This is a genomic window from Marinobacter sp. CP1 (assembly GCF_001266795.1).
Taxonomy (GTDB): domain Bacteria; phylum Pseudomonadota; class Gammaproteobacteria; order Pseudomonadales; family Oleiphilaceae; genus Marinobacter; species Marinobacter flavimaris.
The window spans coordinates 1993840-2051510 of sequence record NZ_CP011929.1 but is presented as its reverse complement, the minus strand read 5'-3'; the positions used below and the strand labels follow the sequence as shown (position 1 = coordinate 2051510).

At 56.0% G+C, this 57671-nt stretch carries 49 protein-coding genes, 1 tRNA gene and 2 pseudogenes (1 of these 52 running past the window's edge); 31 read left to right on the top strand and 21 right to left on the bottom strand.

Annotated elements, in window-relative coordinates; translation table 11 throughout:
* Nucleotides 1-601 precede the first annotated feature (601 nt).
* Nucleotides 602-1231 (top strand): annotated as a pseudogene (locus ACP86_RS22090) (LysR substrate-binding domain-containing protein); the annotation flags it as partial.
* A gap of 76 nt (nucleotides 1232-1307) precedes the next feature.
* Here the strand turns inward: ACP86_RS22090 and ACP86_RS09480 are convergent.
* The 3 genes from ACP86_RS09480 to ACP86_RS09470 are packed head-to-tail and all read right to left on the bottom strand — an operon-like array spanning nucleotide 1308 to nucleotide 3529.
* The gene (locus tag ACP86_RS09480) at nucleotides 1308-1826 is read right to left on the bottom strand and encodes a cytochrome b (RefSeq protein ID WP_053113454.1); all 519 of its coding nucleotides are present in this window, start codon (nucleotides 1824-1826) and stop codon (nucleotides 1308-1310) included.
* Between the two features lie 54 nt (nucleotides 1827-1880).
* Nucleotides 1881-2675, bottom strand: a complete 795-nt coding sequence (locus ACP86_RS09475; protein WP_053113453.1) for an SDR family NAD(P)-dependent oxidoreductase — start codon at nucleotides 2673-2675, stop codon at nucleotides 1881-1883.
* A gap of 44 nt (nucleotides 2676-2719) precedes the next feature.
* The gene (locus tag ACP86_RS09470; protein ID WP_053113452.1) at nucleotides 2720-3529 is read right to left on the bottom strand and encodes a DODA-type extradiol aromatic ring-opening family dioxygenase; all 810 of its coding nucleotides are present in this window, start codon (nucleotides 3527-3529) and stop codon (nucleotides 2720-2722) included.
* A gap of 120 nt (nucleotides 3530-3649) precedes the next feature.
* Here ACP86_RS09470 and ACP86_RS09465 point away from each other — a divergent pair, with 120 nt between their 5' ends.
* On the top strand, nucleotides 3650-4552 hold the full coding sequence (locus ACP86_RS09465) for a LysR family transcriptional regulator (RefSeq protein ID WP_053113451.1): 903 nt from the start codon (nucleotides 3650-3652) through the stop codon (nucleotides 4550-4552).
* 193 nt (nucleotides 4553-4745) lie between these two features.
* On the opposite strand, the pseudogene ACP86_RS09460 reads toward ACP86_RS09465, so the two are convergent.
* Together ACP86_RS09460 and ACP86_RS09455 are read right to left on the bottom strand one after the other, a co-directional pair.
* A pseudogene (locus ACP86_RS09460) lies at nucleotides 4746-5183 on the bottom strand (IS3 family transposase); the annotation flags it as partial.
* A gap of 148 nt (nucleotides 5184-5331) precedes the next feature.
* Nucleotides 5332-5811, bottom strand: a complete 480-nt coding sequence (locus ACP86_RS09455; RefSeq protein ID WP_053113449.1) for a MarR family winged helix-turn-helix transcriptional regulator — start codon at nucleotides 5809-5811, stop codon at nucleotides 5332-5334.
* Nucleotides 5812-6004: 193 nt separating this feature from the next.
* Between ACP86_RS09455 and ACP86_RS09450 the strand changes: the two genes are divergently transcribed.
* Both ACP86_RS09450 and ACP86_RS09445 read left to right on the top strand, forming a co-directional pair.
* Entirely contained in the window at nucleotides 6005-7069 is a 1065-nt protein-coding gene (locus tag ACP86_RS09450) for an efflux RND transporter periplasmic adaptor subunit (RefSeq protein WP_053113448.1), read from the top strand.
* Nucleotides 7069-10128, top strand: a complete 3060-nt coding sequence (locus ACP86_RS09445; protein ID WP_053113447.1) for an efflux RND transporter permease subunit — start codon at nucleotides 7069-7071, stop codon at nucleotides 10126-10128. The genes ACP86_RS09450 and ACP86_RS09445 overlap by 1 nt, the downstream gene beginning before the upstream one ends.
* A gap of 387 nt (nucleotides 10129-10515) precedes the next feature.
* On the opposite strand, the gene ACP86_RS09440 is transcribed toward ACP86_RS09445, so the two are convergent.
* A protein-coding gene (locus ACP86_RS09440; RefSeq protein WP_085986438.1) for an IS3 family transposase occupies nucleotides 10516-11678 on the bottom strand; the annotation gives its coding sequence in 2 pieces (ribosomal slippage) (nucleotides 10516-11423 and nucleotides 11423-11678; 1164 coding nt in all).
* A gap of 781 nt (nucleotides 11679-12459) precedes the next feature.
* Nucleotides 12460-12750, bottom strand: a complete 291-nt coding sequence (locus tag ACP86_RS09430; protein WP_158499461.1) for a HipA N-terminal domain-containing protein — start codon at nucleotides 12748-12750, stop codon at nucleotides 12460-12462.
* Nucleotides 12751-13596: 846 nt separating this feature from the next.
* Here ACP86_RS09430 and ACP86_RS22620 point away from each other — a divergent pair.
* The 11 genes from ACP86_RS22620 to ACP86_RS09375 all read left to right on the top strand — a co-directional run bounded on the left by ACP86_RS22620 (nucleotide 13597) and on the right by ACP86_RS09375 (nucleotide 22710).
* A complete protein-coding gene (locus ACP86_RS22620; protein ID WP_075267627.1) occupies nucleotides 13597-13854 on the top strand; it encodes a hypothetical protein in 258 nt (85 codons plus the stop codon).
* A 117-nt stretch (nucleotides 13855-13971) separates the two neighbouring features.
* Nucleotides 13972-14997, top strand: a complete 1026-nt coding sequence (locus ACP86_RS09420; protein WP_053113444.1) for an ATP-binding protein — start codon at nucleotides 13972-13974, stop codon at nucleotides 14995-14997.
* A 164-nt stretch (nucleotides 14998-15161) separates the two neighbouring features.
* Nucleotides 15162-16187 (top strand): hypothetical protein, encoded by a 1026-nt coding sequence (locus ACP86_RS09415; protein ID WP_053113443.1) that lies wholly within the window; start codon nucleotides 15162-15164, stop codon nucleotides 16185-16187.
* A 12-nt stretch (nucleotides 16188-16199) separates the two neighbouring features.
* Entirely contained in the window at nucleotides 16200-16787 is a 588-nt protein-coding gene (locus ACP86_RS09410; RefSeq protein ID WP_053113442.1) for a hypothetical protein, read from the top strand.
* Between the two features lie 313 nt (nucleotides 16788-17100).
* On the top strand, nucleotides 17101-17415 hold the full coding sequence (locus ACP86_RS09405; protein ID WP_053113441.1) for an antitoxin Xre/MbcA/ParS toxin-binding domain-containing protein: 315 nt from the start codon (nucleotides 17101-17103) through the stop codon (nucleotides 17413-17415).
* Nucleotides 17416-17722: 307 nt separating this feature from the next.
* Entirely contained in the window at nucleotides 17723-18259 is a 537-nt protein-coding gene (locus ACP86_RS09400; protein ID WP_053115507.1) for a gamma carbonic anhydrase family protein, read from the top strand.
* Nucleotides 18260-18325: 66 nt separating this feature from the next.
* On the top strand, nucleotides 18326-18571 hold the full coding sequence (locus ACP86_RS09395; protein ID WP_053113440.1) for a hypothetical protein: 246 nt from the start codon (nucleotides 18326-18328) through the stop codon (nucleotides 18569-18571).
* Nucleotides 18564-20003 carry a glucans biosynthesis glucosyltransferase MdoH gene (mdoH, locus tag ACP86_RS09390; protein WP_053113439.1) on the top strand — a complete coding sequence of 480 codons (1440 nt, stop codon included), beginning with the start codon at nucleotides 18564-18566 and terminating at the stop codon, nucleotides 20001-20003. Before ACP86_RS09395 ends, mdoH begins: the two co-directional genes overlap by 8 nt.
* 32 nt (nucleotides 20004-20035) lie before the next feature.
* Nucleotides 20036-20518 carry a hypothetical protein gene (locus ACP86_RS23190; protein ID WP_227507858.1) on the top strand — a complete coding sequence of 161 codons (483 nt, stop codon included), beginning with the start codon at nucleotides 20036-20038 and terminating at the stop codon, nucleotides 20516-20518.
* Entirely contained in the window at nucleotides 20515-22065 is a 1551-nt protein-coding gene (locus tag ACP86_RS09380; RefSeq protein ID WP_053113437.1) for a sulfatase, read from the top strand. Before ACP86_RS23190 ends, ACP86_RS09380 begins: the two co-directional genes overlap by 4 nt.
* A gap of 189 nt (nucleotides 22066-22254) precedes the next feature.
* Nucleotides 22255-22710 carry an Hsp20/alpha crystallin family protein gene (locus ACP86_RS09375; protein ID WP_014578884.1) on the top strand — a complete coding sequence of 152 codons (456 nt, stop codon included), beginning with the start codon at nucleotides 22255-22257 and terminating at the stop codon, nucleotides 22708-22710.
* A 41-nt stretch (nucleotides 22711-22751) separates the two neighbouring features.
* Here the strand turns inward: ACP86_RS09375 and ACP86_RS09370 are convergent, their stop codons facing one another.
* From ACP86_RS09370 to ACP86_RS09335, 8 genes are all read right to left on the bottom strand, one after another.
* Nucleotides 22752-23069 (bottom strand): PA4642 family protein, encoded by a 318-nt coding sequence (locus ACP86_RS09370; RefSeq protein WP_014578883.1) that lies wholly within the window; start codon nucleotides 23067-23069, stop codon nucleotides 22752-22754.
* A 112-nt stretch (nucleotides 23070-23181) separates the two neighbouring features.
* Nucleotides 23182-24015: a flagellar motor protein MotB gene (locus tag ACP86_RS09365; protein WP_053113436.1), complete on the bottom strand. Its 834-nt coding sequence runs from the start codon at nucleotides 24013-24015 to the stop codon at nucleotides 23182-23184.
* 4 nt (nucleotides 24016-24019) lie between these two features.
* A complete protein-coding gene (locus ACP86_RS09360) occupies nucleotides 24020-24793 on the bottom strand; it encodes a motility protein A (RefSeq protein WP_053113435.1) in 774 nt (257 codons plus the stop codon).
* 55 nt (nucleotides 24794-24848) lie between these two features.
* Nucleotides 24849-25676: a shikimate dehydrogenase gene (gene aroE / locus ACP86_RS09355; RefSeq protein WP_053113434.1), complete on the bottom strand. Its 828-nt coding sequence runs from the start codon at nucleotides 25674-25676 to the stop codon at nucleotides 24849-24851.
* Entirely contained in the window at nucleotides 25669-26595 is a 927-nt protein-coding gene (gene hemF / locus ACP86_RS09350) for an oxygen-dependent coproporphyrinogen oxidase (RefSeq protein WP_053113433.1), read from the bottom strand. Before hemF ends, aroE begins: the two co-directional genes overlap by 8 nt.
* An 8-nt stretch (nucleotides 26596-26603) precedes the next feature.
* Nucleotides 26604-27176 carry an L-threonylcarbamoyladenylate synthase gene (locus ACP86_RS09345; protein ID WP_053113432.1) on the bottom strand — a complete coding sequence of 191 codons (573 nt, stop codon included), beginning with the start codon at nucleotides 27174-27176 and terminating at the stop codon, nucleotides 26604-26606.
* Nucleotides 27177-27221: 45 nt separating this feature from the next.
* Nucleotides 27222-28364 (bottom strand): DNA-processing protein DprA, encoded by a 1143-nt coding sequence (dprA, locus tag ACP86_RS09340; RefSeq protein WP_053113431.1) that lies wholly within the window; start codon nucleotides 28362-28364, stop codon nucleotides 27222-27224.
* A 70-nt stretch (nucleotides 28365-28434) separates the two neighbouring features.
* Nucleotides 28435-29451, bottom strand: a complete 1017-nt coding sequence (locus tag ACP86_RS09335; RefSeq protein ID WP_014578875.1) for a LysM peptidoglycan-binding domain-containing protein — start codon at nucleotides 29449-29451, stop codon at nucleotides 28435-28437.
* A gap of 418 nt (nucleotides 29452-29869) precedes the next feature.
* Here ACP86_RS09335 and def point away from each other — a divergent pair, with 418 nt between their 5' ends.
* From def to ACP86_RS09295, 8 genes are all read left to right on the top strand, one after another.
* Complete coding sequence (gene def, locus ACP86_RS09330) at nucleotides 29870-30373, top strand: peptide deformylase (RefSeq protein WP_053113430.1); 504 nt, start codon at nucleotides 29870-29872, stop codon at nucleotides 30371-30373.
* A 93-nt stretch (nucleotides 30374-30466) separates the two neighbouring features.
* Complete coding sequence (gene fmt / locus ACP86_RS09325) at nucleotides 30467-31402, top strand: methionyl-tRNA formyltransferase (protein WP_053115506.1); 936 nt, start codon at nucleotides 30467-30469, stop codon at nucleotides 31400-31402.
* 1 nt (nucleotide 31403) lies between these two features.
* Nucleotides 31404-32705 (top strand): 16S rRNA (cytosine(967)-C(5))-methyltransferase RsmB, encoded by a 1302-nt coding sequence (rsmB, locus tag ACP86_RS09320; RefSeq protein WP_053113429.1) that lies wholly within the window; start codon nucleotides 31404-31406, stop codon nucleotides 32703-32705.
* The gene (gene trkA, locus ACP86_RS09315) at nucleotides 32702-34105 is read left to right on the top strand and encodes a Trk system potassium transporter TrkA (protein ID WP_053113428.1); all 1404 of its coding nucleotides are present in this window, start codon (nucleotides 32702-32704) and stop codon (nucleotides 34103-34105) included. The genes rsmB and trkA overlap by 4 nt, the downstream gene beginning before the upstream one ends.
* 105 nt (nucleotides 34106-34210) lie before the next feature.
* Complete coding sequence (gene glyQ, locus ACP86_RS09310; RefSeq protein ID WP_041645858.1) at nucleotides 34211-35236, top strand: glycine--tRNA ligase subunit alpha; 1026 nt, start codon at nucleotides 34211-34213, stop codon at nucleotides 35234-35236.
* 2 nt (nucleotides 35237-35238) lie between these two features.
* The gene (gene glyS / locus ACP86_RS09305) at nucleotides 35239-37320 is read left to right on the top strand and encodes a glycine--tRNA ligase subunit beta (protein ID WP_053113427.1); all 2082 of its coding nucleotides are present in this window, start codon (nucleotides 35239-35241) and stop codon (nucleotides 37318-37320) included.
* Between the two features lie 28 nt (nucleotides 37321-37348).
* On the top strand, nucleotides 37349-37906 hold the full coding sequence (gmhB, locus tag ACP86_RS09300; protein WP_014578870.1) for a D-glycero-beta-D-manno-heptose 1,7-bisphosphate 7-phosphatase: 558 nt from the start codon (nucleotides 37349-37351) through the stop codon (nucleotides 37904-37906).
* A 35-nt stretch (nucleotides 37907-37941) separates the two neighbouring features.
* Nucleotides 37942-38018: transfer RNA gene (locus ACP86_RS09295), tRNA-Pro, on the top strand.
* Nucleotides 38019-38044: 26 nt separating this feature from the next.
* Here the strand turns inward: ACP86_RS09295 and ACP86_RS09290 are convergent.
* A complete protein-coding gene (locus tag ACP86_RS09290) occupies nucleotides 38045-39409 on the bottom strand; it encodes an OmpP1/FadL family transporter (RefSeq protein ID WP_075267625.1) in 1365 nt (454 codons plus the stop codon).
* 188 nt (nucleotides 39410-39597) lie between these two features.
* Between ACP86_RS09290 and ACP86_RS09285 the strand changes: the two genes are divergently transcribed.
* Complete coding sequence (locus ACP86_RS09285) at nucleotides 39598-41709, top strand: 7TM diverse intracellular signaling domain-containing protein (RefSeq protein WP_053113425.1); 2112 nt, start codon at nucleotides 39598-39600, stop codon at nucleotides 41707-41709.
* Between the two features lie 72 nt (nucleotides 41710-41781).
* Here the strand turns inward: ACP86_RS09285 and istB are convergent, their stop codons facing one another.
* The gene (istB, locus tag ACP86_RS09280; RefSeq protein WP_053113424.1) at nucleotides 41782-42537 is read right to left on the bottom strand and encodes an IS21-like element helper ATPase IstB; all 756 of its coding nucleotides are present in this window, start codon (nucleotides 42535-42537) and stop codon (nucleotides 41782-41784) included.
* 14 nt (nucleotides 42538-42551) lie between these two features.
* Complete coding sequence (istA, locus tag ACP86_RS09275) at nucleotides 42552-44096, bottom strand: IS21 family transposase (protein WP_167352708.1); 1545 nt, start codon at nucleotides 44094-44096, stop codon at nucleotides 42552-42554.
* A gap of 211 nt (nucleotides 44097-44307) precedes the next feature.
* On the opposite strand from istA, the gene ACP86_RS09270 reads away from it, so the two are divergent.
* Nucleotides 44308-44610: a response regulator gene (locus ACP86_RS09270; RefSeq protein ID WP_053113423.1), complete on the top strand. Its 303-nt coding sequence runs from the start codon at nucleotides 44308-44310 to the stop codon at nucleotides 44608-44610.
* Nucleotides 44611-44630: 20 nt separating this feature from the next.
* On the opposite strand, the gene ACP86_RS09265 is transcribed toward ACP86_RS09270, so the two are convergent.
* The gene (locus ACP86_RS09265) at nucleotides 44631-46187 is read right to left on the bottom strand and encodes a phospholipase D family protein (RefSeq protein WP_053113422.1); all 1557 of its coding nucleotides are present in this window, start codon (nucleotides 46185-46187) and stop codon (nucleotides 44631-44633) included.
* 176 nt (nucleotides 46188-46363) lie between these two features.
* Here ACP86_RS09265 and ACP86_RS09260 point away from each other — a divergent pair, with 176 nt between their 5' ends.
* The 6 genes from ACP86_RS09260 (at nucleotide 46364) to ACP86_RS09235 (ending at nucleotide 55599) form a co-directional block, all read left to right on the top strand.
* A complete protein-coding gene (locus tag ACP86_RS09260) occupies nucleotides 46364-47620 on the top strand; it encodes an FAD/NAD(P)-binding oxidoreductase (RefSeq protein WP_053113421.1) in 1257 nt (418 codons plus the stop codon).
* A gap of 217 nt (nucleotides 47621-47837) precedes the next feature.
* Nucleotides 47838-49391, top strand: a complete 1554-nt coding sequence (locus ACP86_RS09255; RefSeq protein ID WP_053113420.1) for a PAS domain-containing methyl-accepting chemotaxis protein — start codon at nucleotides 47838-47840, stop codon at nucleotides 49389-49391.
* A gap of 27 nt (nucleotides 49392-49418) precedes the next feature.
* On the top strand, nucleotides 49419-51473 hold the full coding sequence (locus ACP86_RS09250; protein WP_053113419.1) for a putative bifunctional diguanylate cyclase/phosphodiesterase: 2055 nt from the start codon (nucleotides 49419-49421) through the stop codon (nucleotides 51471-51473).
* Nucleotides 51474-51482: 9 nt separating this feature from the next.
* Nucleotides 51483-53849 (top strand): EAL domain-containing protein, encoded by a 2367-nt coding sequence (locus ACP86_RS09245; RefSeq protein ID WP_053113418.1) that lies wholly within the window; start codon nucleotides 51483-51485, stop codon nucleotides 53847-53849.
* A gap of 33 nt (nucleotides 53850-53882) precedes the next feature.
* Nucleotides 53883-55172 (top strand): sensor domain-containing diguanylate cyclase, encoded by a 1290-nt coding sequence (locus ACP86_RS09240; RefSeq protein ID WP_053113417.1) that lies wholly within the window; start codon nucleotides 53883-53885, stop codon nucleotides 55170-55172.
* A 55-nt stretch (nucleotides 55173-55227) separates the two neighbouring features.
* On the top strand, nucleotides 55228-55599 hold the full coding sequence (locus ACP86_RS09235) for a VOC family protein (protein WP_053113416.1): 372 nt from the start codon (nucleotides 55228-55230) through the stop codon (nucleotides 55597-55599).
* 41 nt (nucleotides 55600-55640) lie between these two features.
* Here the strand turns inward: ACP86_RS09235 and ACP86_RS09230 are convergent, their stop codons facing one another.
* Complete coding sequence (locus ACP86_RS09230; protein WP_053113415.1) at nucleotides 55641-57404, bottom strand: PTS fructose-like transporter subunit IIB; 1764 nt, start codon at nucleotides 57402-57404, stop codon at nucleotides 55641-55643.
* On the bottom strand, nucleotides 57401-57671 hold the final stretch of the coding sequence (gene pfkB, locus ACP86_RS09225; RefSeq protein ID WP_053113414.1) for a 1-phosphofructokinase. It continues 695 nt past the right edge of the window; the window shows 271 of its 966 coding nt (coding positions 696-966); its start codon lies beyond the right edge, outside the window; it ends in the stop codon at nucleotides 57401-57403. Before pfkB ends, ACP86_RS09230 begins: the two co-directional genes overlap by 4 nt.

Here is a 57671-nt window from a genome sequence, read left to right as displayed (position 1 = left end):
AAAAAATCATCAATAAGCGAGAGAGTTACCCCCAAAACAGCTTTGGTTCGACAAGTCCTCACGCTCTCATCATTGGGCCCCACTGAACTTTGCAGGTAGTTTTTTCCGAGAAGCTGTTTCGTAGTTCCATGACCCGAAACTTTCTCAGGTGATTTTCAGAGAAGGCTTTGGTCAAGTTTGATGTAACAGCCTGGATTTGCTCGCGGTCGGTCTGAGTGTGCTGGCTCATGTTAATGCTCCATCATCTTAACGTTGATTTTGGCGCACACATCAAGCATACATCGAAATACAGGAGGAGATTTTCTGCTTAGTGCATTATTTCTTTTAGCACAGTTATGTTGTATTTCAACTATATGGTTACTTTATATGTAGGCTCAGACGTGGCGAAAAAGCCAAGCCTGCTTCAGCGGCGCAGACGCCTGGGTGGGACCTAATACCGGGTTGGATTCTACCCCGTTTCCACGGACGTTTTTAAAACGGTGGTGGACTTACCCCGGTCCACTAGACACTCCTGGCCTATGATTGGACTTACCCCGGCAACGCCTGACCTCCCATAGCTCCGCGCGGAGGCTATTCCATTGGCAATGAACGCCTTACCCAAATGTCCGCTTTGCGACCAGGGCTTACTCTAGACCCAGCTAAACAAAAGCGAACATTCGCCCGGTGTCTTCTGAGCCAATTATCCCTCTGCTTAGCAAGACCGAAATCGAATGCGCCGCTGGTCAACGACTTTGTTTTGCGATACCCCGAACTCGACGTGGACATGAAATTTACCAACCAGATACTGGACCTGGTCGCTGAGGGGTACGACCTTGCCGTGCGCATGGGAAAGCTCGAGGATTCGACCCTGATGGCCCGCCGCCTGGCATCACGCACTTTGTACGTGTGTGCGTCGCCGAGCTATCTAGCCACACACGGCACGCCGCACTCGCTGTCCGATCTGACGAACCACAACTGTTTGCTGGGAAACCTGGATTACTGGCGCTTTCAGGAAGCGGGCCAGTCACGCAACGTGCGGGCAACGGGAAACATCCGTTGTGACAGTGGCAGGGCACTACTTGATGCCGCCCTCAAGGGCATTGGTATTGTTCAGTTGCCGGATTATTACGTTCAGGCTGCAGTGGACTCCCGGCGGTTGATCCCGGTGCTGACTCACTATCAGGAAGACGATGACGGTATCTGGGCGGTGTATCCTCATGACCGTCATCTGTCGCCGAAGGTACGCCTGCTTCTGGATTTTTTTTGCAGAATCGCTCGCATAGCGCCGGACAGCAGCGGGCCCGGTGTGCGGGCACGTTTGGCTCAGTTCAGACCATCCGGCTCAGGGTGCCGTCGCCTTTCACATGCTGGTGGTACAGGGCCATACCGATATGACCAATCACCAGAACCGCCAGAGCCCAGGCGAGGGTGGAATGGATGCCGCCAATGGTCGATGCCCAGGCAATCTTGTCACCCTTTGCAATCAGCTGCATGCCAAAGGCGTTCAGACCATAACCGCCGCCCAGCAGAATCAGAATTCCGGTGACGGGCAGCAACAGCATAGCCGCATAGAGCAAACCATGACCGATTTTCACCAGGCGTCCCTGCGGATCCTCATGTTGGGGCCGTTGGCCGCGCTGACTGAAAGTCCAAACCATGCGTAGCACGATTAATGCGAGCAATAGTGTTCCGATCGACACATGCCAGGGCACAAGGGTTTCGCCAACCCAGTGCTCGCCGTCGGCAATCCGGTCGCCAAACTTTAGAAACTGCCAGCCGATCAACACGGCCATCAGCCAGTGCAGGCTTTTGCTGAGCGTTCCGTAACTTTCCCTGGAGTCTTTCATGGTTAAGAGATGTCCTCTGGTTTAGGTTTTTGGTAATCGATGCAGCGCCCTGTTTCAGGCGATGCTTTCAACAATGCCGCCTTCCACTCGCAGGGCTGAACCGGTGGTAGCGCTCGCCTGGGGTGAGGCCGCGTAAATACACAGGCTGGCTACCTCCACCGGATCGGCGAACCGCTTGATCAGCGTTGAGGGCCGGTTTTCTTCAAGGAAGAGCGTTTCCATCTCTGCCATCGATACGCCCCGTTCGGAAGCCATCTCCTGAAGCATGGCTACGGCGCCCTCGGTGCGAGTAGGGCCCGGCAGGATCGTGTTTACTGTGACGCCTGTGCCCGCGAGTACCTTCGCCAGGCCGCGGGAAAGCCCCTGCAGGGCGGCCTTGCTGACGCCGTAGTGAACCATTTCAGACGGGATGTTCAGGGCTGACTCGCTGGAAATAAACTGGATCCTGCCCCAACCCCGGTCCGCCATGCCTCGGGCGTAGTGCCTGGCGAGCCGGACAGCACTCATGACATTGACCTCAAGTATGTGGTCCCAGTCGTCGTCCGCAATGTCGAAGAACGGCTGTGCGCCGTAGATACCCAGATTGTTGACGAGAATATCGACGTCCGGACAGGCCTCAGTCAGGGCCTGGCAACCTTCGGCCGTGCCGGGGTCGGCCACGATCCCCCGGATATCGGTGCGTCCGGAGGTCTGTTCGATACTCGCTAGGGCGTTGTCCAGTTTGTCCTGACGACGGCCTGTGATCGTGACCTGTGCGCCGGCGTTTGCCAGACCACTGGCAATGGCCAGCCCGATACCGGCGGTTGAACCCGTTACCAGTGCGGTTTTGCCGCTGAGATCAATCTGCATCTGGAATCTCCTGAAGGTTTTTTGAATTTGCTTTCACGCCATCGTCATCCGAAGCGGAATCCCGAAAGCCGGGTTTTCAGAACGTTTTCGGTGTAGACAGTGCGCCCCTGATCCGCGCCTGCGGCACCTGCCGCTACCATCATTGGTATCAGGTGTTCTTCTGCGCGTGTTGGATGGCAATCCCGGGCGTGGGGTGCCGTGGTCCAGTTGCCCAACGCCCGTTTCCGTTCAGCGGGTGTGTCGTGGACGGCATTGACCAGCCACTCGTTGAACGTTTCCGATGGTTGGGTGTAGCGGGCATCGCCGTAACCTCGCATGTTGTGGAAGCTCATGCCGCTGCCGATGATCAACACGCCTTCCTCGCGAAGACCGGTCAGGGCCTCGCCCGCTTCAAGGTGAGAAACCGGGTCCATATCGGCCTTCAGCGACAGTTGGACCACCGGGATGTCGGCCTCCGGAAACATCAGCTTCAGTGGAATAAACATACCGTGGTCAAACCCGCGGTGGGCGTCTTCATGGGCTTCAATGCCGGCAGCTTTGAGCCTTGAGACAACCTCACTGGCCAACGAAGGCATGCCCTCTGCGGGATAACTGAGCCGGTATGTGTGTTCGGGAAAACCGTAGTAGTCGTAAATCAGATCCGGCTGTTGGCCCGACGTCACTGTGAACTCGGGGGCAAGCCAGTGGGCGGATACCATGAGAATGGCCCTGGGTGGTTCCGGCAATGAGGTGCTTACGTTGGCCAGAAACTCAGCCATGCCATTCCAGGTGGTCGGCGGGTTCCAGTCCATAAAAAAGCAGGGCCCCGCTCCGTGAGGAATAAAGAGTACTGGCTGTGTTGCTTTATGGTGCATCGGAACTACCTCTCCTGACCGCAGTCTGTGGAAACAGCGTTGCCGAGCAACGATAACTATTCACCTTTAGAAAGAGAACCTGTTAAATTTAGGATCAGTTTTAACTGAGAGTTAAAAATAATGTTGGACCGTTTTACCGGCATGCGAGTGTTTGTTCAGGCCGCAACGCTGGGTAGTCTCTCTGCAGCCGGCCGTGATCTGGGGATCTCGCCGGCGATGGCCACCAAACATCTGGACGCACTTGAGCAACGGCTGGGCGTGCGCCTGTGTCATCGCACGACCCGTCGCCTGACGCTGACCAATGCGGGGCTGGACTACCTCACCACCTGCCAGAGAATCCTCCTGGATCTTGAAGAGTCCGAGTCGCAGCTGGCGGCCCAGGGTAATCAGGCCGTTGGCCTGCTACGGATGAACGTGCCCCTGTCTTTTGGCACTCACTACATCGCCCCCCTGTTGCCGGCATTCAGTCGCCGCTATCCGCTCGTTCACATAGAACTCGGTTTGAGTGATGCGCAGCAGGATCTGATTGCGGAGGGATGGGATCTCGCGATTCGCATCGGGCACCTGGCCGACAGTGATCTGAAAGTGAGGCATTTGGGAGACTACCCGATGCGGGTATGTGCCGCGCCAGACTATCTGGAGCGCTGTGGTACCCCTCGCAAAGTCTCTGAACTGAGTAGTCACCAGTGCCTCAGCTATTCGTTGTCTTCCCAGCAGGGCGATGGAACCTGGTCGTTTGGCCGCAACGGTGAGGTAAAAGTCCCGATACAGGGTCCGCTCACGGCGAATAACGGCGATGCACTGCTGGCAGCCGCCGTGGGCGGTCAGGGCGTGATCTACCAGCCCGACTTTATTGTTGCCGACGCGCTGCGCGATGGAACCCTCGTGGAACTGGTACTGGATGTTCCGGTGGTGCAGCTTGGCGGCCTGCACGTACTGTTTCCGCCCGATCGACGCCTCCCGGCCAAGGTCCGCGCGATGATTGATTTCCTGGTGGAGGCGTTCTCGGTCAGTTCCAGGTGACAACCACAGCTCCGACCCGGCAAGCGGCGGAGCTGGAGTTTTAGGCAATCAACCGACCGGATCGTGTATTTAAGCGCCCATCCTTTCAGAGCAAACTTTACAGCATGAGGCCATGGTCCCATCCCTGAACGCCTCATTTCCGAAACTCGTGCCATCACGTTCGGAAAATCAAGGCTAAATAAAGGTGTAGTGGTCAACTAATCCCGGACAGTATTTTAAGGTTTTCCTCGGCCGCAACGGGTGAAATGCCGCCGTTGAATGCATGAGGTCGTTGCCGGTTGTAGTAGTCCATCAAGTAGCTCCCAATATCCTTTTGAGCCTCAGGCAGATTTCGGTAACCCAGGGCCGGTATCCATTCCGATTTCAGGCTCCGGAATAGCCTTTCCATCGGTGCATTGTCCCAGCAGTTGCCACGCCGGCTCATGCTTTGTGTCATTCGATAGCGCCAGAGCCTCTGACGGAACTTTCGACTGGCGTACTGACTTCCCTGATCCGAGTGGAACATGACTTTCTCTGGACGACCACACTGTTCCCAGGCGTGATCCAGAGCTTTTACAACCAGGTCCGCATCCGGACTGGACGACATGGCCCAGCCAACAACCCGGCGAGCGTATAGATCCAGCACCATGCTGGCTGCTTCCTGTTTGAACTCAGGAGAAAAAGAACGTCGCTTTCTGGTCATCAGACACCTCGTTTATGATGGCGATCTTACCACCTACGTTGGTGTCCGGAATCATTGAACCACTACAGTCCTGGAGGAGCAGCACCGTGGAGGTTCTTCATAGATTCCACTCCTGATCATTTTGTCCAACTTCTTCTGTGCATCTCTCCTCAAGACACCGAATTATTGAAAGCGATGTCTTCAGGTCCTTAATCGTAATACCGTCCGTTAAAGCTTTGGCCCACCGTATTTGACGCTGGTCGGCGAGTCGGTATGTCTCAGCACCTTTATGTGTCAGGCCAACCAACTTCGCTCTCTTGTGATGGGGGTTTTCCGAATACTTTAAAAGGTCAGAATCGACTAAATCATTCACGACTCTTCGTACTGATTGTCGAGCCAACCCCATCCTGCGGGCGATTTGGGCAACCGTCAGGTCACGCTCTTCCAACACTATCGCCCCAAGTACCTGCCAGCGAGCACTGGTTAATCCCAAGTCGCCTACTAAGTTGTCGCCGGAATTCAGTAGAGCTCCGTTAAACCGAAATACTTCAAGAATGAGGTCTGTGGCGGCTTCGCTGAGCTCGGAATGTTTGTCCATGAGTTCAAGTCCAATTCAATTTGATTTCGTAAAGATAGAAGATTTGCATCAGATTGACAGCATACTGTCAATATGAGAGAAAGTTTTAGTGTTAGCGCAGCCTCCCTGTGTTCTCAACAACCGCTGTGTTGCTTTGGACTTCGTCCCATCGATAAAAATAGCATAAAAACAACATGTTACCGAGGAAGTGTCGATGAAAAAGGTTTTTTTCAGCCTCGCAATCGTGAGTCTCTTTTCCGGCTGCAGCCAGAATTCAGGAGGCCCAGCGGAAGGGGAATCGAGCGCACATCGTTGGGTACAAACCACCACGTTAGTGGAGGCCTCTGATTCATTCTTCAGTTTGACGGGAACAGTAAAAGCCCGTCACGAAGTGGAGCTAGCATTTCAGGTTGGCGGCAAAATCGATCGGCGATTGGTCGATGCAGGTCAGTCAATCAGGAAAGGTGATGTTCTTTTCGCGCTTGACCTTCGAGACCTTCGTCAATCTGTGGTTACTTCCCGGGCAAGGTTGAAGGCAGCAGAAGCAACCTTAGAGCTTGCTGAAAACGAATTTTCACAAGACAGTCAGCTGATTGAACAAGGCTATAAAAGTCGTCGGGAATATCAACGGACATTTCTGGCTCTAAAAGAGGCAGAGAACCAGCGCGATGCTGCCGAGGCCGAGCTGAGCCAAGCTCTGAATGCCCTGGACTACGGTGTGCTCAAGTCTGACAGCGACGGCTTCATTCTGGATGCCTTCGGGGAGCCGGGAGAAGTTGTAAGCGCTGGTCAAACTGTTGCGAAATTTGCCACGGATGCACAGCCTGAAGTTGAAGTTGATTTTCCCTCTGACCTATACCCGCCAGAGTCTGGTGAGCTTATCGTCGACGGTGTTGCGATTGCGTTGAAGCGAAGAGAAGTTTCGGGAGCTGCGGATCCTCTTAGTCGTACTTGGAAAACACGATATGCGATCGACCAAAAGCACCCGGGCCTCAGGTATGGTCAACTGGTCAAAACGCAATTTCGTGACAGTCAGCCCGACATACCTCTCTATAAAACCAAAATTTCATCCATTGATGAGAGAGGCGAAACTCCCCTAATTTGGACCGTCGACAATGGAGAAACGCTGCAAATCAGCATTTCTATCCACAAAATAGAAACGGAGTATGCTTGGGTCTCTAGTCCTGAGCTAAGAGACGGCCTGGAGGTTATTTCTCTGGGGACACATCTTCTCAAGCCTGGAATGGCGGTCCGCCCCGTCAGCGAGAGGGAAATCTGATGTCTTTCCCTAACCTCTCCAAAATAGCCGTTCGAGAGCGTTCGGTTACCTTATTCCTGATCATTATATCTCTTGTGGCGGGCCTATATGCCTTCAATTCCCTTGGACGCGCCGAAGATCCTGACTTCACTGTTCGGGTTATGGTGGTTTCGGTTCTATGGCCGGGAGCAACAGCTGAAGAACTCCAGGATAGTGTTGTAGACCGCTTAGAAAAGCGGATACAGGAAGTTAAAGACCTATATAGAATCGAAACGACAGTCCGGCAAGGTCGAGCCGACCTTCAAATCGAGTTTCAAGACTTTACCAAGGGCGAGAACGTTCCTGACCGCTTCTATCAGGTAAGGCGCCGAATGCAGGATGAAGCTGGCTCACTACCGGAAGGCGTAATCGGCCCCATCGTAAACGAGGACTTTGGCGATGTTTATTTCACTCTCGTAGCTCTGACTGCCTCAGGGATGCCGTTAAGAGAGCTCGTCAGAGACGTTGAAGAGATCAGAGATCGGGTGCAGCGCGTCTCTGGAGTCAAAAAGGCGGAAATCCTTGGTGAGCGTCTGGAGAGAGTTTTCGTTGACTTTGACATGAGTAAGCTGCAAGGGCTTGGATTATCCCTGCCTGACGTAGTCGAGGCGATTAATGGCTTTAACCGGCTTTTGCCCTCCGGCCACATTGTTACGGATGGACCCAAAGTATATCTCCGATTGAATAGTGACCTCTCAAATCTCCAGGCAATGCGAGAAGTACCAATCAGAATTGGAAATCAACTCGTTCAACTTGATGACATCGCCAACGTCTCCAGAGGATATGAAGATCCCCCCAGCTACCTCGTTCGCTCTCTTGGGGAGGATGCGCTGCTTATCGGGGTGGTTATGCAAGGTGGCGAGAATGGGTTGGAATTCGGTAAACGTTTAAGGGAATTCTGGGAAAGAGAAAGGGCTAACTTGCCTCTTGGCATGGAGCTCGACGTGCTGACGAACCAAGAAGAAGCAATTTCGGATGCTGTTAATCTTTTCCAGATCAAGTTTCTTATTGCCGTTCTTGTCGTGATGGCAGTAACTATGTTTGCCGTCGGGCTTCGAGCGGGAGTTGTTGTAGGGATCGCTATTCCGATAACTCTTGGACTCTCCTCTGTTGTCATGCTGGCGCTGGGTATCAACCTCGACAGAATCACTCTTGGTGCCCTCATCATTGCCCTGGGGCTTCTGGTCGATGACGCGATCATTGCTATAGAGATGATGATCGTGAAATTGGAAGAAGGTTGGGATAAGGTACGAGCCGCTGCTCATGCTTGGAACGTGACGGCAGCTCCAATGCTTTACGGTACTCTGGTTACAGTTGCTGGCTTTGTTCCTATAGGATTTGCTCAGTCAAGTGTCGGAGAGTATGCGGGTAACATTTTTTGGGTGCTAGCAATAGCACTTCTACTCTCTTGGCTGGTTGCGGTTTCTTTCACGCCCTATCTCGGCGTGAAGTTTCTGCCAGATAGCATCCCAAAGACTCACAATAACCAATCTGATACTTACTCTTCCCGCCCCTATCGCCTTCTCAGAAAGGTCATAACTGGTTCTCTGGCTCACCGAAAATCGGTGGTACTCACGACTTTTCTCCTGCTCATTGTCTCAGTTATTGGGTTGATAGGTCCCGTTGAAAAACAGTTTTTTCCAAGATCTGATCGTCCTGAGGTGCTCGTTAGCATTTATCACCCTCAGGGGACCTCTATCGAGGTAACAAACAAAACAGCCGAAAAGGTTGAAGATCTCATGGAAGATGCAAGTGGCATCAGATCGATGTCCACTTTCGTTGGCGCGGGCGCCCCTAGGTTCTTCATTTCAGCCAATCCCGAACAACCAAGCAGCGCATTTGCGAAGTTAGTTATGGTTGCTGAGGATGTGAAGGCGCGAGACAGTTTAATTACCATGCTTCGGAGCAGCGTTGCCGCTGGTCTCTTTCCTGAAGCGAGGATAAGAGTTGAAACACTGCTCTACGGCCCGCCCGTTGATTGGCCAGTCAGTATCCGAGTCCTGGGTCCCGAAGCAAATGAGTTGCGCAAACTTGCGAGAAAAGTTCGAGACGTTATTTCCGACCACCCCAACACAGAAAACACTCATCTTGACTGGGATGAGCGGACTCCCACACTGAACCTGGTCTTCGACACCGACAAACTCCGACTGTTCGGATTGACGCCAGAAGACGTTTCTTATCAGCTTCAGTTCCAACTATCTGGATTGACATTAACAACGTTGCGAGACGGTATCCGTTTGGTCCCAGCAGTAGGTAGAGCTCAAGCTGAGGATGCTGAGCAAATTCAGGATCTGGAGATTGTGAGCAAAGATGGGCGTCGAATTCCTTTTAACCAGATCGGCGAAGTCGATGTCGTCTATGAGGAACCTGTCATAAAGCGTTTTAACAGAGAGTTGTTCATTTCCGCCAACGCCGATGTCCGTGGAGCACAAGCGAAAGATGTCACGGCCGACGTTTGGGCGAATTTGTCGGATCTCCGCGAGCGGCTTCCTGCAGGTTATTCTCTTCAAATTGGCGGTGCCGTTGAGCAATCTGCAAAAGGCGAGAAATCCATTCAAGTTCTGCAACCTCTAATGATTGTCTTGATGCTGATATTCGTGATGCTACAGATGCGCTCTTTCAGAGGAACACTCGTTGTATTACTCACCGCACCGTTAGGTTTAATTGGCGCTGTAGCTGCGATGTTGATGTTTAGCCAACCATTTGGATTCGTCGCAACGCTTGGGATTATAGGTCTTGCGGGCATTCTAATGCGCAATACGCTCATTCTGACCCAACAGGTCTCTGACAATGTCAGCTCTGGCATGCAGATTCGGAACGCTGTCGTTGAGGCGGGGGTTCAAAGGTCTCGGCCAGTCATTCTGACTGCACTGGCAGCGGTATTGGCTTTTATTCCACTTACGGTGGATAGCTTTTGGGGGCCTCTCGCATACGTTCTGATTGGTGGGGTCTCGCTTGGCACTGTCGCCACTTTGATATTTGTTCCAGCGCTTTACGCAATGCTATATCGATTACCTAGTCAGGGCCGCGAAGATTCGTAAGAGTAAATGTCAAAGCAATTAATTTTTGATGATCTGAGGGGTTAATCTAAACAAGACGCCTTCGTACAAGCATGAGTTTTACCTCGCCACAGCGGACAGCTCCTAGAAGAGGCTGGTGAGTGTCATGTGGATCGGGGGACTCCAGCGTGTGAGCCGGGCGTTATTCCCGAATCCGAATGTTCGCTTTGCGACCAGGCTGGACAAAGGCAAACATTCATCGCGCACTTAATCCGAGCCCGCCTTCCCCGGATTTTCTGACAATGAGTGGTACTGAAACGAGGTCAGTCTTCGGAGCTGGATTTTTCCATTCTGGGTGGATTTAATACTTGGTCAGGGTCAAACTTCCAAGGCGATTTTGCATCTAAAGGTTCCAAAGAACTGTAGTGGTCAACTAATCCCGGACAGTATTTTAAGGTTTTCCTCAGCGGCAACGGGAGAAATACCACCGTTGAACGTGTGAGGTCGTTGCCGGTTGTAGTAGTCCATCAGATAGCCACCAACATCTTTTTTGGCCTCAGGCAGGTTCCGATATCCCAAGGCCGGTATCCACTCAGATTTCAGGCTCCTGAACAGCCTCTCCATCGGTGCGTTGTCCCAGCAGTTGCCACGTCGGCTCATGCTTTGTGTCATTCGATAGCGCCATAGTCTCTGACGGAACTTACGGCTTGCATACTGGCTTCCCTGGTCCGAATGGAACATAACTTTCTCTGGGTGACCGCGCAGTTCCCAGGCGTGGTCCAGAGCTTTGACGACCAGATCTGCATCCGGACTGGATGACAACGCCCAACCAACAACGCGGCGAGCATACAGATCCAGCACGACAGCCAGATAACTCCACCGCTGGCCGCTCCAGACGTAGGTGATGTCACCACACCAAGCCTGATTGGGCCGGTCTACCGTGAACTCGCGGGCCAGGTGGTTCGGGATATCCGGTCGTTCGACCGTGGCCTGCTTGTAAGCGTGAGGGCCTGGCTGCTTACAGATCAGCCCCAACTCGCTCATCAGACGTCGAACCTTGAAGCGCCCGACGACAATGCCTTCTTCGCTGAGTAAGCCCTTTATTGTCCGGCTGCCGGCAGAGCTGCGGCTCTTCGTGAACAGCCGGTTTACCTGGGCCTTCAGGGCCAGACGCTCAACATCCACACGGTTCCGCCGTTGGCGGTATTCGTAGTAACTAGAACGACTGATATCAAACGCATTGCAGACCATTTCAACAGGTATTCGCTCACTCAACTGGTCTATCAGCGCGTACGATTCATGTCGTCCGACATCAAGAGAGCGGTAGCCTTTTTTAGTATGTCTTTCTCCTGTTCAAGGCGCTTGCAGCGGGCTTCCAGCTCCTGAATACGGCGCTGCTCCGGGGTTAACGCCTTGCCCTTCGGGGTGACACCGTCACGCTCCTCGGTCAATTGGTTAACCCAGCGCCGGATAGCACTTTCACCAATTCCCAGAGACACGCTCGCCTGGGGAATCGTGTAACCTTGATCCAGCACCAAGCTGGCTGCTTCCTGTTTGAACTCAGGAGAAAAAGAACGTCGCTTTCTGGTCATCAGACACCTCGTTTATGGTGGCGATATTACCACCTACGTTGGTGTCCGGAATCATTGAACCACTACAGAACTGACTACCGTGACTCCTTGGCAGTGCAAGCGATAAAGAGGTCTAAGCCTTAAAGGTTCCACAAAACTGCCTACTAGACGCTTTTTGGCGCCCCTATTGAGTCACAAAACTGACCACATGACAGCCTTGGCTCTCCGGCTGGAAGATCTCCGCTCAAAGGTTCCACAGAACTGACTACTCTGATTTTTTTTCATTCGCCAGGTTCAGCTCGATCTAGCCCTAAAGGTTCCACAAAACTCACCAACTGACTCCTTTGTGGAGAAGTCTCCCTTCGAACTTATAAGTCAATGTTCTGTGGCACGAGCGACTGAGAGTGGCATACTAGGTTGAGGTCATTGGACCGCTTTAAAGATCTTTTTTAAGGGGGGCGGAAAGTGACAACTGAGTTCATGCTTGCCGCAAGTGGCTTTTTGCTCGTGTCGATCTGCATAATGATTGGAATCGACATTGCCAGAAGCCGACGTTAGTTCTTCGGTCTAAACGTTTGTTAGTTGATCATATGGCGAGTCCCCAGAGCCTCAGGGAAGCAAAGAGCGTGATCAAGCAAGTCTGGCTGGGTTGGTGTTGTAGGGACTAGGCTCGCTTGCAGACTCATAAACTCATTCAATAGGTCTTGCGGGAGCTGATTAGCCCTCGGAACTGACTCGAACGCCCATTCGATCATTCAGTCTTTACCGCCCGCCGTACTTGAGTGCGGCATGAGTCGAAAATCTATTCCGTCGGGTGAATAGTCACTGCGCCGGCAAGATCTAATCCATTATTGATCAGCAGCGTGAAACGATCGTTAGGGTCGATCTTTTGCTCAAATGACTGAATGCGTCTAAGCCAGCCCTCTGAGCAAAGACCACTGAAATAAGCCGGCAAGCCATCGGACTCAAAGCGCTCCGCTCGAAGGGGAAGGCTGAGACTGAGCGGCCTTCCATTTTCCAGATAATCGGCATCGTATTGGAAATAAACCTTTCGCCCCGCGCGCTCAAGGTGGCCCGCCAATTTTCCATGCATATAGACGGTGGCTCTCTTTGTGAATCTTTGCATCTTTCCCAGTGCCTCTTTGGCAGTTTGAGCGGCAATCCTGTTTACTGTCTTGAACTTATTATCGACAGATATTATGCAACAGGGATAGTCTGAACGAACAGGAAGCTGAGTATGCGGGGTAATATTCGTGAGCGTCGAGTTTGCGCTAATTGGAACAGGCGTGGTTTGCCTGACGGCTTTTTTACTTATGAACGTGATCGTTTTCGTGGCGTCACGACGTCGGCGTAAGAATGAACGAAGTTAATGTCCGTCGCACAGCGTGGAATTTTTGGGTTGTTGATTTAAGGTCGGAATACAAGTAGATATGTTTTTGCGCGCCGCCCAAACGTTCGCTTTGCGACCATCCCGCATTCCAGCTGGAACCTAAACAGAAGCGAATATTCGCTCTATTTTGAAGCTGACCTTCTTTACTGTGCCCCGACTGAACTTTCGAACAGAAAAGCAGACATTCAGGTTGAGCGATCAGCCTAAATAGAATGGCCTCCGTTTGGGGCTGGGACTTTCCATACGTTTTTGGGCAAGTCCACCGCCGTTTTAAACCGTCCGTGGGAACGGGATGGCCTCCCCCCCCTTGTAGGCCATAGTTTTGGATTAGCATTCTTTTAGACTTCCTGAATTAAACTTGCAGAAACCTGATCAAACAAGTCGCATGCAAACTTTTGACGCCGCCGGGGTTCGCAGAATCGCGGAAAGGCAGCTACTATCCCTTTGAAATGGAATGGAAGTTCGCACTGTGATTCAGGTCTAGACTGAAAAAAGCCGACTGGGGTTAGCGCGAATTCAAACTAATAAGCTGTTAAATAGGAGCTATTTATGTCAGCGAGCAAGGAATGGACAGAATGGCATCTAACCCCAACTGGCTGGGTGCGTGGATCAGAAAAAGTGGACTATCAGGGAGTTACTACCGTCGAGCCACCAGCCGATAGAGTCCTTACTTGTGAGTATCAGGAATATCTTTCCTCGTCCTTCAGCTCTATGGATAAAGGGGCTTCGGTATTGTGGGAATCTGAGGATAAAGAAAAGGTTGCTCAACTTTTGAAGCAGTTTGGTGAATGTCCCCAGCGCCTCTAGTTTTAACCAGTCGCTGTAGTGCTCGGCCAATGGCCGCCGGACGACCTTTTCATTGCGGCTTCGCCTCCATTGCAAGTGCGCCGCTAAGCTTCATGTTTACCCCGCACAAGGAACAGAATGAGTCGCGTTTACGAAGATCGAGTTAAAGAAATTCTCGCTAATTCGAGTGATGATGGAAAAGTCAAATCTCGAGAATCGACGTCGCTCGAATTTAAAGAAAATTTTGGCTTCAAAAGCCTAGCGAAGTATCTCAAGACTATTTGTGCCTTTGCGAATACGCAAGGCGGGATACTTGTTTTTGGTGTTACTGATAACCCGAGAACGTTGAAGGGAATCGATAAAGACAAATTTGAGCAGATCAAAATAGAGCAGCTATCCACATACCTTTCAGAATATTTCAGCCCGGAAATTCACTGGGATATAGGCGTTGTCACGTTTAAAAGAAAGCACTATGGATTCATCGCAATAAAAGAGGCCGATGATAAACCGGTAATATGCAAGAAAAATTCGGGTGATGTTCTCAAAGATGGTGATATTTATTATCGGTATCGTGGGACAAGTAAACGAATCGAATTTCCTGAACTAAAGCGAATGCAGATTGAGATTCGTGAAAAAGAAAGAAAGCTATGGATGGAGCACATTGAGAAAATATCGCGAATTGGACCAAAAAACGTAGCGTTGCTTGATCTATATAGTGGCAAGATGGAATCCTCCAATATAGCGAACAATTTTGTTATAGATGAAGAACTATTGGCCGGATTAAAAAATGAGGTCTCTTTTGTCCAAGAGGGCCATTTTAAGGAAAAAGAAGGGGCTCCTACGCTTAAGTTGGTAGGGAATCTTGCGCCAGTCGATACGGTGGTGGTTCCCAACCTTGACCCAAATAAAGACTATCCTTTTTTGGTTAAGCATTTAGCGGATGAGCTTCAAATTCGATCCTATGATGCCCAGGTTCTTGTCTGGAAATTGGGACTAAAAAACAGTAAGAGATATGCAATCGAAGTTGACGCTGGTGCTTCAACGATATTCAAGTACTCTAAGTATGCGTTAACAGCTATACGTGACGATCTGGCGAAGCACGAAGATAAAAAGGAATATCTAGCTAACGCAAGCAAAGAGTATCAATCACGCAATAAGGGTTAACAAATGGTTGCACCGGATAAGCCGGTGAACTCAGCGTTAGAAAATCTGAATGTCCGCTTTTCAACCAGCTGTGCTCCTTACATTCCCTAAATAAAAGAGAATAAATCCATTGCGATGTTAATCATGGAATTAATTGATCAGAGCATTCGAGGGAGAGCGTCGATATGGTTATGTCTGATAGAGCTGCTGCCACTTACGACTGGTTCAAAAAGCGTGAACAAGAGCTACATCACGAAGCTAGCCAAAACGCTGGGAAACTAGCGTTGCATGATCTATGGAGACTGTCTTACTACAAGCAGCCCTATCTTTTGCTCCAATCTGACGAAGCCATATTGGAGAGGTTCAGGGACGTGTTTATGAATGGCCTCGACCTCAATCACAAGGGCCAGATCACGCCGACGCCAATGCTAGCAAACGATAATCGCCTTGGCAGACTATTCACAGAAATTATCGAAGAAACGAACTGGCGGGGTATTCTGACTAAAGATTCGATGTCAGAAGGGCTGGAGCAACTGAACACCTATTTCTCAGACGGGACCCCTCCTGGCGTGAAAATGTTCGAAGGAAGAGCAGAGGTCGAGGGTGATTGGTTGGTAAAATTCTCAAAAAGCAAGTACATCGAAGACGCCTTTCATCACGGCAGGTTGCGTATATCGCCTGCGTCCGAATACGCAAAAGGGAGCCATCTCCGAGCCGTTAAGGATCTTGAAACGGCAAGACCTTATAAGTTGAGAGCCTTTGCAGAGGCGATGCGCGGCGAGACTAGCGTTAAATTTCAGGGCCATACACTTCCCATTGAAAAAGGGACGGTGGATCTGGAATTCATGATGGATGACTACTTTTTGTTCTGTACGTGTACAGACATCAGTCGGCGAATGCCAACTGATTTCGAGGCAGATGCGGCTCTGATTATCAAAGACAAAATGGCATTCATAGATCGTTTGAGGAAAGCATTCGCTCAGCAATATCCGCACTGGCAGTTCTTGGAGGGCAATGTCTACTATTACGATCCTTTCAACGATATTCCTAAAGATATGAATCAGGAGTTTTGGAAGCACATCTCCTTCTCTTACCAAAAGGAGCACCGTTGCGTTCTTCGACCAAAGCGAAAAGAGGAAGGCGAGCTTCAAGCGTTTTTCGTTGAACTTGGATCGCTAGAAGATATTTCTGAAATGGTTTTACATAGCTAGGAGAGCAACAGTATGGAGCACTATGCGAGCCTGACTGCCTGGATCCTCGGCTCACTCGGAGGGGCAGGATTTATTGTCGTCGCACTTTCGAGCTGGCTGGGAAGAGTGTGGGCCACTCGGCTTATGGACAATCAGCGGCATAGTCATCAGCAGGAATTGGAAGAGTTACGATCCAATCTTCGTGCGAAAAATAATGAACAACTGGTTTCCATCAGAAAAGACTATGAGATTTTTAAGGAGACTCACCTCAGAGAGCACAACGATAAATTGCTGATCTACAGAGCTTGCTTAGATATCGTTGCCTCTCTCCTAGCAAAAATCGAATTGACGGCACTTGGAAAACGAGCCGGATTAACAGCTGAAGAACAAGAGGCTTTCGAGACTGAAAGGCTCCGTCTCTTCGCATATTTGGCGATGCTGGCTCCGCAGGAAGTAATGGACGCGAATGACAATCTAATAGATATGCTTCTTGCCTTGATATATGACGGAAAAGGTACGACCTGGAAGAGTATCCGAGAAGCAGCACTCAAGCTCACGAACTCAATGAGAGCCGATATAGGTATCAATAAGAAAGCGGTCTCATACAACGGTGTTCGTTAGACAAACTGAGACAGAATCAACTTAACCTGATAAATACGGCATTCGGAATCTTTAACGGTGGCTGGCTTTGAATGTTCGCTTTTCGACCGGGCCGAGCTTCCCAAGCTCTTAAACGCATGCGGACATCCGCACGCTCATGATCCCTGAAAATGTCTGGCGCCATGGTGGTGCCGTTGTCCACACCAAAGGGCGGCAAAATTCAAATTGGCGCAGTGACTAAAACAGAGATGTCCATGACACTGGGAGAGTCCCCTTCCTTTTATGGATTGTCCATTAGAAAATGGAATAACGATGCCCAGTCGGAGGGACTTGTATGAGGGAAGGAAAATCTTACAGCCTGAGTGATCTCGTGGCCCAGTGTGACCCGGACGCCCCGATTCCAGATACGCTCCGAGAATGGGAGCGGATGGTGCCGGTTGGATTGGAACTGGTTATCACGCGGCACGCAATCGACGTTGTTCATCAGGCGATACGAATCTGGGAGTCGCGGGAACGAGCATTGGACTGGCTCCAGCGACCGATTCCAGCGCTTGAAGATGAAAGACCCTGCGACCTGTTGGGTACCCCTGAGGGTTGTTGCAGGATAGCGTCGGTGCTCCAGAAAATTGAGCACGGTGATTTCAGCTGATCCTACAGATGAATACTCGCTTTTTCATGTTCATCGTGCTCGCCTGTGAAGACCCTACTCCGAGATTTAGATCTACTAAAAACTGAAAAATCCAAAGTGATAGACCTCTAAGCAGGAAAAATTTTCGACTTGGTGCGGTGTCCGCTTTGCGACCCGCACTGCCGATTTTAGCTGGCAATCTCTGGCCAGAACCGGCCACAATATCGTCACATGATTAGAGTGAAAACCGGCAAAAGTGTAACTTTGACTCCTTCCTATCTTTTCAATCACTTACGAATTGGTTACATGTAACATGGGTGCTAAAGGGGTGACGAATATACGTTCACACAAGGGTATCACGCCACATTTTGGGGAACGGGCATGGGTCGATCCAAGTGCCGTGGTGATTGGCGATGTGGAAACCGGCGATGATGTTTCCATCTGGCCGATGACCGTGGTTCGTGGCGATATGCACAAAATCCGCATAGGGCACAGGTGCAGCATCCAGGATGGGTCGGTCCTGCACATCACCCATGCCAGTGACTACAACCCCGGCGGTTATCCGCTCACCATCGGCGACGATGTGACGGTGGGCCACAAGGCACTGCTGCATGGTTGCTCCATTGGCAGCCGGGTTCTGGTCGGCATGGGCTGCATCATCATGGATGGCGCCGTGGTGGAGGACGAGGTGATTGTTGCCGCGGGCTGCCTGGTTCCGCCCGGCAAGACCCTGGAATCCGGGCACCTTTTTGTTGGATCACCGTGCAAGAAAGCCCGGGCGCTGACGGAGAAGGAGCGCGGGTTCTTCAAATACACCGCCGCCAACTATGTCCGCCTGAAGAATGAGTATCTTAACGATCAGTAAGCCAGTGGTCTGAAGTCACCGCCGTGGCCGTATCTTTCGGGGTAACCTTACATCCCGGAGACCACTGTGGACACACCAGACCAACCGTTTGATCGAGCACTGCTCTACCTGCGCGCGGCAGGCCACGATACCGGTCCTGAAACCCGGGCGCGGTTGCACAGCCTGCTGCAGGTACACGCCGCTGACAACCCGGCCTTGAGCAACGGGCAGTTGCTGGCGCGGATGCCGGATTGGTTTACCCTGCCCGGGCCATGCCAGGGGCGCCCTCTGCCACCCATTACCCGGGCCAGTATCGGTTACCCTCGTGAATAGCGCCGCGTGCTGGCGCCCGGTCGCGTTCCGGCGACGCCTTCTGCTTATTTTCCTGGTGGCCGCTCAAACCCTGGCCGGCGTCTATTTGTTTGCCCAGACAGTGCCGGAGCAGGCGAATGGCGGAACGACTGCCACGTTGCTGGCCGTCTTCGGGCTCCTCTTTGCGTGGATCGGCGTGGGCTTCTGGACCGCCGTTTTTGGCTTTGTTGCGCTCCGCTTTGGCGGCGACCCCTGGAGCCTGTCCAGCCGCGTTGGGCAGCCTGAGTCCGAAGAAGCAACGCTCGCACCTACCGCCGTCGTGATGCCCGTTTGCAATGAACCGGTGCAGCGCACCCTCGGCGGTCTGAAAGCAATCATCCGCGATCTCGAACGAACGGGACAGCAGGAATCCGTTGATTTCTATGTGCTCTCGGACAGCCGGGACCCGGAAATCTGGCTCGAGGAACAGGCGACCTGCGAACAAATACGCCGGGAGCTCGGCCCTGGCCAGCAATTGTTCTACCGGCGGCGCAACATCAACCTGAACTACAAGAGCGGCAATATCGCGGATTTCCTGCGTCGATGGGGTCGCCGCTACCGCTATGTGGTGGTTCTGGATGCCGACAGCCTGCTCAGTGCCAACTGCATTACCCGGCTGATACAGCTCATGGAAGCCCGGCCCGAGGCGGGGATTATCCAGACCACACCCCGCCTGGCCCGGGCAGAAACCCGCTTTGGCCGGCTGCAGCAGTTCGCCAACCGCTGTTATGGCAGGCTCTACAGTGCCGGACTGGCGGCCATCCAGCTGGGTGAGGCCACCTACTGGGGCCACAACGCGATTATCCGGGTGGCGCCGTTCATGGCCCACTGTGGTCTGCGCAAGCTTCGGGGACCCGGTCTATTCCGGGGGCCGGTACTCAGCCATGATTTTATCGAAGCGGCACTGATGGGACGGGCCGGCTACGAGGTCTGGCTGGAACCTGCCATCGCCGGCAGTTTTGAGGAATCACCGCCGACCCTCGAGGATGACCTGATCCGGGACCGGCGCTGGTGCCGTGGCAACCTCCAGCATCTTTGGTTACTGGCAACCCTGGGGAAGATCCGGCTCGCCCATCGGATGGCCCTGGTAACCGGAATTTTCTCGTACCTGGCCTCTCCGCTCTGGCTGGTTTTCCTGGGCTTGTCAGGCTATGTGGCGCTGGCCGATTCGACGCCGGCTTTGCCGGGCGTGATGGCTACCACGGACACCGGCTCTGGTCCGGGCTTTCTGCTGGTCCTGGTGACCTCGGTGCTGCTGTTCGGCCCCCATCCGGATGTTGATTCACACCTTCCATGTTGGGGGCGCGCTGTCGAATCTCAAAGTCGGCTGGCAGGGACAGAACCGGTCCGGCGGTGCCAAGCCGGGGCTCAGCCTTCGGCAATTTGCCCTCCTGCTGGCTTCCGCCGTCGCTGACACCCTGGGCCCTGCCCGTATTGGCACCGGTATTGTTTTCACCTGCTCTGGCCTGGTGGCTGAGCCGAAAACCGGGCGAAGGGCAGTGGTTGGCGGTGCCCGAAGATTACCGGACAACGACGGTGATTGATCTTGCCGGTCCCGCACCTATGGGTCATCGGACACCGGGCGGCCTGGACTGGTTCGAACAGATGGTTCTGTCTCCCGTTTCCGCCCGGGACCACAGGCGAAGTGCCTCGCCATTAAGGGGCAAGAAAGCGCGGGCCCTGGCGTCTCTGGTGGATCGCTGCGCCACGGAAGGAAAGCAGGGCCTGACTCACCGGGAGCTCAGCCTGATCTGCAACCACCCAGAGGCGTTAGCCGCCCTGCATTGGCGCGTCTGGCATGCCTCCCATGAATCACCCTGGCGGGAAACACTGACTCGTATGGCACAATCGGTTGAGGGAGACTCGCCGATACCGGTGCCCCTGCCCCGTCGGCAGGAACAGATCGCCTGGGTTGAGGTCGCTTCGTGATACTGGTCTGGCTTTTTCTGCTGAACGGGCTGTTCCTGTTTCCATCTCTGGCATTGCCGGGTAACACCCCCTGGCTTTCTCTGGAGGCCCTGATCCTATGGGCCATCATTTGCGGGCTCAGGGATCCCGAGCGGAGATACCGCGTCGCTCGTTCGCTGGCCGTCGCCTACGCGTTTCTGTTCCTGCTTGTTCTGGCAGATGCCCTGGTTCGGGAGAGTCTCGGCCGCGGCCTGAACCTGTATCTTGAAGTTGGCCTGTTGGATGCGGCCTGGAATCTGCTCAACACAAACCTGGGGGCGGCTCTGGCGATTGCAGCCCTCACCGCTCTGCTGGGTTTGCTCGCAGGCGTGGGCTGGCTGTTTCGCCATGGCCTGGAACGGCTGGCGCACCACTCGCCGGCACACTTGGGCAAACCGCTCTGGTTTGTGGCCGGCCTGTTTCTGGCCGGGGCCATCACGCCCTGGATTGGCAGCCCGGCGCTGGCCTTCGTTGCCAATCAGGCCTCCCTGATCACCCACACTCACCAGACAACCCGCAACTTTGCCAACGAATTGAGTGCGCTGCCAGGGCGGGAAGGCCGGGCAACGCCCCTGCCAAGGCTGGCACATACCGATGTCATTCTGGGTTTTATCGAATCCTACGGGGTGTCGACGGTCACGGACGAGCGCTACCGGTCACTCGTCAATCCGGGCCTTGAGGCGCTGGGCCGGTCCCTTGATGCGGCCGGGCTGTCGGTGGTGACTGGCCGGCTGCAATCACCCATCCAGGGTGGCCAGTCCTGGCTTGGTCATCTATCCGTATTGAGTGGCCAGTGGATCCACAACCAGCTTGCCTACGAAACCCTCCTCAGCTCCGGCTACGCCACGCTGATCGATGACTTCCGCAGCACAGGGCACAGCACTGTCGCCGTGATGCCGGCTATCACCCAGGCTTGGCCCGAGGGCCGGCTGTTCCGCTACGACCGGATTTACGATCACGATGATCTGGGTTACCAGGGGCCACCATTCAACTGGGTCACCATGCCCGACCAGTACACCTGGCACCGGTTTCAGGACATTCGCGATGCGAATGAGGGGCCGCTCTTTGCCGAGCTGGCGCTGATCAGCAGCCACGCTCCCTGGGTGCCGATCCTGCCGGTGCTCGATGACTGGCAAAGCATCGGCAACGGTGAAGTGTTCCGGCGCTGGGAGGGTGCTGGCGAGGCGCCGGTTTCGCTGTGGCGCGATCCGGACCGGGTCCGGGAACATTACGGTCAGGCGATTGCCTATGCTCTGGAAGTTGCCGGAGGCTTCGCCGCCCACTATCTGCGCCAGGACGCCCTGATGATCATTCTGGGTGACCATCAGCCGGCGCCATTGATCACCGGCGAGGATGCCAGCCGGGATGTGGTCGTTCATGTCATCAGTGCCAACCCATCGCTGGTGGAACCTTTCCTGTCCGGCGAGCTCCCGGGATTCCAACCCGGTATCTGGCCCGATCCGGAGACGGCAGGCGCCACCATGAGCCGATTCCGCCCGTTTTTACACCGGCATTTCGGGGAACTCTGAAGCCAATTTGACCCTGATCAAAATTCGACCAACCCCACCCTTGAAAACATTTTTGCTGCACCTACATTCGGAATTAGCAGAGGTTCACGGATAGCCATCCGGCAGGCGCCACCGGCATGGAGCAGTTCCGCGATCGAAGCTGATGCTCAACTATTCAGATTCGTTTCGTTTGAAAAGGAGGGATGCTTTATGAGCAATCTTACCCGCTGGAATCCGGTCAATGAGTTCGAAGACCTGATGAACCGCTACAACCGCATGTTTGGCCTGGCCCGCTCAGGCGGCGAGCGCGAAGGTAAAGACGTATTCAGCCGCAGCGACTGGGCGCCGGCCGTAGACATCAAAGAAACTCCTGAGGCCTTCACCATCGAGGCAGAGTTGCCGGGTATGTCCAAGGAAGACGTAAAGGTAACGGTACACGAGGGCGTTCTGAGTATTCAGGGAGAACGCAAGAGTGAAGATGAATCCAAGGACAAGAAGCATCACCGGATCGAACGATTCTACGGGAGCTTCCTTCGCCGCTTCACGCTGCCGGACAACGTTGACGAAAACAGCGTGAAGGCGAACTTCAAGGACGGCATGCTCACACTGACGCTTCAGAAAGCCGAGCCGAAAGAGCCCAAGGCCATTGAAGTCGACGTGCAGTAAACGCCATTGATCTCAAACCAGATGAAGCGGCCGCGCTGGGCTCAGTTGCCCGCCGCGGCCGTTTTCTTGGCGCCGGCGTTCTCCAGCGCCCGGGCATAATCGACACTGCGGCGATGACGGGAAATCAGGTCAAGAATGGTTTCCCCGTCTGGGCCTGCGGCATTCAGATCCCGACCCTCGGCAACAAAAAAGCCGATAAAGCGCTCGAAATCTTCGGCCCGCATGGCCTGATAGGCTTTCAACAGGGCGTTGAAGTCAGGGTTCTCGGCAGCATCCCAGGGCTGGATAGCCAGAAAACTTCTGACCCGCTCATCACTCCATTCTTCGCCAATCACTTTTGGCTTGTCCGGTCCACTCATGGTTACCCTCTCGCTCCGCTGTGCAAGTCAATAAACGGCGGACAGTATAAAGCCCTGAAAGCACGACAGTTATATGGATTACGAATGAGAAGCTTCACGCCGGATATAAGACTCAGGGCATGATTTCGACCGGAAGGTCGCCGGTCGGGACGTCATCGTTGCACTCGGGATTACGAATCGCGATCTCCACCCGACGGTTAAGGGCCCGGTTCTCTGGCGAATCGTTGGGCGCCAGAGGATTGGTCTCGGCACGACCGGCCGCCACCACGCGGTCGGCGGGTACCTGACGGTTCATCACCAGCTCGTGCACGACGGACACGGCTCGGGCCGCCGAAAGATCCCAGTTCGAACGGTAGCGGTCACTGGAGATGGGCCGGTCATCGGTGTAGCCGGACACCAGGACATCACCGGTACAGGCGGACAGCACATTGACCACCCGTTCGATGATCGGAATCATCTCGGGCTTTATAGCGGCCTCACCGGATCGAAAGGTGGCTTCCTCGGAAAAGCGGATCACCACCTGGTTCTGGTCGTAATTGACACTCAGGGCTTCCGACGCGACTTCCGATTCCAGCTCCCGGATCATCCGGCTGGCCAGATCAATCACGCCGCCGGGGATCTGGGTGGGCGCGACACCCTCGGCGCGCTCATCAATAAATTCGGGCTCCCTGGTCTGGGATTCCGTTGGCTCGGGAAGGGATACCGTCTCGGATTCAATCATGGTCAGGGGGGAACCACCGATATCATCGGCCAGGACATTACTGGAGCCAAAAGCGACCGCCATGGAATTGGCCATGGCCCGGTACTTCTCCACGTCCATCTCGGCAAACGACAGCAGGAGTATGAAAAAGGTAAGCAGCAGGGTGGCCAGATCGGCAAATGTGACGATCCAGGCCGGCGTCTGGTTCTGCAAACGCTTCCTGTTTTTCTTCTGGACCAGCTCCAAACCCTCAGGCCTCCCGCTCCGGCGCCAGGCCGGTGCGCTGCTCCGGGTGAACAAACGACGACAGCAGTTCGGTCATTACCCGGGGATTCTCACCGCGCATGATGTTCTTGATGGACGTGATAATCAGCACCTGGTTCCGGGCCTCGTCCTCGGCTTTCAGCTGCAGCTTGTCGGCCAGGGGCAGGGCAACCAGCTGGGCAATAAACGCACCGTACAAGGTGGTAAGCAGGGCGATGGCCATGGCCGGGCCGATGGAGGACGGATCGTCGAGGGTGTTGAGCATCTGCACCAGGCCTACCAGGGTGCCCAGCATGCCAATGGCCGGAGCCGATTCGCCGATGCCCCGGAACACCCGCTCGGCCACTTCGTACCGTTCGGCGGTCTGCTGGGTTTCCTGGGCCAGCGCCTCCTCCACGAGTTCCGGCGGGTGACCGTCGACACACAGATTAATGGCCTTCTGGAGGAACTCGTTGTCAGTCTGGTGGTTTTCCAGGCCCAGAATGCCCTCTTTACGCACCACCATGGCCAGTGATCCCACTTCCCGGATCAATTCCGCCGGCCGCGCCATACGGTCGGTGAATGCAGCCGACATGGCCAGGCGGAAGGCGCTCATGACTGACGCCATTCGGAATTTGATCAGGGTAACGGCGAAGGTTCCGCCCAGCACAATGGCAAGCCCCGGAAGGTTCAGGAACGTCAGGAAGGAGGCATTGGCGAGCATCGCCATGATGACGATCAGAACACCTGCCACAAGCCCCACAAGGGTAAGAATATCCATCGAAAATCCCTACGGAATGTTGACCCTGAGCATAGCCCAATCCGGGGGCCGCGACTCAGTCGTTACGCAATTCCTCAATGACAGGACGTGTGGCGGGGCTGATGCCGCGCCAGATCCGGAACGATTCAGCCGCCTGCTCCACCAGCATACCAAGCCCGTCATGGACGATCTGTGCGCCCTGTTCAAGTGCCCACTGATTGAAGGTGGTGGTCTGCAGAGAATACATCATGTCGTAGACCACCGTTTGCTCTCCGAGTACCTCCGGTGACAGCGGTGGCAGATCGCCCTGGAGGCTGGCACTGGTACCGTTGATGATCACGTCAAAAGGCTCCCGGGGCTGTTCGAATCCGCAGGCAGAAAGCACGGTCTCGCCCGCCACGGGTTTAAACAGGTTAACCAGCGCGTCAGCCTTGGCAACCGTCCGGTTGGCAATGGTAATGGCGGCAGGATGCTCCGCCAGAATCGGCCCCAGAACACCACGAACCGCGCCACCGGCCCCCAGCACCAGGATGCGTGCCTGCCCAAGGACAACTCCGTGGTTGACAACCAGGTCTCGCACAATACCGCACCCGTCAGTGTTGTCAGCGGTGAGCCGGCCCTCGTCATCCAGATACAGGGTATTGGCGGCCCCGGCATTCTGGGCTCGCTCGGTACGACGGTCCGCCAGCTTCCAGGCTTCCTCCTTGAAGGGCACGGTTACGTTCAGGCCCTTGCCACCCCGTTCAAAGAATTGCCTCACCGTGCCGGCAAAATCATCCAGTGGCGCCTGGATGGCGGTGTACTCAACCGGCTCACCGGTCTCGCTGGCAAACAGGCTGTGGATCCTCGGCGATTTGCTGTGGCTGATGGGGTTGCCAACTACCGCGTAGAGATCGTTAGTCATCTTGGGTCTCCAGCCAGTTCCGCCCGGTCAGGAAATAGTCTGTCAGCCGGGCTTCTTCCGAACCGGGCTCGGCGGTCCGGTTGTAGTCCCAGCGCACCAGTGGCGGCAGCGACATCAGTATGGATTCGGTGCGACCGCCGGATTGCAGGCCAAACAGGGTGCCGCGGTCATAGACCAGGTTGAATTCCACGTAGCGCCCCCGGCGGTAGAGCTGGAAATCCCGCTCACGGTCACCAAACGGATGATCCATTCGGCGCCGGACGATCGGCTCGTAGGCGTCTATGTAGCTATCGCCCACCGCTTTCATCAGGCCGAAATCCTGCTCGAAGTCGCCGGTGTTGTGGTCATCAAAAAACAGACCACCAACACCCCGGGGTTCATCCCGGTGTTTCAGATAAAAGTAATCATCGCACCAGTCCTTGAAGCGCTTGTAGGTGCCCTCTCCGAACGGCTCGCAGGCATCGCGGGCTGTCCGGTGCCAGTGCACACAGTCTTCCTCAAAACCGTAGTAAGGCGTGAGGTCGTAGCCGCCGCCAAACCAGTAAACCGGCTCGCTGTTCTGCGGCGTGGCAATAAAAAACCGCACATTGGCGTGGGAGGTCGGCACATAGGGGTTGTTGGGGTGGATCACCAGGGACACACCCATGGCCTGCCAGGGTGCACCGGCCAGATGGGGACGATGAGCGGTGGCCGAAGCTGGCATGGTATCGCCCATGACGTGAGAGAAATTAACACCGCCTTTCTCAAACACCCGGCCTTCGGTGATCACCCGGCTGACGCCACCGCCACCCTCGGGCCGGTCCCAGGCATCCTTGATGAACGATGCGCCATCATCGAGGGCCTCCAGACGTTTGCAGATGGACTCCTGCAGGCCCAGCAGATACTGCTTGACCGCCTGGCTGTCGGGTTGCTTTGCCATAAACGCTCCTAACGAAGTTGCTGACCGCTGACAATATCAATAATACGGCTGGGTTTGCGATTACCGCCCAGTGCTCCCGGAACGATCCAGTCCAACTGATCGCCAAAATACCCGCGCACCTGCCAGATATGGCGGGCGGGCTGTCGCCCGGCCGGATTACAGGACGTGGAGACCAGGGGCATGCCCGTCGCTTCACAGAGCGCCCGCACCACCGGGTGCTCGCTGACCCGAACCGCGATGGAACTGTGCTTTCCGCGCACCCATTCCGGCACCTGTCGCTCCGGGTCTGGCAGCAGACAGGTCACGGGGCCGGGCCAGTGCCGCTCAGCCTCGGCCCGGAGCAGAAGGGGAAGGGGATCCAGCAGGAAGCGGACCTGGTCAAGGGAAGAAGCCACCAGAATCACGCCTTTCTCGACCGGGCGCTGCTTCAGCTCCAGAACCTTCTCCACCGCTTCCTGGTCCCAGGGATCACAACCCAGCCCCCAGACAGCCTCGGTGGGATAGGCAATAACGCCGCCTCCGAGAACCGTGCGGCGAGCGCAGTGCAATTGCCAGTCAGATAGGGGGTGGGAATGGGCCATACTGCTTGTGTCAGACGTTGATCCGGTTAGATGATCACACGGGGTTCAGGCGATTTTCTGAAAGCCTCCCGGTGCCGAGCTGACCAGCCCCTGCAACTCCAGAAGCAACAGGGACTGCATAAGCTGATCGGCAGGAAGGCCGGTTGCTGAACTCAGTGCATCGGTTGACTGTGGATCATACCCTAAAGCCTCAAACACCGCGATTTCACGGCCGTCGAGGCCGGCCAGCGGGCCCTTGCCTCCGGGCTTCGGCTCCGGGGTGGCAGCCGCTTCGTTTGCCAGCGGCGGGGACCACCAGGCACCAAGCTCCTCCAGGATATCCTCCACCGTTTCCACCAGGCGGGCACCCTGTTTGATCAGGTGATGACACCCCCGGGCAACAGGGCTGTGCACCGAGCCGGGAATGGCGAATACTTCCCGCCCCTGCTCCAGCGCCATCCTCGCGGTAATCAGGGAGCCACTGCGCAGGCCCGCCTCGACCACCAGCACGCCACGGCTCAGGCCACTGATAATCCGGTTGCGTTGGGGAAAGTGCGCGGCTCTTGCCGGCGTGCCAGGAGGATACTCGGAAATCATCAATCCGTCGGCAACGACTCGCTCACCCAGGCGGCGATGCTGGTGAGGGTAGACGCGGTCGAGGCCACAGCCAATCACCGCGACGGTGGGATACCCCGCATCCAGTGCCCCCGCATGGGCAGCGCCATCGACCCCGAGCGCCAGACCGCTGGTCACCATCAGATCGCGGGCGCTCAGTTCGGCGGCAAAACGCCGGGCATGATCCAGACCGGCGGGCGTAGCCTTGCGGCTACCGATGATACCGATCTGGTCCCGTGCCAGGAGCTCCGTATCACCTCGGGTGAAGAGCACCAGGGGCGCGTCGTGAATGTGCCGGAGCTGCTCGGGGTAGTGGGTATCTTCCCAGGTCAGAATACCGACGGCATGCTTCTGGCAATCGTGCAGGATGGTCCGCACCTCACGAATCGCCGGATGCGCATCATCCTGCTTTTGCCAGGCCTGGATTGCGGCCATGGCGTCTGCAGTCATGCCCACGGCCCGCAGGGTAGCAGCATTCATGGAAAGCATTTGGGGCAAGTCAGGAAATTCAGTCAGCAGTTCACGCCGACGGGTACGGCCGAGGCCGGGCAGGCAAGTCAGGAACAGCCATTGGGCTGTGGCAGAGGAAAACACGGCATCATCCTTGAAACAGCGAGGCCGGACCTTCCTGGTCCGGCCATTGCGTCTATCGGTAGTCAGTCAATCAGGGGTTGGTAACCTTGTCACCCACCGTCAACACGCGGCTGGCCTGCAGCACCAGACCGTAGCTCATTTTTTCGTAGGCCTGGAACACCATCAACAACCCGGCACGCTCGGAGGGCAGCTCGATGGTTTCTCCGGTCACCGGATCGCGAACCAGGTTGCCGCTTTTCAGTACGGCCATCACGTTGCCAGCTTCCAGACCTTCCCGGGTGCCGCGGTTTATGGCAACCACATCAAACTGACCGATCTGGCTCACACCACCGTCAACCGAGATCATCTGCCCTTCAATATCCTGGTCGGGAGCACTGGGCACGAAGCTGGTGGTCAGACGGCGGTCTTCACTCACCATCAGTCGGTCGCCAATGCGAACTTCTTCGCTGGAGCTGGTCAGGTTTACGGTCAACACATCGCCGTTTTCCCGGGCGACATCACCACGGGCAATACTGCGCGCCTCAAGACCGAGGAACTCGCCAGTATCCGGATCCCGGAACTCCTTGCTGCGACGGAATACACCCACCTTGTCTGCAGGCTTTTCCCCGCGGGCATAGAGCTTGTCGCCGGCACCGGTGATAATCCGGCCGTCTTCACCTTCGAGAACATACGGAGCACCGTTGATCTCTTCCGGGCTGACAATACGGGTGTCCGTCAGGAAACTGCCAATGGCATCAAGCGGGATCGCCGGGATGGGCGTATCGATGGGCTCGGAACGTACCTTGGGCGACAGCTTTACGACATCGTTGCTGGCAACCTTCGTAATACGGGGCTTGCCATCAATATAAACCAGGGCAAGGCGATCACCGGGATAAATCAGGTGAGGGTTGGCGACCTGCGGGTTTACATGCCATATTTCCGGCCAGTACCAGGGGTTGTTCAGAAAACGGGCCGAAATGTCCCAGAGGGTGTCACCCTTAACTACGGTGTAACGCTCGGGATGATCGGACCGCAGCTCCGGTGCAGCATGAGCCCAGGAGGTTATAAGCAGCGTAGTTGCTGCCAGAGCGTACAGCAGTTTCCTCATTGTGTAAGTCCTTGATCGCGTGCCTTGATTCTTTGCATTCTGTTGGGATGCAGTCAGTTACCTGCAGCTTATTACGTTGTTATTCCAGTTACTATAGAAGAAGTCTCGCAAATTGTGATGTTATCTTTTGTTCTTCCAGTAAATTCTATCCCGTCGTTGAAAGATTTTAACTATTAACTGATCAGTTTGTACTCAATCGACGAATTGTTGGATAATAGTCGTATAAAGCTTGAGAACCCCTCCAGCCGTTGAAAGCTGGGGCCTTGCCCCGATAATAGTAGAGGCAAGGTGAAAATTTGCGCAGTACGCTGTCGCATTTCGGAGATCAGTTTCACACTGTTACAAAGAGCAGCAAAGTCAAAAGGCATGCCGGCACAATACCGCGGGCATCCCGACATACAGGCTAAAAGACCGACCTATGATACTAGAGATTCTCGAATACCCGGATCCCCGTCTACGCACCATTGCCAAACCGGTAGAAGAGGTGACAGACGCCGACCGCAAGCTGATCGACGACATGTTTGAGACCATGTACGATGCGCCCGGCATTGGCCTTGCGGCCACCCAGGTGAATGTGCACAAACAGATCATCGTTATGGATCTGTCCGAGGACAAGAGCGAGCCGCGGGTGTTCATCAATCCCGAGGTGGAAGTGTTGGACGGCGAACGGGAAGCCATGCAGGAAGGTTGCCTGTCTGTGCCCGGTTTCTACGAAGACGTTGAGCGGATCGAACACTGCATGATCCGTGCAATGGACCGGGACGGCAAACCGTTTGAACTGGAGGCCAAAGGCCTGCTGGCTGTCTGCATCCAGCATGAGATGGATCACCTGAACGGCAAGCTGTTCGTGGACTATCTCAGCTCGCTCAAGCGCACTCGCATTCGCAAGAAGCTGGAGAAGCTGCACAAGAAGAGCGCCTGATCAGGCTGCAGGCGAGCGTCAAAACCAGACACTATTCCGGACCGGGTCATGACCCGGTCTTTTCGTATACAACGGAACAGAGATCACTACACCGTGCGACTTGTTTTTGCTGGTACACCGGATTTTGCGGCAACCGCGCTCCGCGCCCTTATTGCAGCCGGCCACACCATTGTTGGCGTTTACTCCCAGCCGGATCGTCCCGCCGGCCGTGGCCGGAAGCTGCAGCCCAGCCCGGTCAAGCAGGTGGCGCTGGACCACGGGATCCCGGTCTTCCAGCCCGAAACACTGAAAACGCCCGACGCCCAGAAACAATTGGCCGATCTGAATCCGGACGTGATGATTGTCGCGGCCTACGGTCTGATCCTGCCGAAGGCGATCCTGGACATTCCAACCCACGGCTGCCTGAACATCCACGCCTCGCTGCTGCCGCGCTGGCGCGGCGCCGCACCTATTCAGCGGGCCATAGCGGCAGGCGATGCGGAAACCGGCATCACCATCATGCAGATGGACGAGGGCCTGGATACCGGCGCCATGCTGTTGAAATCCCTGACCACCATCGAGGACAACGACACCGGCGGCAGTCTCCATGACCGCCTGGCTGAACTGGGCGGCCAGGCCATCATCAAGGCCCTGGAGCTTCTTAAGAAGGGCGAACTCACCGGGGAACCCCAGAACGACCAGCTGGCCTGCTACGCCAGCAAACTGAGCAAGACCGAAGGCCATATTGACTGGGCCGCAGATGCCATAGCGATTGAACGGCTGGTTCGCGCCTTTAACCCCTGGCCCGGAACCTACACCGATCTGGGTGACCAACGTATCCGGATTCACGAAGCCCAGGCCCTGGTTACCGCCAGCGACGCTTTCCCCGGCACCGTAGTACAACGGGACCGGGACGGGATCGACATTGCCTGCGGCAACGGCACCCTGCGCATCACCCGTCTCCAGCTGCCGGGCTCCCGCGCCCAAAGCGTGAACGACCTGATCAATGGCGGCAAGGAACTGCTCATGCCCGGCCAGGAGCTGCGCTGAGATGGGCGACCGACAACACCCCATGCGCGCCATCGCCGCGGGTGTGATGCTTTCCGTGGAGAATGGCCAGTCCCTGTCCCAGTGCCTGCCGCCCGCACTGAACCGCCTGCCCGCCAATGAACGCCCGGTTCTCCAGGCGCTCTGTTACGGCACCTGCCGCTGGTTTTACCGCCTGGACGGCGAGCTCAACAGCCGGCTGAAAAAACCTCTGCGCAAGCCCGACCGCATCATTCATCACCTGATGCTGGTTGCCCTGTTCCAGTTGCGCTTCAGCCAACAGGCCAATTACGCCGTTCTCAATGAAACCGTTGAAGCCTGTCGCGCCCTGGACAAACCCCATCTGACCGGGCTGGTGAATGGTGTCCTCAGGGCCGCGGAGCGGGAAGGCGCACAAGAACCGGCAGACGATGCCGCCAGGTTCAGCCACCCGGTGTGGATGGTGGAAAAGCTCCGCCACAACTGGCCGGAAGACTGGCAGCACATTCTCGACGCCAACAATGCCCAGGCCCCCATGACCCTGCGGGTAAATGCCCTCCGTTTTGCCCGGGATGAGTATCTTGGCCTGCTGGCTGAGGCCGGCATCGAAGCAAAGGCAACGCGCTTCGCACCCCACGGCATTCAACTGGCCACTCCGGTTCCTGTCGACCGGCTGCCCTGGTTCGCCGATGGCGCTGTCAGCGTGCAGGATGAGGCCGCGCAATTGTGCACCACCCTGATGGACCTGGCGCCTGGCCAGAGGGTTCTCGATGCCTGTGCCGCTCCCGGCGGCAAAACCTGCGCGATTCTGGAGAGCTGTGGCGAGCTGGCAGAAGTGGTCGCCATCGACGAATCCGCTGATCGCCTGCCCAGGGTTCAGGAGAATCTGGACCGACTTGATCTCAACGCCACCCTGAAACAGGCGGATGCGGCTGCGACCGAACAATGGTGGGACGGCGAGGCATTCGATCGCATTCTTCTGGACGTGCCCTGCAGCGCCAGCGGCGTGATTCGCCGCCACCCTGATATCAAGTTATTGCGCCGTGAATCGGACATTACCCCCCTGGCGGCCATACAGCTCGGGTTGCTGGACGCAATGTGGGCTATCCTGAAACCCGGAGGCCGGCTGGTGTATGCCACCTGCTCGGTGTTCCCGCAGGAAAACCACCGTATAATTCAGCGGTTTTGCAAGCAGCAGACCGATGCCATTCTCGTTGAGCCGGAAGCTCAATGGGGACGCGATATGGGTGCGGGGCGGCAACTGCTCCCGGATCCGGACAGCCATGACGGCTTCTTCTACGCCGTGCTGGAGAAACCCGAACCATGAAAATCCTGATTCTCGGTGCCGGCCAGGTCGGCGGTACCCTTGCCGAAAACCTAGCCAACGAAGCCAACGACATCACCATTATCGACAGCGATGGTGCCCGATTGCGCGAATTGCAGGACCGGCTCGACATCCGCACCGTTCAGGGCGCGGCGTCCTATCCCACGGCACTGCGACAGGCCGGGGCCGAAGACGCCGACATGCTGATTGCCGTCACCAACAGTGACGAGACAAATATGGTCGCCTGCCAGGTGGCCAAACTGCTGTACAAGACCCCGACCACCATATGCCGGGTACGAGCCAACGCCTATCTGGCGAAATCCGAACTTTTCTACCAGCGCGACCAGACCAAGGACCTCGACAGCCTGCGGGGTTTTCCCATTGATGTTCTGATCAGCCCCGAACACCTGGTGACCAAACACATCACCCGGTTGATCGAGAACCCCGGCGCCCTCCAGGTACTGGAGTTTTCCAAGGGCCTGACCCGCCTTGTGGCCATCCGTGCCACCAAGGGTGGCCCGCTGGTGGGCCATGAGCTGTCTTACCTGCGCACCCACATGCCCAAGATCGATACCCGGGTGGCGGCCATCTTCCGCAAAGACCGGGCGATCATGCCCGAGGGCAACACGGTGATTGAAGACGGGGACGAGGTGTTCTTCATTGCCGCCGGTGACCACATCAAGTCGGTGATGAGCGAACTCCAACCCCTGGTCAAACCCTACAAGCGCATCTTCATCTGCGGGGGCGGCAATATCGGTCAGCGGCTTGCCCATACCCTCGAGAACCGGTACCAGGTCAAACTGCTGGAGCGGGACCACGAGCGCTGTGTCATGCTCTCGGAAAACCTGCGGAAAACCGTGGTGCTGGAGGGGAACGCCGCCAACAAGGACATCCTCCTGGAAGAAAACATCGAGAATACCGATGTGTTCTGTGCGGTAACCAACGACGATGAAGCCAACATCATGGCGTCACTGCTGGCCAAGCGCCTGGGCGCCCGCAAGGTCCTGACCCTGATCAACAATCCGGACTACGTGGACCTGATTCAGGGCGGCGACATCGACGTGGCCATCTCACCCCAGCAGACCACAATTGGCAGCCTTCTGACCCACGTTCGCCGGGGTGATGTTGTGAACGTTCACTCACTTCGCAGGGGCGCGGCAGAGGCAATTGAAGCGATTGCCCACGGGGATCACCGGTCTTCGAAAGTGGTCGGTAAACGGCTTGATGAAATCAACCTGCCAGAAGGCACCACCATCGGCGCCATCGTGCGCCGCAACGAAGTCCTGATCGCCCACGATCATCTCCGGATCCAGCCGGACGACCACGTTATCCTGTTCCTGGTGGACAAAACCCGCATCCGGGATGTGGAAAAACTGTTCCAGGTGGGTCTTACCTTCTTCTGACTTAGAAATACACAGCCAGCACGCGTATAATGCGCCTTTCTTTTTTCGGAGCGCCCCGAAGGACAACCGGGGCGCCACACACAGACTGATCAGCAGGCAACCGTCGTGACAGACAAGGCAACGAAACAGACAACTCCGGATATCGGGACCTTCCAGGGCCTTATCCTGGCTCTGCAGAATTTCTGGGCGCAGCATGGCTGCGTGGTCCTCCAGCCACTGGACATGGAAGTAGGTGCCGGCACGTTCCACCCGGCCACCTTCCTGCGTGCCATCGGGCCGGAAACCTGGAACGCCGCCTACGTTCAGCCCAGCCGCCGTCCCACCGACGGCCGTTACGGTGAGAACCCAAACCGCCTGCAGCATTACTACCAGTTCCAGGTGGTTCTGAAGCCGTCACCGGACAATATTCAGGAACTGTATCTGGATTCCCTGCGTGCACTGGGCCTTGATCCGCTGGTGCACGATATCCGGTTTGTAGAGGACAACTGGGAGTCCCCGACATTGGGTGCCTGGGGCCTGGGTTGGGAAATCTGGCTGAATGGCATGGAAGTGACCCAGTTTACCTACTTCCAGCAAGTCGGTGGCCTGGAGTGCTTCCCGGTGACCGGCGAGCTCACCTACGGTCTTGAGCGGATCGCCATGTACCTGCAGGGCGTCGACAGCGTGTACGACCTGGTCTGGACCGAAGGTCCGGACGGTGTGGTCACCTACGGTGACGTGTTCCACCAGCAGGAAGTGGAGATGTCCACCTACAACTTCGAGCACGCTGACACCGAGTTCCTGTTTCATAGCTTTGATGTTCACGAGCGGGAGAGCGCAAGGCTGATCGAAGCCGGCCTGGCCCTGCCAGCCTATGAACAGGTTCTCAAGGCCTCCCATACTTTTAACCTGCTGGACGCCCGCCATGCCATCTCGGTTACCGAGCGTCAGCGCTTCATCCTGAGGGTTCGCACCCTGGCTCGTGCCGTAGCCCAGGCGTACTTCGACAGCCGTCGCTCGCTTGGCTTCCCGCTCGCCCCCGAGGCGTTGCGCAAGGAAGTCCTTGCCGCCGCTGAGGCCGCCGACGACAAGGCGAAAAGCAAGAAGGGCAAGAAAGCGAAGAAGGCACAGCAGGAACAGGGGAACGCATAACCATGGCAACACAGGATTTTCTGGTCGAACTGGGCACCGAAGAGCTGCCCCCCAAGGCCCTCAAGCCGCTGTCTGACGCCTTCACCCAGGGCATTGCCCGGGGCCTGGAAGAAGCGGGCATCGAATTCGGCAAAGTTGAAGCCTTTGCCGCTCCGCGCCGTCTGGCCGTGCGCATCCGGGATCTGGCTGACTCCCAGCCGGACAAGTCGGTTGAAAAACGTGGCCCTGCCGTCAAGGCGGCCTTTGATGATGCCGGCAATCCGACCCGCGCGCTGACCGGCTTTGCCACCTCTCTGGGCGTGACCCCGGACCAGCTCGACACCCTGGAAACCGACAAGGGTGCCTGGGTGGTCTACCGCACAGTCGAACAGGGCAAGCCCACCGTAGAGCTGATGCCGGAACTGGTGGAGCAATCACTGGCCGGCCTGCCGATTCCCAAGCGCATGCGCTGGGGTGCCCACCGTACCGAGTTCGTGCGTCCGGTCCACTGGGTAGTAATGCTGTTCGGCAACAAGGTGATTGAGGCGCCCATCATGGGCCTGACTCCGGGCAACAAGACCCGCGGTCACCGCTTCCATTGCCCGAAATCCCTGATCGTACCTACGCCGAGTGATTACGAAGTCGTCCTCAAGCAGGAAGGCTATGTGATTGCCGATTTCGCCGAGCGCCGGGAACAGATCCGTGCCGGCGTCACCGAGCTGGCCGAGAAGGAAGCCGGTGGCAAGGCCGTCATCGATGAGGACCTGCTGGACGAAGTCACCGCGCTCAACGAGTGGCCAGTGCCGTTGATGGGCCGATTCGAGGAACGGTTCCTTGAGGTTCCAGCGGAGGCCCTGATTTCCTCTATGAAGGAACACCAGAAGTACTTCCACGTGGTGGCCGCCGACGGGGAAATGCTGCCGCTGTTCATCACCGTGGCAAACATCGAAAGCAAGGACCCGTCACAGGTTGTTTCCGGTAACGAGAAAGTGATCCGGCCCCGGCTCTCCGATGCCGCGTTCTTCTACGAGACCGACCGGAAGACCAAACTCGAGGATCGCATCGACGCCCTCAAGCCCATCGTGTTCCAGGAAAAACTGGGCAGTATCTACGACAAGTCTGTGCGCGTTGCCGCACTGGCCAAGAAAATCGCCGACGCCATCGGCAGTGATCCGGCCCTCGCCGAGCGCGCCGCCATGCTGGCGAAGACCGACCTGGTCACCGAAATGGTCCTGGAGTTCACCGACCTGCAGGGCATCATGGGCCAATACTACGCCGCCAATGACGGCGAACCGGAAGACGTGGCCAAGGCACTGAACGAACAGTACATGCCCCGTTTCGCTGGCGACGATTTGCCAACAACCCTGACCGGCTGTGCCATTGCCATCGCGGACCGTCTGGACTCCCTGGTGGGCCTGTTCGGCATCAACCAGCCGCCATCCGGCACACGGGACCCGTTCGCCCTGCGCCGGGCCTCCCTCGGGGTGCTGCGCATTATCATCGAGCGCGAACTGCCGCTGGACCTGCAAACCTGCTGCGAGTGGGCCGAAGAGAACTTCACCGTGCTGACCGAGCAGAACACCGCCAGCACCGTGGTGGACTATATGCTGGAGCGCTTCCGTGCCCACTACGACGAACAGGGCATTGGCGCCGAGGTCTACCTGGCCGTTCACGCCCGCCGTCCGACCCGCCCGCTGGATTTCGACCGCCGGGTAAAAGCGGTAGAAGCCTTCCGGCAGCTGCCCGAAGCGCAGGCCCTGGCCGGCGCCAACAAGCGGGTTTCGAACATCCTGACCAAACAGGGTGGCGACAGCATCGGTGAAACGGTCAACGCCAGCCTGCTGCAGGACAGCGCCGAAAAGGCCCTCGCCGAGCAGGTCGACCAACAGGCCGCGAAGGTTCTGCCGCTGTTCGAGAACGGCGACTACGCCAGTGCCCTGAGTTCACTGGCCAGCCTGCGGGCACCGGTGGACAACTTCTTTGATGAAGTGATGGTCATGGCCGACGACGAGGCGGTAAGGAACAACCGGCTGGCGCTGCTGAACCGCCTGCGCAACCTGTTCCTGCGCGTTGCGGATATCTCCCTGCTGCCCACAGCAGGCTGAGGCCGGACCAAGGGGCACGCGCACAGCGATGTTGATCATTCTCGACCGGGACGGGGTCATCAACGAATACGATGGCAATTACATCTGCTCGGCAGATGAATGGCACCCCATTCCCGGCAGCGTTGAAGCGGTGGCCCGGCTCTGTATTGCCGGCCATCGCATTGCCATCGCCACCAACCAGTCAGGCATCGGCCGCGGCTACTACGACACCGATGAGCTGGATGCCATGCATGAGAAGCTCGAGCAGCTGGTGGAAGCCCAGGGTGGCTGCATCGACTTCATTGCCTACTGCCCCCACCACCCCGACGACCAGTGCTGCTGCCGCAAGCCACTGACCGGTCTGCTGGAGCAGATCCGCGAGCATTTTCATCTCGCCAGCCTTGAAGGGGTCATCATGGTGGGAGACAGCCGCAAGGACCTGGAGGCCGGCCACGCTGAAGGGTGTCGTCCGGTCCTCGTGCGAACCGGTAACGGACTGGACACCGAACGCCACCTGGACGCCAGACCCATACCCGGCGCCGATGTCAGTATCTATGATAATCTCAGCAAATTTACGGACGCCCTTTTATCCGCCGAGGGCTGGTAAAACCGAAGCGAATCCGTATAATACCGGCCGTTGATCGGCGTGTGGCGCAGCTTGGTAGCGCACTTCGTTCGGGACGAAGGGGTCGCAGGTTCGAATCCTGCCACGCCGACCATTTTCCCGCTTTGATTCCTTCCCGTGTTAAAACTCCCTGCTTAACTGCAAGCCAGCTGTCCACGGCACCACGTCGTACTCGCTTTTGAATGAAGTCTGCCCCTGCAAAGGATCCGTCGCCTTATAATCGATGGAAATATCGCCCTCATAAAAGACTCGTGCGACAAACATGTCTACCGTCCAGTCGCCTGCCAAATCGCGAATCTGTGCACCCAGAGAAACCTGATGGTAATCATCGAACGGTGTCAGCGGCGAACGCGTCTCGATGGTGACGGGAGATTCGTCAAACAAATAGCCTGCCTTCAGTGACCATGTTGGTGCGACCTGCCAGATTGCGCCAACCCGCCACTGCCAAGTGTCTTTCCAACTCTGAACCTGCTCCTCGGACGGCTGCTCGGCAGGGAAAGCCGCCGGCGTCTTCTCGCGGGATACGACCGACAGCGCCGAAGCATCACTCCATTTCGCCCAAGTTGCTCCGGCAAGCAGTTCAAGTGTGTCACTCCATTGGTGAGCAAGACCGACACTCAGGCTTTGAGGAATCGTGATCGGGACTTCTATCTGCTCAGAGACAGTTGTTTGAGTCAGACCACTGGCTGACAGGGTGGGGAAGTTGTTGATGGTGCCGGTACCCTTCAGATTGAATTCGGTGCCCGTGCGGGCAGCGAGTCCAAGCGACGTTTCAGGAGTCGCCTGCCAGAGCAGGCCGACAGTGAACTCCAATGCAACATCATCTCCCTCCAATGTCGCGTAGCCATCGTTCAGAGTGCCGCGAGGTAGAGAGAAACGCGCCTCAATTCCACTGAAATCGACGGGGTTGCGCTGTTCGGCATCGGCATAGAGTACATTGATGCCGCCGCCCAATGAGAAACCTTCTCCGCTGTCCACAGCGAAAGAAGGACTCACGCCATAGGACACCAGTTCAATCTCATCACCAATGAACCGTCCGGCAAAGGCATCCCCATAATCGAAGCCCAGACCATAGGGGACGTAAACCCCCAGCCCTATATCCAGCCAGTCGTTCACTTCATGGGTAAGGTAAGCATTGGGCACCGCAAAGGTCTCAACGTGATCGCCACCGCCATCGCCGACAACCGGATCGCCATTAGCTCGGGTCGCCGATGTTTCAGAGTCCCTGCCCACCGCATCGATCTCAAACAGAATTGCTCCGAATGACAAATTGGTACCGGATAGCCGGCTCATTCCAGCGGGGTTAAAAAAAATCGTGGAGGCATTTTCCGGGTTGGCAACACTGCCGGCATTGCTGACGCCGGAGGTACTGGCACTTTGATCACTATTGGAGAGACCGCCAGCGAAAGCTGTCAAGGGGGTTAAAACGGCCAATGCAAGAACTGCGCGAGATTCCTTTACAAAACCTGACCTTGAGCTATACATACAGCATCCTTCTGAGTAGGCTCCGAAGTATAGATTTTGGCGACACACCTATCAAATCAAAGAAGACAAAACGCTGATTACGTGACAATCAGTAGAGTGAATGTTGCTTTCTAAGCACCAATCGTTCGGGGATCCGATAGCAAAACCTGTAGGTGTTCTGTGTGGGCCTGTAGATCAAGGAATTTTGAATGGCTGACGTTGATCGGAGAGGGACCTCTCTCCTGGTATTGATTTTTTCATCCCTTTTATCGCTGTCTTTTTGCGCAACAGCCGCAGAGCAACAGGGATATGCCAGAAATCTAACCCAGACGATGGAGGTCTTCGAAGGAGTTTGGGAGCAGGAAACACCGCCCCCGGAAAATCATGCGGCCTGGTCTCCTATAAATCACGATGTGTTTACCAGTGAGCCTCGTGAGCCATTCGTATGGATAAGGGGCAAGGTAGATTCAGCTGAAACAGTTGAACAACGCTGGCTTCTATTAAGTCCTCTTGCTTCAAGGGCCCAGGTATTTATCAATGGCTCCCCAATTTCCCAGGCTCCCAAATTTTTTCTCGAACCGCCGCAACAGAAAACTATTCCATTTCATCACCTGATCTTCGAGCTACCCAAGATCTCATCGGTTTCGGATATTCACATTCGATTCGAGGCGGACTTTCCGATAAGTACGCCCGTAAAAGTTCTGGATCAAACCGCCTTGTTCAGCGAGGCGGTCTTCCATACCGCACTGAGCGTTAGTTTAGCGTCAGTTATTTTTGCGCTCACGGTTTATAACCTTTTCCTCTTCTTCAGTATCAGAGATCCGATCTATCTACTCTACGTGGTAGTGGCAGTAGGTGTTTTGGTCTACTCGTTGAGCCTAACAAACCTGCAGGCCTATCTGGGGATAAATGAGGAACACTTTAATTGGTTGAAAGCCCTTCTGATCCTAATGCCCCTTCTTACTATCCAGTTCGTTTCAAGAATCCTTCAGCTGGGGAAGCTCGCTCCATGGGTTAACCAGATGTACCGGTTGCTATCGCTTATTTATCTGGGTCTCCTGATTGCAACGCCCTTTTTGTCATTCAAGACAGTTGCCTTCCTTGGAGCAACTATCGGGATGGCCGCTTACCTTTCATTCATTCCTTTTGCCTTCATTCAGGCAAGGAAAAAATACCAACCCGCTCTGTATTTTCTGATTGGCTGGATTCCCTTAATCATCGCTCAAAATGTAACGGCTTTGGATTCTCTGGGTATTATTGAAGGTAGCCAATGGGTGATGTACTACATCCCCGGAGCCATGTCCTGGGAAATGGCTCTGTTTTCACTAGCCCTGGCATCCCGCATAAAAATCCTCCGCGACGAACGGGACACTCTGCAGGCCCAGCAGATCGAAGTCAGTGAAAAAGCCCGTAAGGCTCTTGAACGCAGCAACCGTATCAAGGATGACTTCCTGAACGCCGTAAGCCATGAACTGCGCACACCTCTGCACACCATCCAGGGCCAGCTGGATATGCTTCGGGAGGCACCGCTGAACCGGGAGCAGAACGATGCGTTCCGTCTCATCGAGCACGCCAACCTGCGGATGACCCGACAGGTCGGCGGCATTCTGGATTTCGTTGATGCCCAGGACGAGAACCTGCTCAGCTCGCCCCAGGTGTTCGAGCCTCAGTCCCTGTTCGACCTGCTCGAATACGAGTTCCGGGAAGCCGCAAGGGCCAAACCGGTTTCCCTCGCCTTCGGCATCGAAGACTCAGTACCTGGGAAGGTCTTCATGGATGGTTTGATGCTTGAAAAAGTCCTGTACCAGCTCATCGATAATGCCGTGAAGTTCACACCTGCAGGGGGCGAGGTGCTGGTTCGAGGGAGCAGACTGACAGACGATTCCGTTTTGCGGATTCTGGTATCAGACACTGGGCCTGGTATCCCGGATGCACAGAGGGAGAAAGTATTCCAGGCCTTCAGCCAGGGAGAAGCTGGCCTCACTCGGCGTTACGGCGGTGTGGGTCTGGGGTTACCCCTTGCCAGTTCTCTGGCCAATGCCCTTGGCGGCCAGATGAGAGTTCTTGAAACATCGGATCACGGCACAACGCTGGAAGTCACAGTACCCTACGGCGATGTTCACCAGTCAGAGCACCACGATCCTGACCAGTTGAGCCTTGGCGACGTGATTCAGGTGCCCAGGGTTCTCGTAGTGGAAGACGACGCCGGTAACCGGATGATTCTTCGTAAACAGCTTGAGAAAATAGGGGTGATTTCAGAGGGGGTCCAAAACGGCCTGGAAGCTGTACGAGCCGCCATGTGCGTATTCCGGCGAACGTGACCGGTCATTCCGGGGATCGTGACCGATTTGCACACGGCCATCACGCTGGAGTGAGTTTTGTACTCTGAGCGGTCACGATGGGTCAACCGATTCCGGTTTTTGTGTTTTCGCTTTTCGCAGTGATTCCCCCTTCAGATTGAGTCGGTGAGCGCCGTGTAGGAGCCGATCCAGGATGGCGTCGGCGAGCGTGGCGGAGCCGATGTAGTCGTGCCAGTGTTCGGTTGGTAACTGGCTCGCGATGAGCGTTGAGCCTCGCCCGTGCCGGTCTTCGATTACTTCCATCAGGTCTTGCCGTTGTTGTGCCGTCACCTTCTGCATGCCCCAGTCGTCCAGGATCAGCAGGTCGGTCTTCAGCAACTGGTTCATCAGCCGTGCGTAGCTGCCATCGCCGTGGGCGATGCGCACCTGCTCGAACAGGCGCGGCACGCGCAAGTAGCGAACCGAGAGCCCTTGCCGGCAGGCCTGGTTGCCCAGGGCGCAGGCCAGCCAGGTCTTGCCGCAACCGGTCGGGCCGGTGATGCACAGGTTCAGGGATTGGCGGATCCAGTCACAGCTTGCCAGCCCCGCCATGCGGGAGCGCTCCAGCCCCCGTGGATGGCGGTAATCGACGTCTTCCACGCAGGCCGGGACCCGCAACCGGGCAGCCTTCAGCAGCCGATCCAGACGGCGATTTTCACGATGTAGCACTTCCCGGTCGATCAGCAAGGCCAGGCGTTCCTCGAACGCCAGGTCGTGGGTGTCGGGCTGTGCCCGCTGCTGTTCCAGGGCATCGCACATGCCGGTCAGTTTGAGTTGGCGCAGGGTGTCGAGGGTGTTTTGAGTCAACATCAGTTTCTCCGGGATCAGTGGTAGTAGCGGGGGCCGCGAACGTTGGTGTGTACTGGCAGCTCAGTCAGTTCCGACTCCTCCTCGGCCAGGGGTAACGGGAGCTGATCCAGCCCCTGCTTCAGGATCGAGCTGATGCTCTGGTAGCTGGCCGAGTTGATGGCCAGTGCTCGGCTACAGGCCTGCTCCAACCGGTCACGGCTGTAACGTCGACTCAGGTTCAATAGCCCCAGGCATGATCGGTAACCATGCTCCGGATGAGTGCGATCCTTAAGCTGTCGCTGTACCACGTCGAGCGTGGCGGGACCGATGTCAGTGGCCCAGTTCAGGAACCGCCCGGGCGACCAGTTCTGATGGGCCTGATGGGACTTAGGCATGTGCTCGGTCAGGGTGACGAAGCGGCCCTTGCCATGCCGAGGGTGCAGGGCCACCCGCTGGCCTTTGTGCATGACCTCAACGGACGTATCGGTAACCCGAACATCTAGCTTCACCCCCACCAGGGCGTGAGGCACGCTGTACAGGCGTTTATCGATCTCGATGTGGTAGTCGATGCCTGGCCGTGCCTTGCGCCACTCGGCGTAGACATAGGGCGTTGCCGGCAGTGGCTTCAGCGCGGGTCGGTCCAGCGTTTCGAACAGGCTCTGGCGGCTTTCGGATCGCCCCTGGAACGGGCGCTGGTTCAGTGCTGGTAGCAGGTCTGCAATCGCCGAGTTCAGTTCGGCCAGTGAGAAGAACGTTCGGTGCCGCAACCGGGCCAGGATCCAGCGTTCAACCAGCAGCACTGCGGCTTCGGCCTTTGCCTTGTCTTTGGGCTTGTAGGGTCGTGCCGGTAATACCGCCGTCTGGTAATGGGTCGCCAGTTCCGCGTAGGTCTCGTTGATCTTCGGGGTGTATCGGTCCGCTTTGGTGACCGCTGCCTTCAGGTTGTCGGGCACCAACAGCTCAGCTACCCCACCGTAGAACGCCAGCATCCGCTGGTGGGAGGCGATCCAGTCCGGCAGGCTCTGGCTCCAGGTGGCCTCGGCGAAGGTATAGCTGGACGCGCCCAGCACGGCCACAAAGACCTGAGCCTTGCGCATCTCGCCAGTGCTGCGGTCCACCACCGGCACGGTGGGACCACAGTAGTCGATAAAGATCTTCTCACCGGCCCGGTGGACCTGGCGCATGCTGCGCCGCTGCCGGCCGCGCCAGAGCCGGTAATGATGGCAGAATTGGCTGTACCGGCGGGCCTTATCGCCATGGCGTTCCACGTACTCGGCCCACAGCAGTTGCAGGGTCACGCCCTTGGTCTTGAGTTCCTGATGGACCTGGAAGTAGTCGGGTTCAGCAAATCGAGATGGGGGTGTCTTGGCCGGGAACAGCAGGGCCTCTAACCGTACTTCATCCGTGCCTTCCGGCAACGGCCAGGTGATGCCCTGCGCAGTGGCCAGGCTGACATACTTGCCGACCACGCCCTTGGAGAGCCCGCAGGCACGGGCAATGCGCTCATGGCTCAGGCCCGCTTCGTACTTGAGGCGCAAGACCTCGATGATCTGTCGCATGGAAATCCTCGCTGCCGGCATCCGCCCTTCCTCGTGATGAAAAAGAAACGGGTATGCCGGATAAAGTTGAAGAATTCCAGCGTGTTGGCAGTGATTCCGGCATCGTGACCGGCGATTCCGGAAAAACGCCCGAAATCGGTCACGATAAAACGGAATGAGCGGTCACGATCGCCCGGAACAGGCGGTCACGTTCAAACGGAATGGGTGGTCACGATGGGCCGGAATATGCACCATGAACGAACCGTGGGATATGATTATCATGGATTGCCAGATGCCAGTCATGGACGGCATTGAGGCCACGCGTGAGATCCGACTGAAAGCCGCCGCCAACCTGGACACACCCATTATCGCGGTTACCGCCAACGCCAGTGAAAGCTATCGACTCCAGTGTCTTGAGGCTGGCATGGATGACTACTGCACCAAGCCGCTGCGAATGGAAAAGCTGCAACGACTTGTTACTCACTATGCAGAACACCGTGTCGTCACAAGAGTACGTGAGCAACGAGGACTCAAGGATTCGCTGATAGATTCGTGAGAGTAACCGGGCATGCAGGATTACAGCAGCGGCTCCACAGGCAACAGAGAGAACAGATACACCAATGCCCGTTTGAAAGGGCCGGTATTCGGCTCATGGTAGTGCTCGATCGTTTCTGCACCCGTGAACTCCAGCCATCGGAGATTGCCGTCTTCATCCAGCATAACCTCATAAGCCGCCAGCCTGACTTTCTCGGGAAAGGCGGATTCAAGTGCGGTCGCCAGCTCCGGGCTCTTGATCAGAAAACCCAGCTCGGTGTTCAGATTCGCTGAACGGGGGTCGAAATTGAAGGAACCAACGAAAAGCGACTGACCATCTACGGCGAAGGTTTTGGCGTGAAGGCTGGCGGCCGAGCTTCCGGCAATGCCGCCAGGGCTCGACTTGGTGTCTTTATCTTCCGATCTGAATTTGCGCAGCTCGAACAACTCCACACCCGCCTTTAATAAGGCCTCCCGATATTTCGCATAGCCTGAATGCACCAGGGCGACGTCGTTGGCTTCCAGGGAGTTGGTGAGAATCCGTACCTGCACACCGGCGCTTTCAAGCTCGCGAAACAGCTCGACACCACGATTACCGGGGACGAAGTAGGGCGAAACCAGGGTCACTGTCTTTTCAGGTTCACCCAACGCCAGAGCCAACTGTTGGCTCAATAGACCCTGCTCTCCTTCGAGCCCCTGGGCCTTGGCAGGATCATCGCTCACCATCTCTACCGGCGCCCAGACAAAAGAGACCTCCCGGTCCAGCAATTCCCTGAGAAACTCTGAATTCTGCAAAGCAGCCACGAAGCGCCGGGCTTCAGCATCCTGTTGAACGGAAGCAAGATCGGCTGCCATAGCATCCAGATCCTCCTCATCGGCCCCTGATAGCAACCGATCCGCCGGATACGCGGACTGACTCGCCCAGTAGCGATCAAAATCCCTGGAGACACGCTCCACGACGGGCCCGATCGCCAGAACATCCAGATCCGCGAACAGCGTACCGTCACCCACACCGAAATACTCATCAGCAATGTTGCGGCCGCCAATAATGGAGGCCTGGTTGTCAGCCGTGAATGACTTGTTGTGCATCCGGCGATTCAGGCGACCAAAGTCCGTCAGAAAGCCCAAAGTCCTGGAACTACGAATCACAAACGGATTGAACAGCCGAACCTCGACGTTGTCGTGATGATTTAACGCCGCCAGGAAATCGTCCATGCCGGCGATGCCGTTGTCATCCAGAAGCAGCCGAACCCGAACGCCGCGTTCGGCCGCGCGATATAGCGAGTACAGAAGCAGCTTGCTGGTAATATCGTCCCGCCAGATGTAGTACTGGACATCCAGGGATCTCTCGCTGGCCTCGGCGAGCAAAGCGCGGGCAACGAAAGCGTCCAGTGGATCCTCCAGCGTTGTAATACCACTGAGATCGGGGTGGGCTTCAATCTCTCTGCCAACTGCGCTGCCAAGGCGCGTATCCGCCGTCTGCGCCTGAACGAAAGCGACAGACTGTGAGCGGTCTTTCAAGGATGGCAACGCACAACCTGCCAGCAGACCTGTCAGCATTAGGAGTGCAAGAAGGGTAAAAGTTCGGCATTCAGTCATTTTGCACGGGGCCATCCAGGTCGAGATTGAGAGAGTCTTCCCCTTGAAGCATGACACAAAGCATTTCCGATCTTTATATTTCCTATTGATATAACGTTAGACTCTAAAGTTTGGTACGCTTTGATATATCTCAAACACCACTCGCGCAGAGCAAACAAAGACAAGAGGTTCGAGGCATGACCAGCAACACAACCACCACGGGCAGCGTCAAAACTCATACCGTCATAATCGTGGGCGGCGGGGCAGCCGGTATATCGGTAGCATCCAGCATCCACAAACGGGATAGCAGCATCGACATTGCCATCGTGGAGCCAGCCATCCGGCACCACTACCAGCCCGGCTGGACGATGGTGGGAGGCGGGGTTTTCCGGCCCGAGGTCACCTCCAAGCCCATGTCAGACGTCATGCCCAGTTTCGTGTCCTGGTACCAGCAACCGGTGACCGCCATCGACCAGGACAACAACCAGGTTTCCCTGGGTGACGGCTCATCCATGCAATACAAGGCGCTGGTTCTCGCTCCCGGCCTGGAGCTGAACTGGGGCGGCATCGAAGGTCTTGAGGAGGCGCTGGGCTCCAACGGGGTCACCTCCAACTACCGGGAAGGCATGGCCAGCTACACCTGGGACATTGTGCAGAAGCTCAAGAAAGGCCGGGCTCTTTTCAGCCAGCCGCCAATGCCGATCAAATGTGCAGGCGCCCCTCAGAAAGCCATGTATCTGTCTGCCGATTACTGGCTCAAGCACGGCGTGCTCAACAATGTGGATATCCAGTTTCATAACGCCGGAGCCGTCTTGTTTGGTGTCGCCGATTACGTCCCGGCCCTGGAAGCCTATGTCGAAAAATACGGCATCGACCTGAATTTCCAGAGCACACTGGTTGCCGTGAACGGGCCTTCGAAAACAGCCGTTTTCCGCTCAACCGATGGCGAGGGCAACAGCCAGGACCGCGAAGTAAGCTTTGATATGCTGCACGCCGTGCCGCCCCAGCGGGCACCGAAGCTGATCCGGGAATCCGCACTGGCAAATGAAGGCGGCTGGCTGAATCTTGAGGACGATACCCTGCGCCATAAAACCTACACCAACATTTTTGGCCTTGGCGACGTGAGCGGAACCGGAAACGCAAAAACCGCCGCCGCGGTGCGCAAACAGGCGCCGGTGGTGGCGGAAAACCTGGTGGCCACGCTCCGAGACCAGCCCCTTGAGGCCGCCTATCTGGGCTATGGTTCCTGCCCGCTGACCGTGGAAAACGGCAAGATCGTACTGGCGGAATTCGGCTACGGCGGCGTACTCCAGCCCAGCTTCCCGAAATGGATCAACGATGGCACCAAGGCTACCCGAGCCGCCTGGTGGCTGAAGGCCAAGCAGCTGCCGACCCTTTACTGGCATGGCATGTTAAAGGGGCATGAATGGCTCGCGAAACCGGCCAAAAGATAAGTTGCCAAACCTTTAGGGGTAAAGGCACCGAAACCTTGTGTTACACATGAGAACAACTGGAAAATAAGGTGCTTCGGCTTTGAATTCCGGGCAGTTTTACTATTGCAATCGGGAATTTCCTTAGCTCCTTAATCTGTACTCCCTATAGTTCTTTTGCATTAATTGTCCTACTTTGAAATAGTAAACATTCCTGTTTCCATTCAAATCAGGCCCCGTCATGCGAAAGAATCTACCGGTCACGGATAACGAGAAAACCTTCTCGCCTAACCAGAAACTGATTTCTTCCACTGATCTGAAAGGGAAGATTCGCCACTGTAACTCTGCGTTTGTCGAGGTGAGTGGTTTCACTCGTGATGAGCTGATCGGCCAGCCCCACAACATCGTCCGGCATCCGGATATGCCGCCGGCCGCCTACGAAAACATGTGGTCCCATCTGAAAGCCGGCCAACCCTGGATGGGTCTGGTAAAAAATCGGTGCAAGAACGGTGACTACTATTGGGTCAGTGCCTACGTTACGCCCGTAACCGAGAACGGTAAGGTGGTCGGGTACGAGTCCGTCAGATCCTGCCCGGACAGAGAAGACGTGGAGCGGGCGGAAAATCTGTATGCCTCCATCCGTGCAGGAAAGTCCGGCATCCCTCTGTGGCACAGGGTGCAACCTCCCACCATCTTTCTTGCCCTCGTATTCATCGTCGCAGGCGCCCTGTTTCTCGCCGGTCAGCAAACCTTCTCGGAACTGGTTCTGGCCGGTGGCGTCATTGCTTATGCCGGCTGGATGCATCTGGCCCGTAAGCAACTAATGGGGTCGGTCACGAAGCTACTTGAACACAGCTTTACGGATGATCTCGCTGCAAAGAGCTACACCGATGACGACCTGCCACTTGGGCGCATCAAAGTCGCAGTGAAAGCCCAACAAGCACACCTGGATGCGGTACTTACCAGACTTGAAGATTCTGCCGATGAGATGAGGCTGCACTCTGTTAAAGGTCGGGAGGTCAGTTTCGAAGCACAGGAGGCCCTGAAGCAGCAGCAGTCCGAGACCGAACAGGTTGCAGCGGCCGTGCACGAGATGTCTCAAACGATTGCTGAAGTCTCATCAAATGTTCAATCAACCGCAGAGCGAGCAGACAGTGCCAAGGAATTTGCCAATGAGGGTCGCTCTGTTGTTCGCGGCACTCGGGAGGCGATTGAGACCCTTAAGGGTTCCGTCCATGGCATCAGCGATTCCGTCGGGGAATTGGCGCAACAGACTCAACAAATAGCCTCCGCTGCAAAGATTATCGAGGAAATCGCCGAACAGACCAATCTGTTGGCACTGAATGCCGCCATAGAAGCAGCCAGGGCCGGGGAACATGGTCGCGGTTTCGCTGTGGTAGCCGAGGAGGTGCGAGGTCTGGCCTCCCGCACCCGCAACTCGACGAGTGAAATCCATGGCATCGTAAACGAATTGATTTCTCGCTCTGAGGAGGCCAATCAAAAGGCCGACGAAGGCAAACTGTCAGCAGACGAAGGCATGGAAAAAATGCTCTCGGCCGAGAGCACTCTGAATGATATCGCCGAGTCCGTCACCAACATTGCTGAAATGGCGCTGCAGATGGCGGCAGCGGTGGAAGAACAGGCTCAGGTGTCGGACCAGATTAATGAGCAGGTGGAAAAAATATCCGATCTGGCGTCCAACAACCTGGCCAAAGGTGAGGAGTCCACCCAATGCGTGAAAAACATTGAACAGATTGCGAACGATTTGCACGAGCTCGTCGTTAGGTTCAAATGACGGATAATTCCAGGTGGCACGACGACAATGATTGAGCAAGGCCTGGCGTCGGCGCTGATGGATGCGGCGGTTGATGCCATTATCGTTATCGATGACAAAGGAATCATTCAGCAGTTCTCTGAGTCTGCGACAGTGCTTTTCGGCTATGCTCCCGAGGAGGTATTGGGTAATAACGTGTCCATGCTCATGCCTGAGCCCGACGCCCGGCATCATGACCAATACATTGAAAACTACAAAAGCAGCGGCGTTGGAAAAATTATTGGCATCGGTCGTGATGTCCGGGGCCAGCGGAAAAACGGCCAAACCTTCCCAATGCACCTATCCGTAGGCGAGACCAGGCTTGCTGACCAACATCTGTTTGTCGGCATCTGCCACGACCTAAGCAGTTATAAAAATGCACTCGACAAGCTTGCCGCAGCAGAGGAGCGCTATCGGGAAATCGTCCAGGCGCAGAAACAGTTTATCCTTCGCCTCGACAGCGATTTCCGCATTACCTTTGCTAATGCCTCATTTACCAGGGCCCTGGGCACAGAGAACACCGACATTATCGGCGCCCCCATCACGGTCTTCTTCAATGAACCGGGCCACCATATCCGTCAACGACTGGCCTCACTGTTCAATGATAAGGATGCGTCTGAAGAGATTGCCGTCAAAGTGACGATGATTGGAAAAGATGGCGCGCAAACGCTGGTCGAATGGAGCTTTCGAAGGACCTCGGCGCCCGGAAGCGATGATGCCGAGGTACAGGGCTTTGGCATCGACGTATCTGAACAGGAGCAGGCACTCCAGCAGGCACACTACCTCAGGACACACGATCCTTTAACTGGTTTGCTCAACAAACAAACACTGGTTGAAGATTGCAAGGTCTGGTTCAAAAGCGCCAGTCCCGGGGCGCTCCTCTTCATCGATATTGAACATTTCAGCCTTATCAATCAGCGTTATGGCTACGAGATTGGCGATGCAGTTCTTATCAAGCTTGCCAACCGTATCGGTCGCGCTATTCAGCGCGCCAATCATTGCGCGCGCGCAGGAGCGGATACGTTCCTTGTCGCACTGCATGTCAGCAGCCGTGCAGACGCAGAGGCTATTGCTGAACGCATTGTCGACTACGTTTCGAAGCCTTTTAAACTTCGGGAAAACCAGTTGAACGTGAGGGCAACCATCGGGATTGCGATGTACCCTGCGGATTCCGGGGTTGTTGAAGTATTACCGGAATTGGCGGAGTCCGCCAAAGGGTCTGCACGGCGACGCAACCAGCGTATCGGCGTTTTTGATTCCGAACATCACAGGGTTCTTCATCGGCAAATAGAAATAGAGCAGGGGCTGAAGGATGCCATCGAGAATCGGCAACTGGCAGTCTATCTGCAACCAAAATACAAGTGTGCTGATCGATCGATAGCCGGCTATGAGGCTTTGGTTCGCTGGCACCATCCAAAGGAGGGATTTGTCTCTCCGGGTGAATTTGTTCCCATCGCGGAAAAATCCTCTCTGGGCCTGGAGCTGGATCGGTATGTTCTGAGTCAGGTTTTTGCACTTATATCGACCGCTCGAGCCACGATTCCCGGTTTCCCACCGGTCGCCATCAACATAACACCAGCACACTTTTCACAGGCGGATTTCCACAAGTGGGTATTGGCGAGCATCGCAGAGGCGCAGATTCCGATCGAAAGCGTCGAACTCGAGATTACCGAGGGTGCGGTCATGGAACGGTCGGAAGAAGCCCATCATAACCTTGATGCGCTTCGCACCCAGGGTGTCCGTATCGCTATTGATGATTTCGGCACTGGTTACTCTTCACTGAACTATCTGCGATACCTCGGCATTGATGACCTGAAAATCGACAAAACCTTTGTGGATGAGGTCTCGACGGAAAAAGGAGCAGTGATCGTCAAATCCATTATTGATATCGCCGTCGCTCACAATATTCAGGTTATTGCAGAGGGCGTAGAAACTGTTGAGCAGTTCGAACTGTTACGTGAAATGGGTTGTCATCTGTGCCAGGGCTATCTACTGTCGAGGCCGTTACCTGTTGAAGAAGCCATTGAACTTTTTTCCCAGCAGTCGTCTGGTCAAACAAGGTGAGTCAGAACCATGGACAGCAGTACCCTGGAGAAGCGTCGGCTCACAGCACTTGAGCGCCTGGGCATCCTTGATACGCCCCCGGAAGATCGGTTCGAAAGGCTCACCCGGATTGCCCGCCAATACTATGGCGTGAAAACCGCGCTCTTTTCGATAATTGATAGCGAACGGCAGTGGTTCAAATCCCGCCAGGGCCTCGAAGCCAGCCAAACCCCCCGCTCCGTTGCTTTTTGCGATTACGCAATCCAGCAGGACAAGGCGTTTATAGTGTCGGACGCCACGAAAGATCCACGCTTTTCGCAAAATCCCCTTGTGACCGGCTTCCCCAATATTCGATTCTATGCCGGCATGCCGGTGCGCGAGCCAACCGGTTTCAAAATCGGCACGATCTGCATTATCGACGATAAGCCGAGGGATTTCGGGGAATTGGACCTCGATATCCTTCGCAACCTGGCCACGATGATAGAAGACGAACTCGAGCGAACCTACCTGTCGATCGAAAACCATGAGTTCGTCGAGGTTTCCCACCTCAACCGGTCGATCCAGAGGGCCCTGAACGTCTTTCTTACCAGTGATAACCAGCATGCTGCCTTCGAGCAAATGCTGAATGACATGCTGTCTCTCACAGGCAGCCAGTTCGGTTTCATCGGTGAAACCCTGTTCCGGCCCAACGGCGACCCTTATCTGAAAATCGGCGCGATCACCAACATTGCCTGGAATCCGAAAACACAGGCGCTTTACCAGCAGGTGGAAAGGCGAGGGCTGGTTTTCGACCGCCTTGATACCCTAATTGCCCTTCCGATGACCACGGGAGAAGTTGTGGTCTCGAAGGATGTTACCACCGACCCCCGCCGTGGAGGATTGCCGGAGGGGCACCCAAACATCGACGCCTATATCGGCATTCCGGTCTTCTCGGGCGATCAACAGGTGGGGCTCGTAGGGCTGGCCAATCGCCTCGGGGGATATAAGGTCAGGCTAGCCGAAGAGTTGGAGCCACTGCTACAAACCCTCGGGAACCTGATTGAACGGAAGCGCCTGCATCACGAAAAACAACAGCATCAGGAACGCCTTGAAAAAGCCGCCAATTATGACGCCCTTACTGGGTTGCCCAACCGCCGGAGACTCACGGAAATCTTCACCCAGGAGCTCCATGAGGCTAATCTCCGCCATGGCACGGTGGCGCTCTGCTTCATTGATCTGGACGGTTTCAAAGCCATCAACGATCACCACGGCCATGCATTGGGCGACGCTGTTCTGAAGATCATTTCCGAACGTCTGAAAGCCACTATACGGCAACACGATGCCATCGGCAGACTCGGGGGCGATGAATTCGTCGCTGTTCTCAGGGATGTCGAAGACTCAACAGTCTACAACCGGATTCTGGAAGCTATCCGCCGGCCCATCAGCTACCAGAATGCCGTCATGAAACTGTCGGCCAGTATGGGGGTGACCGTTTATCCCGATGACGCCGAAGACCCGGACACGCTGCTTCGGCATGCCGATCAAGCCATGTATGCGGCCAAAGATTCGGGAAAGGATACCTATAGCCTGTTTGATCTGGCGTCTCACTTTAATCGCAAGGAGCGAGTTCGTGTACTCGAACAGGTTGACGAAGCGCTGGCGAAAAAACAGTTCGAACTCTACTACCAGCCGAAGATCAACTACCGCACCGGAACGGTTGAGGGTTTTGAAGCACTGATTCGCTGGAACCACCCGGAGGAGGGACTCCTTTCCCCGGCGCGCTTTCTGGAGCACCTGGAGTTTACCGACTACGCCAGACAGGTTGGACTGTTCGTGATGGAAAGCGCGGTCAGCGTGATCTGTGACTTCATGAGCCTGGGGCTGCCGTATACTCTCAGTATCAACCTCAGCCCCTCCCATTTCCTGAGTGAACACTTCCCGGACGATATCACAGGCACGCTGAACGAGTGCCCTCACGAAGTGCGTGACCGGCTGATCATTGAAATCCTGGAAACGACGGCATTGGACGATACCACTACCGTCATGAAGAATCTCAGTGTCTGTCGCAATACCGGTCTTTGCATCTCCCTGGACGATTTCGGAACCGGCTACTCGTCACTGAATTACTTCCGGACATTGCCGGCCCAGGAAGTAAAAATCGACCGAACCTTTGTGGGCGATCTGATAGGAAACCAGGATAACTCGATGATCGTAGAAGCTATTTTACGCCTGTCCCAGAGTTTTCAGAGGCGCACTGTGGCGGAAGGGGTGGAGACCGCCGAGCAGGAACAACGTCTCCTCGAACTTGGCTGTGATGTCGGACAGGGCTACCGGTACAGTCCACCTCTGCCACTGGCAGAAGCGCTCGACTGGGCCAATAATTTCAATTGGGCTCGTTACCATTCGGGCCACAACTAGCCGCGAACAAGCGGCGTTCGTGTGAGGGATCACATGCACCTGACTGCAGAAACCAGGCTCAATGCCATTCTTGACGGCACCGGGGCAGGCACCTGGGAATACAACCTGGACACCGGCGAAATCATTTTTAATGAACGCTGGGCCACCATGCTGGGTTACACCCTGGAAGAGCTTTCGCCATTGTCGTTCCAGACCTGGGAAAAGCTCAGTCATCCCACCGATATCGAGTCAGCAAACCAGGCATTGACCGCGTACCTGAGCGGTGATGCCCACCAGTTTGAATGCGTGGTGCGTATGCTTCACAAGGACGGAGACTGGCGTTACATCCACACCCGCGGGACCCTGTTCAACAATGACCAGACGGCAGAAAGCCGTTGGCTGATGGGTACACATCTTGATGTCACGGAAGAGAAAGTTTCCCAACACCAGTTGCAACAGCTTGCCGAATCTCTCCCGGGGGTCATTTATACCTTTACCCTCAACAAAGATGGCAGCTTTCACTTCCCCTACATGAGTCGCAAGGCCAAGGATTTTTATGGCTTAACAGCAGAGGAAACCCGAACCAACCCGGAACGGATGTTTGAAGCCATTCATACGGAAGATATTTCAAGAGTCCACGAAACCATAGAGCGCTCCCGCAAGACGCTAAGCGAATGGGTTTGCGACTACCGGATCATCAAGGACGGCGAAATCCGATGGCTAAGAGGTGTCTCCCAGCCGGAGAGAAATCCGGACGGCAGCACTACCTGGCACGGTGTTATTACTGACATCGACGATCAGAAACGCCTGGAATTCCAGCTGGAAGCTTTGACGATTACCGATGAACTGACAGGGCTCTATAACCGGAGATACCTGCTCAGAAAGCTTGAGGAACTGGAAGAACAATCCGCCCGTTACGACCATCCTTTCTCATTACTCTCCCTGGACATTGATTTCTTCAAAAGCGTCAACGATTCCTGGGGCCATCTTACCGGCGATACGGTATTGCGCACGGTGGCCAATCTGATCGAAACACGGACTCGCAAGACTGATATTGTCGCCCGAACCGGGGGGGAGGAGTTTATCGTTCTGATGCCTCACACCACGTTGAGTGATGCCCGCCACGTTGCCGAATCCCTGCGTATCGGCATGGAGACGGAGAGCTTTGTCAGCGACGATGGCACCCCTTTCAATGTTACCTTGAGTGCCGGGGTCGTATGCTGGAGCAGAAGTATAAACGGTGTTCGGGAGCTGTTGTCAGCCTGCGATCAACTGCTTTATCAGGCCAAGAGAGCGGGCAGAAATCAGGTGGTAGTCAGCGAAATCGGCGCTGAAAAGAGCTGACAGGCAAAAAACAGCGTATTCTGGCTCTCCACACAACCATGAACGGAGAAAGAGTATGATCGGATACGTCACCCTTGGCGTCAGTGATATGGAACGAGCAAAGGCATTCTATGCCGATTTGTTAAGCGACCAGGGGGCCAAGGTGCTTCTGGACATGGGCCGCATCGCTTTTATCGGCAAAAGCATGAGTGCCCCCATGCTCGCGGTGTGCGTTCCCTTCAATGAAGAACCCAACCATCCCGGCAACGGCAATATGGTCGCCCTTCCCGCGGGTTCCAAAGAGAATGTGGATGCCATGTACAAGAAAGCGATCGAGCTTGGTGCTACCTGCGACGGTGAGCCCGGGCAGCGAATCCCGGACCAGTTCTACGGCGCCTATGTGAAAGACCCGGACGGCAACAAGCTGGCGTTTTTTGTATTCGGTTGATTAATTGCGGCCCTCGCCTGAGGGCCGCAATTTTTACATTTTCAGCTTACCGCTGTCGCCACTTCCGCCTTGCCAGTTTTCAGCAACGCGTAACCGAAACCAATCACCAGTGATCCCACCGCAATCGCAATCAGGTAGGGCAATACCGCACTCACCGCGTTCGGAATGGCAAGCACAAACAGCCCGCCATGGGGTGCCATCAGCTTGACGGTGAACAGCATCGACAAACCACCGGTAATTGCGCCACCGATCATACACACCGGGATAACCCGCAACGGATCCTTTGCCATAAACGGTATTGCACCTTCCGAGATGAAGCACAATCCCAGGACAAATGATGCCCGTCCGGCCTGGCGTTCCGCCTCTGCAAACTTTCGCCGGGCGATGAAAGACGCCACACCCATGCCGATGGCCGGTACCATTCCTGCCGCCATGATGGCCGCCATGGGTGCCGAGCCGCCGCTGCCCTCAGACAGCAGTCCCACGCCGAAAGTATAGGCCGCCTTGTTGACAGGCCCTCCCAGGTCAAAGCACATCATGGCGCCCAGAATGCCACCAAGCAGGATCGCATTGGTCGTTCCCATGCCCTCGAGGAATCCGGTCAGGGCGCCCATGATGGCAGCCATGGGCTCTCCAATCACATAGATCATCCCCAGGCCGGTAACCAGACTGGCCAGCAAGGGAATGATGAGGATCGGCTTCAGTGATTCGATGCTCTCGGGCATTGGCAGTTTCTGGCTGATAAAGCGCGCTACATAACCAGCGAGAAAACCCGCAACAATACCGCCGAGGAATCCGGCTCCCAGTTCGCCCGCCAGAAACCCACCGATCATTCCCGGCGCCAGGCCGGGACGGTCGGCAATCGACCAGGCGATGTATCCGGCCAGCAACGGAATCATCAGTTTGAAGGCGGTGCCACCACCAATCTGCATCAGGGCGGCAGCCAGCGTGCCTTCCTCCTGAAACGCTTCAATCCCGAATACGAAGGACAGGGCGATCAGCAAACCGCCAGCAACCACCATGGGCAGCATAAAGGACACGCCGGTGAGCAGGTGCTTATAGGGGCCCCGCTTTTCGCCGCTTCCGGCACCACTGGTAGCTTTCTGCTGGCCGCCTTCAAAAACCACGGCCTCGGCCAGGGCATCACGGATGGTATCGGAGGGTTTTTTCAGGGCGGCACCGGTCGAGGTCCGCCACACGCGCTTGCCGGCAAAGCGTCCCGGGTCCACCTCGATATCACAGGCCAGGATCACCACGTCGGCAGCGGCGATTTCTTTGGCAGTTAGAGGATCCTGGGCGCCAACTGAGCCCTGGGTTTCTACACGGATCTTGTGGCCAGCGGATTGCGCCGCGGCGGTCAGGGCCTCTGCCGCCATAAAGGTATGGGCGACGCCAGTGGGGCATGCAGTAACGGCAACGATCCGCTTACCGGCAGAGGTACTGCCGACAGCGGTACTGGTTGCTATAGATTCCTGACTGGCCATTGCCGGGTCCCAGGGTGTGGCCTCCGCCTGCGCCCGGGAAAGGATGGCGTCTGGGTCTGGCAGGGCAGCGGTGACCGGAATCTGCAGCAAGCGTTTGCCGGCATAGACATCCAGATTTACCGGAACACCGACCGCGGCAATAACAAGATCGGCCTGTTGGATTGCCGCTTCGCTGGGCTTGTTGTCGGCTTTACCATCCGGGCCTCGAGTATCGGTGGTAACAGACCAGCCGCGCCGGTTCGCCGCCCGCTCAAGGGCCCGGGCGGCCAGGAAACGAGTCGCCACGCCCTGGGGGCAGGCGGTCACAATGATCAGATTCATAACCGTATCTCTCCGGTGTTGTTTTGCCCGGGCCATGGCTGCACCCGGGTTTGTTGGAGAAGGGAGGGAAAGTCCGGGGCCCCGGGGTCTCCGACACCAATGTGTTGCACACATTCGGCAGACAAAGCCGTGGCGAACGCCAACACTGTGTCTTCAGACTGTCCACCAAGCACGCCATGGAGCATGCCTGCGAGCAAGGTATCGCCGGCGCACACGGTGCTGACCAGCGAGACCGGGGGTACCCGGGACCTCAGGATGCCGGCCGGT

Bases quoted from the DNA above. Each gene is read 5' to 3' on its own strand.
- istB (WP_053113424.1), bottom strand. From the start codon at position 42,537: ATGTTGACTCAAAACACCCTCGACACCCTGCGCCAACTCAAACTGACC.
- gmhB (WP_014578870.1), top strand. From the start codon at position 37,349: ATGTTGATCATTCTCGACCGGGACGGGGTCATCAACGAATACGATGGC.
- ACP86_RS09465 (WP_053113451.1), top strand. From the start codon at position 3,650: ATGTTGGACCGTTTTACCGGCATGCGAGTGTTTGTTCAGGCCGCAACG.
- ACP86_RS09250 (WP_053113419.1), top strand. From the start codon at position 49,419: ATGATTGAGCAAGGCCTGGCGTCGGCGCTGATGGATGCGGCGGTTGAT.
- istA (WP_167352708.1), bottom strand. From the start codon at position 44,096: ATGCCGGCAGCGAGGATTTCCATGCGACAGATCATCGAGGTCTTGCGC.
- ACP86_RS09475 (WP_053113453.1), bottom strand. From the start codon at position 2,675: ATGCAGATTGATCTCAGCGGCAAAACCGCACTGGTAACGGGTTCAACC.
- ACP86_RS09345 (WP_053113432.1), bottom strand. From the start codon at position 27,176: ATGGCCCATTCCCACCCCCTATCTGACTGGCAATTGCACTGCGCTCGC.
- ACP86_RS09260 (WP_053113421.1), top strand. From the start codon at position 46,364: ATGACCAGCAACACAACCACCACGGGCAGCGTCAAAACTCATACCGTC.
- ACP86_RS09235 (WP_053113416.1), top strand. From the start codon at position 55,228: ATGATCGGATACGTCACCCTTGGCGTCAGTGATATGGAACGAGCAAAG.
- ACP86_RS09360 (WP_053113435.1), bottom strand. From the start codon at position 24,793: ATGGATATTCTTACCCTTGTGGGGCTTGTGGCAGGTGTTCTGATCGTC.
- rsmB (WP_053113429.1), top strand. From the start codon at position 31,404: ATGGGCGACCGACAACACCCCATGCGCGCCATCGCCGCGGGTGTGATG.
- ACP86_RS09370 (WP_014578883.1), bottom strand. From the start codon at position 23,069: ATGAGTGGACCGGACAAGCCAAAAGTGATTGGCGAAGAATGGAGTGAT.
- glyS (WP_053113427.1), top strand. From the start codon at position 35,239: ATGGCAACACAGGATTTTCTGGTCGAACTGGGCACCGAAGAGCTGCCC.
- hemF (WP_053113433.1), bottom strand. From the start codon at position 26,595: ATGGCAAAGCAACCCGACAGCCAGGCGGTCAAGCAGTATCTGCTGGGC.
- ACP86_RS09290 (WP_075267625.1), bottom strand. From the start codon at position 39,409: ATGTATAGCTCAAGGTCAGGTTTTGTAAAGGAATCTCGCGCAGTTCTT.
- ACP86_RS09270 (WP_053113423.1), top strand. From the start codon at position 44,308: ATGAACGAACCGTGGGATATGATTATCATGGATTGCCAGATGCCAGTC.
- ACP86_RS09405 (WP_053113441.1), top strand. From the start codon at position 17,101: ATGAGGGAAGGAAAATCTTACAGCCTGAGTGATCTCGTGGCCCAGTGT.
- ACP86_RS09470 (WP_053113452.1), bottom strand. From the start codon at position 3,529: ATGCACCATAAAGCAACACAGCCAGTACTCTTTATTCCTCACGGAGCG.
- ACP86_RS09480 (WP_053113454.1), bottom strand. From the start codon at position 1,826: ATGAAAGACTCCAGGGAAAGTTACGGAACGCTCAGCAAAAGCCTGCAC.
- aroE (WP_053113434.1), bottom strand. From the start codon at position 25,676: ATGACTAACGATCTCTACGCGGTAGTTGGCAACCCCATCAGCCACAGC.
- ACP86_RS09265 (WP_053113422.1), bottom strand. From the start codon at position 46,187: ATGACTGAATGCCGAACTTTTACCCTTCTTGCACTCCTAATGCTGACA.
- ACP86_RS09445 (WP_053113447.1), top strand. From the start codon at position 7,069: ATGTCTTTCCCTAACCTCTCCAAAATAGCCGTTCGAGAGCGTTCGGTT.
- ACP86_RS09240 (WP_053113417.1), top strand. From the start codon at position 53,883: ATGCACCTGACTGCAGAAACCAGGCTCAATGCCATTCTTGACGGCACC.
- ACP86_RS09230 (WP_053113415.1), bottom strand. From the start codon at position 57,404: ATGAATCTGATCATTGTGACCGCCTGCCCCCAGGGCGTGGCGACTCGT.
- ACP86_RS09255 (WP_053113420.1), top strand. From the start codon at position 47,838: ATGCGAAAGAATCTACCGGTCACGGATAACGAGAAAACCTTCTCGCCT.
- ACP86_RS09245 (WP_053113418.1), top strand. From the start codon at position 51,483: ATGGACAGCAGTACCCTGGAGAAGCGTCGGCTCACAGCACTTGAGCGC.
- ACP86_RS09375 (WP_014578884.1), top strand. From the start codon at position 22,255: ATGAGCAATCTTACCCGCTGGAATCCGGTCAATGAGTTCGAAGACCTG.
- ACP86_RS09420 (WP_053113444.1), top strand. From the start codon at position 13,972: ATGAGTCGCGTTTACGAAGATCGAGTTAAAGAAATTCTCGCTAATTCG.
- ACP86_RS09455 (WP_053113449.1), bottom strand. From the start codon at position 5,811: ATGGACAAACATTCCGAGCTCAGCGAAGCCGCCACAGACCTCATTCTT.
- def (WP_053113430.1), top strand. From the start codon at position 29,870: ATGATACTAGAGATTCTCGAATACCCGGATCCCCGTCTACGCACCATT.
- ACP86_RS09285 (WP_053113425.1), top strand. From the start codon at position 39,598: ATGGCTGACGTTGATCGGAGAGGGACCTCTCTCCTGGTATTGATTTTT.
- ACP86_RS09415 (WP_053113443.1), top strand. From the start codon at position 15,162: ATGGTTATGTCTGATAGAGCTGCTGCCACTTACGACTGGTTCAAAAAG.
- ACP86_RS09335 (WP_014578875.1), bottom strand. From the start codon at position 29,451: ATGAGGAAACTGCTGTACGCTCTGGCAGCAACTACGCTGCTTATAACC.
- ACP86_RS09430 (WP_158499461.1), bottom strand. From the start codon at position 12,750: ATGCATGGAAAATTGGCGGGCCACCTTGAGCGCGCGGGGCGAAAGGTT.
- ACP86_RS09450 (WP_053113448.1), top strand. From the start codon at position 6,005: ATGAAAAAGGTTTTTTTCAGCCTCGCAATCGTGAGTCTCTTTTCCGGC.
- trkA (WP_053113428.1), top strand. From the start codon at position 32,702: ATGAAAATCCTGATTCTCGGTGCCGGCCAGGTCGGCGGTACCCTTGCC.
- ACP86_RS22620 (WP_075267627.1), top strand. From the start codon at position 13,597: ATGTCAGCGAGCAAGGAATGGACAGAATGGCATCTAACCCCAACTGGC.
- ACP86_RS09410 (WP_053113442.1), top strand. From the start codon at position 16,200: ATGGAGCACTATGCGAGCCTGACTGCCTGGATCCTCGGCTCACTCGGA.